This window comes from Actinoplanes sp. NBRC 103695 (assembly GCF_030269485.1).
GTDB lineage: Bacteria > Actinomycetota > Actinomycetes > Mycobacteriales > Micromonosporaceae > Actinoplanes.
This window is the reverse complement of the sequence record NZ_BSTL01000046.1, coordinates 1-48,682: the sequence shown is the minus strand read 5'-3', so window position 1 is coordinate 48,682 and position 48,682 is coordinate 1. Positions and strand designations below refer to the sequence as shown.

Genomic DNA, 48,682 nt, shown 5'->3' with positions numbered 1-48,682 from the left:
CCTAGTAGGAAAATCCGGATCTAGCAGAATGGCAGAAGGGCCGCTGACCAGGGTTTATACCCTGGCTAGCGGCCCTTCAAGATTGTCGGGCTGACAGGATTTGAACCTGCGACCCCTTGACCCCCAGTCAAGTGCGCTACCAAGCTGCGCTACAGCCCGCCGCCGCAGCCCAATGGGCCGCGGCAACCCGTTCAGCCTACCAAAGCCCTACCCATGAGCCTTACCGCGACCCCCCGGTCCAAGCTTCTTCCTGGGCTTGACCGCCACCTCGATCGGCGAGCCCTCGAAACCGAACTCCTCGCGCAGCTTGCGCTCCACGAAGCGGATGTAGCCGGCGTCCAGCGGTGCGGTCGTGAACAGGATGAACTTCGGTGGGGACACGCCCGCCTGGGTGGCGAACAGGACGCGGGGTGCGCGGCCTCCGCGTACCGGGTGGGGGGTTTGCTGGGTCACCGACGTCAGCCAGGTGTTGAGGGCGTTGGTGGTGATGCGCTGCTCCCACGATGCCAGGGCTCGGCGGATGGCGGGGGCCAGCTTGTCCATGGCGCGGCCGGTCTTTGCGCTGATGTTGACGCGGACGGCCCAGGGGATGCGCTTGAGTTCGCGGTCGATCTCCTTGTCGAGGTAGAACCTGCGGTCCTCGTCGACCAGGTCCCACTTGTTGAACGCGATGACCAGGGCGCGGCCGGCCTCGACCACCGAGGAGAGGACGCGCTGGTCCTGCTCGGAGATGGGCTCGGCTGCGTCCAGGAGCACCACGGCCACCTCGGCGGCCTCGACCGCGCCGGCTGTGCGGAGGGAGGCGTAGTACTCCGTACCCGAAGCTTGGTTGACTCTTTTGCGCAGGCCCGCGGTGTCGACGAACTGCCACACGTCGCCGTCCATCTCGACCAGGCTGTCGACCGGGTCGACGGTGGTGCCGGCCACCGAGTCGACGACGGCGCGTTCCTCGTGGGCGAGGCGGTTGAGCAGGCTGGACTTGCCCACGTTGGGGCGGCCGACCAGGGCGACCCGGCGGGGGCCGCGCGGGCCGGACTCGATGATCAGGGGGGCGTCGGGCAGGGCCGCCATGATGGCGTCGAGCAGGTCGCCGGAGCCGCGGCCGTGCAGGGCCGAGACGGGGTACGGCTCCCCCAGGCCCAGTGACCACAGGCTGGTGGCCTCGAGTTCCAGGTTCTGGTTGTCGGTCTTGTTGCCGACCAGGATCACCGGTTTGTGACTTCGCCGCAGCATCTTCACGGCGGCTTCATCATCGTCGGTGGCGCCGACGGTAGCGTCGACGACGAAGAGCACCACGTCGGCGGTCTGGATGGCCATCTCGGCCTGGTTGGCGATGGCCAGCGCGCGGTCGCGCGCGTCCGGTTCCCAGCCGCCGGTGTCGACGACGGTGAAACGGCGCCCGTTCCAGTTGGCGTCGTAGGGGACACGGTCGCGGGTCACGCCCGGGGTGTCCTCGACGACGGCCTGGCGGCGGCCGATGATGCGGTTGACCAGGGTGGACTTGCCCACGTTGGGGCGGCCCACCACGGCCACCACGGGGGCGGCGACGGACGGCGCGGTCGGCGGCTCGTCGATCTCGAAGAGGTCGGTCACGCTTGCACCTTGCTGCTGAGTAGTTCTCGGAGCCGCACCACGACCTCGTCGATGCTCATCCCGGTGGTGTCCACCTCGATGGCATCGCCGGCCTGGCGCAGCGGGTCGGCCGTACGCGAAGAATCGAGCTTGTCGCGCCGCTCCAGGTCAGCCTGGGTGGCCGTCACGTCTGCCGCGTCCTCTTTGCTGCGCCGCTGCGCGCGGGCCTCGGGTGACGCGGTCAGGTAGACCTTGAGCTCGGCGTCGGGCGCGACCACGGACGCGATGTCCCGCCCCTCGACCACGATGCGCGGGTGCCGCGCGATGATCGCCTGCTGCTGCCCGACCAGGTGACGGCGCACGGCGGGCACGGCCGCGACCGCCGAAACCGCCCCGGTGACCTCGGGCCCGCGGATGGCCGCGTCGACATCAACGCCGTTCGCCCGGAAGTGTGGCGCCCGCGGGTCGGTCCCGACCGTGAGTTCCGCCTCCAACGCCACCTTCGCGATGAAGTCCGGGTCGCTCAGATCACCGCCGGCCTCCAGAACTGCCCAGGTGACAGCCCGGTACATGGCCCCCGTGTCCAGGTAGACCCCGTCCAAATCCATGGCGAGACGCCGGGAAACAGTGGATTTGCCGGACCCCGAGGGCCCGTCCACGGCCACGACACACCGCTCCGGCCGCACTACCTCACCCACGCGATCTCCCCACGCCATCCAGCCCAACCCACCCATTGTGCCCGCCCACGTGAAACACACCAAAATCAAACCTCTTCGCGTACGGGCGCAGCACCTGCACGCCCTCTCGGCCCGGCCGGGAGGGTGGTCAAGCTCACCGCGCCCGTTCCGGGCTCATCCGGTGGTCCGCCGCGACCGCCCGCCATGGCCTTCAGCAGGCCAGGTCCGGACGCCGGCGCCGAATCCGGTGTGTGCGAACGGTTCCAGCCGGGACGACGCGCCGGTGGTGCCGGTTCTCTACCCCTCTGTCGTGGTACCTTGGCTCCGTTGCAGTTTTGATTTCCTTGACGTGCTTACGCCTGATGGGGTTATTGAAGCCCTGTCAGGCGTTTTTGCTTTCTGGGACTGGTTCTCCCGAGGAGATCAACGCAGTGACACGAGTCACCGCACAGTGCGGTGATTCACATTTCGGAAGAGAGAAAAAAGTATGACTACTGGCACCGTCAAGTGGTTCAACTCGGACAAGGGCTTCGGCTTCATCTCGCCGGACGGCGGCGGCGCTGACGTGTTCGCGCACTTCTCGGCGATCGCGTCTTCCGGCTTCCGGAACCTCGAGGAGAACCAGCGGGTCGAGTTCGACGTGGCCCAGGGCGCCAAGGGCCCGCAGGCGGAGAACATTCGCCCGCTCTGATGATGCTGCCTGGCTCCCGGTTCGGGAGCGGGGCACGGCGGCGGCCGATCGCCCCCGGTTGCAGATCCGCGGTTTCCGCGTGATCTCCCGGGGAGCGGTCGGCCGTCTCCATTTCTGATCTTTCCAGCTCGAGAACTTTCCGGATCGAGCCGCAGAGATCAGCGGCCCGGTCAGGCGCTTGAGGCGCCGCCGATGGTCTTTCGTGTTCTTGCCGATCGGCGCTGGAGTTCATCGACCGGTCGCCAAGGCCACCACCGGGCCGGCTATACCGAGCGCAGTCAAAGAAGGCGCTGCAACGAGCAGCCATTTGAGCGGCAGCGGACGCGAGCGCCCCCATTCAGAGGACTGCCAAGAATGTGTTCGTCGCATCTGGCCGCGCTCGTTCGTCGCGTGACGGAACCGGCGAGGTGCGGGTCAGCGAAGGCGCAGGAAGACGTCCGGGTCGGCGTTGGTGTCGCCCGGCACCAGGTTGGTGGCTTCCGAGGCGAAGGCGATCACCCGGCCGTCAGAGCTGGTCGACGGCTGGCCGCTCCAGCCGTTCGCCTGGCGCCCGGAGGTGGCGACGCTGACCCGGATGGTGGTCCGGCGCACCAGGTCGCGGACGAACACGTCGTCGGTCGCGTTGGTGTCACCACGCACCAGGGTGGTCGCCCCGGAGTAGAAGACCACGTAGCGCCCGTCGGCGCTGATCGAGGCGAGGTTGCAGAAGTCGTCCGTCTGTCGGCCGTCGCTGGACACGCTGGCCAGCTCGGTCCGCCCGGTGCGGCGGTCGTGCACGAAGGCGTCGGGGAAGCCGTTGGTGTCGCCGGCCACGACGTCCTCCGACTCGGACTGGAAGGAGACGAAGCGGCCGTCGGCGCTCAGCGTCGGGTTGAAGCTGCTGTACTGGCTCGGCACGCCGGCCGGGGTGCGGCTGACCAGGGTGATCCGCCCGGTCCGCCGGTCCCGCACGAACACGTCGGAGAAGCCGTTGGTGTCTCCGGGCACCAGGTTCCCCGCGTACGACGCGAAGGTGAGGTACCGCCCGTCGGCACTGAACCCGGGCGCCTCGCTGAAGTGGTCGGCCTGCTCGCCGTCGTTGCCGACACTCACCCGGGTGGTCCGGCCGGTGCGGCGGTCGTGCTGGAAGATGTCCCGGACGCCGTTGGTGTCGCCCGGCACCAGGTTGGTGGCCTCCGAGTCGAACAGCACATACCGCCCGTCGGCGCTGATAGCCAGGAAGAAGGCGCTGAAGCCGTCCGCCTGCCTACCGGAGCTGGCCACGCTGACCCGGCTGGTCGAGCCGGTCGCCAGGTCGCGGACGAAGACGTCGGAGTCGTCGTTGGTGTCGCCGGGCACCAGGTTGGCGCCGTACGAGGTGAACACCACGTACCGCCCGTCGGCGCTGATCCGCGCCTGGCTGTGCGTGGGACCGTCCGCCTGCGCGCCGGTGCTGGAGACGTTCACCCGCCGGGTGGTGCCCGCCGTGCGGTCCCGGATGAAGACGTCGAAGTAGTCATTGGTGTCACCGGGCACCAGGTTCGTCGCGGTGGAGAAGAAGACCACGTACCGGCCGTCCGCGCTGACCTCCGGGTGCATGCTGGGCCGATCGCCCTGACCTCCCCCGCCGGCGACGCTGGCCCGGACTGTGGTCGCCCCGGCGGGCTCCGCCGTGGCGGGGGTGGCGGACAGGACGGACACCGCGACCACCGCCACGGCTGCAACGGCTGCAACGGCCCGGAGACTTCTCATGAGGAGAGTCTGGCCAGCGCCGGCATCGTCCGAGCAGTCCGGAGGCCGGAACCGGCGCGGAGCCGGAATAGCGACTTCGCGGTGCAACAGTCCCGGATGATCGCGTGGTGTCGCTGTTCTGGCGGCCCTGATCCGCGCGGCGGTGTGCCGCCACGAGCCGCGGGGGTCGTTGGTTTACAACGTTGAATGTTTCATTCAATTTCGTCTATGTTACGAATATGACTTCGCGACGTGACTTTCTCAGGACGGCCGGATTCGCGGTGGGCGGCGCGGTTGCCGGGACACCCTCGACGCCGTTGCAGGCGGCGGAGACTCTCACGGACTATGCGAGTCATACGTCGGACGGCCGCGACGTGACAGTGACGAGCACCGGTGGGCAACGGATCAGGATCACCGCGTACGGCGGGTGCATCGTCCGGGTGCGCTACGCCCGGGCCGGCGAGACGTTCTTCGCGGACGACCGCTACGAGATGGTCGACCCGGCCGCCCATGCCGGGATGGGCGGCTCGCTCTCCGTACAGGAAAGCTCTGATGCTCTGACGATCTCGACCGCGCCCGACGCCGGGATCAGGGTGGTGCTGCGCAAGAACCCGCTGCGGATCTCCTTCTACCGCAAGGGTGACGGCACGCTGCTGGCCGGTGAGGACGCGACGCACAGCATGAGCTGGGACGGCGAGAACAACAGCATCGTCCGGCAGACCTTCGTGCCGCCGCCGAGCAGCGAGCGGTTCGTCAAGGCCGGCCACGGTTTCATGGGCCGGGCGCCGCGGGTCGACCGGACCGGGGACATCGTCGCGCACAACTACGGCGTGGCCGCCAACCGCAGCGAGCAGTCGCCGGCCATCGTGCAGCTCTACCTGTCCTCGCGCGGCTACGCGATCTTCGTCAACTCGACCTTCGACACCAGCTTCAACTTCGGCAACGGCGGCGTTTACGAGTTCTGGTCGGACGATCACAACACCGCCGGCGTACGCCCGCAGATGGACTACTTCGTCATCAAGGGCCCCCAGTTCGCGAAGCTGCTCGACCGCTACACGCAGCTCACCGGCCGGCCCCGCTTCCCCGGCCTGGCGATCTTCGGGCTGCAGATGTCGGACAAGAACTTCCCCACGGTCAGCGACCAGAACTGGTGGGTCGACAAGATCACCGAGCTGCGCGACAAGGGCTTCCCACTCGATCTGCAGGTGCACGACAACCGCTGGCGGGCGGGCAGCGGCGGCTGGAACGGCTCCTGGTTCGAGTTCGACGCGCAGCGGTGGCCCGATCCGGCCGGGTTCAAGCGGTGGGCCGACGAGAACGGCATCATCACCTCGCTCGACTACAACCGGAACAACTCCAGCCTGATGGCCGGCTGGAGACCCGGCCCGCCGCCCGGCTACAGCTTCCAGCCGGCCGACATCGCGCGCGTGTCGGAGAACGAGTCGGTGCCGGACTGGTCCAACCCGGCGACCCGGGCCTGGGTGTGGGACGTGTTCTGGACCAAGGCGCTGAACCCGGCGCTCGGCTTCCCGGGCGACGCGCTGTGGCTCGACGAGCCGGACGAGCTGGGGCCGATCCCGTTCGACGCCGTGGCCGCCAACGGGCAGCGCTGGTCGGAACTGCGCAACGCCTACTTCCTGTACCTGCTCAAGGCCACCGGCCAGGAAGGCTGGGACGCGCGCATCGGGCCCGGCCGGCGGCCGTGGATCTTCAGCCGGGGCGCGACCGCCGGGCAGCAGCGGTACGGCCACCTCTGGACCGGGGACACCCAGTCCACGTACGGCGAGATGCAGCAGCAGATCCGCGGGATGCTGAACGCCGGGCTCGGCGGCTTCCCGTACGCGAACGTCGACGGCGGCGGCCACAACGGCAACCCGATCCCGCCGGACATGTACCGCAACTGGGTCGCGGCCTGGGGCGCCCTCTCCCCCATCTGGCGCCCGCACGGCTACGGCGACGCCCTGGTCCTGGGGCAGCGGGCGTCCCGCTGGCCCACCGACCAGCCCGCCGCCGAGAGCGACGACTTCCTGCGGTACAGCCGGCTGCGGTACACGCTGCTGCCCTACCTCTACACGATCGCCCACGCCGCGCACGCGACCGGCATGCCGATGGCCCGCGCGATGGTCGTCGACCACCAGTACAACGCGATGGCCTACGCGCACGACCAGCAGTACATGTGGGGACCGTCGGTCCTGGTGATGCCGGTGACCACGGGCACCGACGGTGCGACCCAGCGGGTCTGGCTGCCCGCCGGCGAGACCTGGTACGACTTCTGGACCGACGCCAAGAACGTCGGCTCGGACAGCGCCGAGAAGGCGTACGTCACCCGGCCCGGCGAGATCATCATGTACGTGCGGTCGGGCGCCATCCTGCCGCGCTACCGGTACGCGCAGAGCACCGCGTTCGTCGACAAGACCCACCTGGAACTGGACGTCTACACCGGCAAGGACGGCGCCTTCAGCCTCTACGAGGACGACGGTGTCAGCGAGGAGCACCGGACGGCCGCGGCCCGCGGCGTCACCGACCTGGCGTACACCGACTCGACCCGCACGGTGGTGGTCGACCATCCGGTGGGCACCTATCGGGACGCCCCGGCCGAACGCCGCTACGTCGTCCGCTACCACGGCCTCTCCGGCCCGATCGGCATGCAGGTGCTCGACCAGCCGCCGCTGCCCGCCTTCACCAGCGAGACCGCCGCGATCCTGGCCGGTCGCGGTCAGTCCTGGGACGCCACCCGCAGGATCCTGTCGGTGGTCACCCCGTCGATCGGCGTGCGGACCGGCGGCACCGTGGCCGCCACCGTCAAGCCGAGCGGACAGCCGTTCCCCGCGGTGACGGGCCCGGCGGTCTACGGGGCCGAGGAGGCCACCCTCAGCGGCGTCGTGATCGGGAGCCGGCATCGGGGCTACACCGGCTACGGCTACACCGACTACACCACCGCGACCGGCGACTACATCGAGTGGACGGTCGATGTGGCGGTGGCCGGAACCCACACCCTGACCTTCCGGTACGCCAACGGCGGCAACGCCTCCCGCCCGCTGGCGATCACGGTCGACGGGGTGACCGCCGCCGCGGCGCAGCCGTTCCCGCCGACCAGCGGCTGGGCCACCTGGACGACCACCAGCCTGACGACGAGCCTGCCGGCAGGCGCGGTCCGGATCCGGGCCACCGCCACCGGCGCGAGCGGCGGCAACATCGACTGCCTGTCGGTGCAGCCCGGTTAGCCGAACCCCGGCTCGCGCGTGATCGCCCAGGCCGAAGCTCCGCAGAACGCGCCCCGGATGACGTTGCGGTCGGCGACCGGCCACCGCTCCGGGCGGGTGGCCGGCCGTTGCACACCGGGCGGCACGTGGATCGGCACGGTTCGACCGGACGGCGCGGACAGCCCGGCCGCCTGAAACCGGCCCGCGGAATCCGGCAAAGACGGCCGGACAGTACTTTCGTACCATCGGAGGCCGCATGAATCGGTCGATGTGTGGTCGACCTGGAAGCGGTCTTTCGCGAACCTGGGCAGATGCGTAAAAGTCTCGCTCTTCCGCTTGTCACGGCCGTCGCGGTTCTCGGCCTGTCCGCGCCCGCGCAGGCCGCACCGGCCGACCGTCCACAAGAGTTGATCGCACAGCTGCAGCAGTTGCTGCCGGCCGACTACGAGCAGCGGGTGGCGGAGTTCGATCGCCGGCTCGGCATCGACGACGACCTGTCCGATGTGGCGCGGGCGGTCCTGAATCCCGATGATTACGAGTGCGAGTCGACCCAGCTCAAGGACTGGCTCAACTCGACCATCGCCGGCTGGACCGACGAGGACCGTCTCGGTGCGTCGATTCTGCTGCTCGTCAACACCCCGATGTACGACGCGCTGTTCTTCCCGGAACCGGAGCAGCAGCGCTTCTTCGGACTCGACGGCGAATACACGACGGTGTTGCGGCGCACCTTCCCGGACCTGAAGAGGTTCTGGGACATCGACGCGTCCGGCATCGAAATGTTGCCGGCGCACGGCAACGCCATGCTCGACACGGCCCGGACGGCACGCGTGCTGCAGGTGGTGTTCGGGTCGTCGCCGGAGGAGGCGCGGGAAGCGGCGGAGGCCGTCCGCGAGGTGGCCGGCCTGCCCGTCTACGACAACGGGGACGCGCCCATCTTCACGTTCAACGCGTTCGCGTACTCCCCCGAGGGCGTGGAGGTCCCCGGCGTCGGGCTGCCCACCGACAAGATCGTCGTGGGTGACGGCGTGCTCGCCGGCTTCCGCAGCGTCGGCCTGGGCGACGTTGCGCCGCAGGCCATCCTCGGCCACGAGTTCGGCCACCACATCCAATACCAGCAGGGCCTGCGCGAGAGCGATCTGCCCGCCCCGGAGGCGACTCGCCGCACCGAACTGATGGCCGACTCCTTCAGCTCGTACTTCCTGGCGCACCGGCGCGGCGCGAACATGCGGTGGGTTCGCATCAAGCACTTCATCGACGCGTTCGGCAACATCGGTGACTGCAACTTCGACAGCCCGAACCACCACGGCACCCCGAATCAGCGCACCCGCGCGGCGGAGTGGGGCACCCTGATGGGCGTGCTGGCGTTGCCGCCGTTCTACCGGGTGGTGCCGAGCCGGACGCTGGCCGCCTCCTTCGACAAGGCGCTGCCTCGCATGGTCCGCCCCGACGCGCCGCGGCAGGTCGAGCTGACGCCCGCCGAGAAGACCGCCGGCCGGATCTGATCCACCGGAGTCCTGGCCGCCGCCGCGCGGCACCGGATCGACATGATCGTCGATGACCGGTGCGGCCGGCGGCGGTCGTGTTCCTCGGCGAACGCGTCGAGGAGAGCCCGCAGAAGGCTGCTTGCGGGACATGGGCTTACCGCAACACCGCCGACCCGGAACTGAAACCTCCTTGCCCTACCAATGAAGTCGAGCACCCCGCTCAGATCAATGCTCGCCGTCGTGTCTGCCCCGTGGACGGAGATGTAGGCAACATTGAAGGTTACGCAGCGGTCCACTATGGTCACGAATAGTATCGATGAGCGTGACTTGCTTGGATTGTCCAACCTCCGGGGGGATCAAGATGAGGGCATCCGTACGCGGTTTCGGCGTGGGCGCACCGTTCATCAGTACCACTCCGGTGGTGGGCCGTCTTATCGACCGGGGACAACTCGGCTAAGGGCAGCCTCGTCAGCAACACGGCCGTAACCGCGATGAATCCGGGCGGACTCGTTGCATCCCTTCTCGACCGGAGTGAAAATGCCCGGAAAAGAAAGTTGGCGGCGCCGCGTCGCGGCTATGGCACTGACCCTGATGAGTCTCGTCTCACTCAGCTCGCCGGCTCAGGCCGCCCCCGCCGGGTCGGGCTCCATCCATGGGAAGTATGCCGTCGCCGTCCCTGACCCCGCTGCGGCCGAAGGCGTCGAGCCGGCCCACCTCAACCCGCAATGCGGTCCAGCCGATCACGTCCTCGTGGCGCGTTCGCTCGGCGAGAACGTCGAGCAGAAAGATCTGCTGGTAAACGGTGTCGCGACCGAGCGGATGCCGAGCGCCCGGCGCGTCGACGCTCAGGTGAACGATCCGGCGGCCGCTTCCGGGGAGGACTACGGGATCGTCCGAGGTCCGCCTGGCACGCATCGTTGCCGAGGGTGACTTTCGTTCGCGGTGCCGGCGTGCCGGCTGATTCAGCAACCCGGTCGACCGGCGGTAACCCCTCGAACCGGCTGCCGTTCCCGCGGGCCACCTAGAGCGACGCCGCCGGGGCTCGAGTGAGCCCTTCTTTTCGATCGACAGTGATAGTCAGAACTGTCTTGGGCCGCATGAAATCAAGAAGAGAGGCCGATACATGCAAGCGACTGCCTCCCCCCAAGTATCCGGACTTTTACGACGAGCGAAGCTGCGGCATTTCTTACGGACGCGCCGGGAGAGAATCTCGCCCGAAGAAGTCGGTCTGGTGAATGTCGAGCGACGGCGCACCCCGGGACTTCGCCGGGAGGAGGTCGCGGCGCTCGCCGGCGTCGGGGTGTCCTGGTACACCTGGCTGGAACAGGGCCGGGACATCAATGTCTCCGAGGAAATCGTGCACGCCATCAGCAACGCCCTGCGGCTGGACGGCTCCGAGCGCCGGTGTTTCTTCCGGCTGGCCGGGCTCAACCCGCCTCGGCGCGCGGACGGGGAGCGCCGGGACGGCGTGTTTCCGCACATGCGTGCGCTGGTCGAGAGCTGGTCGTCCAGTCCGGCCTACCTCACCGATCGGTACGGGCGTATCGAACTGGCCAACGGGTCCGCCCGCTCGCTGTTCCAGCTCAACGCGAGCGGGGACAACTGTCTGGAAAAGTTCTTCACCGACGCGGACACTCGGGCGAAGTACCCCGACACGGAAGGCGTGGCTCGGGGTCTGGTCGCCAACTTCCGGACCCAGTCGATCCGGTTCCCGGACGATCCGGAATTCGGCAGGATCGCGGAACGGCTGCGCCGGGCGAGTCCGAAGTTCGCCGAGTTGTGGGACCGGCACGAGGTCGACGACCCGTATCAGAACGTACGCAAATTCGCCCTCCCGAGCACCGGAGTGATCGTCTTCGACCGGGTGCAGATGCGGATGCCCGAGTACTCCGAGTCGGCGCTGACCGTGTACATAGCCCAGCCGCGCGCCGCGGCGGCCATGAGGGCGCGGGCGTTCGCGGGCGTCCACCCCGGGGCCGCCTGAGCCACATCCCGGATGGTGGTGTTGCCACCACCATCATGGGGAGACACTTCCGCTTCCCCGGCCCAGATCCCAGGATTGCATCTATAGGACGCGGTGGATTCAACACCCTGGATTCGAAGTCGGCGTCCCAGTGTCTCGGGGAGGAAGAGATGGGTAATTCGATCGCCGATCGCATCGTCATGGTCCTGATGGAATTGAACGTGCCGACGGCGGATGTCACGCCGGACACGACTTTCGAGGCCATGGACATCGACTCGCTCCTGCTGGAGGAACTCGCCCTACGTCTCCAGAAATCCTTCGGGATCGAGATCGAGACGGGCGAGCTCGTCCCCGAGCAGACGGTCGCCGAGGCGGCCGTGGTAATCGCGGCCAAGGGTGTAGCCGTAGCCTGACGCGCCATTCTTCGAGGCGATCCGCGTGCTGACATCTCCACCTGTCATGACGTCACACGCATTTGAGTCGAAATCAGTCGAGAGGGACCAGGATGTCCGCCACTCTGCTCATTCTCACCGAAGTTGGCGTCGCTCCCGGCCGGGCGGAGGACGTCCTGGCCCGCTGGAGCGAACTGAACGAGAAGGAACCGCTGGCCGGCCGCACCCTGTTCCGCAGCGCGGACGGTGACGACCTTCTCGAGATCACGCCCGTCGAGGACTACGCCGACCTGGATGCGTTGTCGCCGGGCTGGCGAAGGCTGTGGGACACCGTCTCGGCGGACCTTGTCAGCGACTTCCGGCGCCAGCTCCTGGAGTTCGTCGAGGCGCCGAAGGACACCGCCGACCCGCTGCCCAAGACGCGGTACGTCCAGCTCCGATACATCGAGGTCAAGCCGAAGGAGTACGCGGCCTACCGCGAGTGGCGGGAGAACACCATCTTCGAAGTCGTTCGCCGCGCCGAGCCGGTCACCACGTTCCTGGCGTACCACACTCTGCTCAGCAGCCGGCCCGGCGTGATGTTCGTGACGGGTTTCGACTGCGAGCCGGAGGACTACCAGAAGGTCTTCACCTCGGCCGAGTACCAGGACATCGTCCAGCAGGCCGGCGACCGTTTCATCGTCGGAGGCGAGGGCGGTCTGTACACCCGCGTCTACCAGCGCGCGGATGTCTGAGACCGCCGCGGCCCCCTGGACCACGACCCCGGGCGTCACCGAGAGGCACGAGCTCAGCCTCTCCACCCAGGGCCCGCTCTACCCGCCGAGCGAAGTCATGGACGCCGACGGCAACTTCGTGGTGGTCGGGATGATCAACCGGATCACCCGGGACGGTGCGACGCGGCCGGAGTGGGGCGCGGCTGTCGTCTCCCCGGACAGTCCGCTGCCCGAGTTCGGCACGCTCGCTCCGTACACCGTGGTGCGGGAGCTGGACATCGAACCCGGCGGGGCCGACAAGGACATCGTCCTGTACACGCTTCCGCTGCCCCTGCCGTGCAACAACTATCCCATGGTGTTCGCACCGGATCAGTTGCCGGAGGCCGGCCAGGTCAAGCGGCCCAGCTACGCCTTCCACGAGGTGCCCATCCCCGACCTGCGTCCCGAGGACGGGCCGAAGGTCACCGCCCCGGTGACCTTCGGCGCCTGGATGAGGGCGAGCGGCACCCTGGAGGTCGGGGTCACCTCCGACGGCCGTTGCGGGACGTTCGGCTTCGAGTTCTTCCGGCTCGTCCCCGACAGCGTCTACACCGTGATGTCGCTGCGCGCCCGCGACCTGGACCCGGCCGGGCCGACCCGGCCGGGCCCGCTCGGAGTACCGAACGTCTTCGTCACCGACGCCGACGGGAACGGCAAGTACCACGCAACCCTGCCCAACCCCTTCCCGGACCCCGGACTGCCCGGGGCCAACCGGATCATCAACGTGGTCGTGCTGTGGATGAGCTACCAGCGCAACTACGGCGGCGCCATCGGCGAGTTCGGCCTCGGCGGCGACATCCACGCACACCTGAAGCTGCGCGGCGCGTCCTTCCAGAACCTGCGGACCACCGCCGCTCCGTAAGTCCTGATCCCGCCACGCACCCACCGGCATCCAGCACAGGAGAAGCCGCATGCCCATCATCTCCGTCACCACCTGGGACGGTCAGGACGACGCCCAGGCGCGGGAACTCATGGAGGAGCTGACCCGAACCGTCCGGCGGGTCACGGGAGCCCCCCTGGACAAGATCACCGTTTACATCCAGGAGGTGCCGCGCAGCCGCTGGGCGGAGGGCGGCGCCCTGGGCAGCGACCCCGAGTTTCCGGAACTGAGCCGCCGGCTCTCCGAGTGAGGGGCGTTCGCCGTGTCCTCCGAGATGCATGAAACCACCCGCCGCACCGAGGACGAGCCGGGCACCCTCTTCCTCGTGGGCGACGTCTTCGCCGAATTCGCCGAGCACGAGGGCGTCATGACGGTATCTCAGCTCGCCCGCCAGATCAGGAAGGGTGCGTTGCCCCGCGGCGCCGGCGCGGCCTCGGTGACGCTCGGGCAGGGGGTGTCCCAGTTCGACGTCCAGTTCGTACGCGACACCCTGGCCCGGCACGGCCTCACGGACGTGGTCGTCATCGACGACCGGGCGCTGCGTGACCGCGCCGGGCGGGAGATCGCGCACAAGCACCGGGCGGAGAACGTGCTGATCTCCGTGCCCCGCCGGACCGGCCCCGGCTCTTTCGAGTCGGACCTGCTGGTGGACTCCGGCAACGAGGTGATGTCCGACCACCTGACCGGCCGGCACATGCAGGGCATGCTGGCCATGGAGGCCGGGCGGCAGATGTTCATCGCGGTGGCCGAGCAGCACTACCTTCCGCCGGAGGCGGTCGGCAACAGCTACTTCGTGATCGACACCTTCGCCACCCGCTACCGGAACTTCCTGTTCCCGTTGCCCGCGACCGTCCGGTGCAAGGTCCTCTCACACCGCTCGCCGCACCGCACCCGCACGACGTTCTCCTGCGACCTCGCCGTGCTTCAGGGCGGATGGGACACCGCGGTGATGGAGGTCCGGTTCACCGCCTTCGACGCCCGGGTTTCCCACGCCAAGGAGACCCAGGCGGCCGAGCGATCCCTCCAGGGCACCGCGGCGAACCTGGCGGCGGCGAAGGAACCGGAATCGGCCGAGGTCCGTATCGCGTGACCGAGATTCGTACCGAGTGACCGACTGCGGCCCGGAAACGCGGCGGGCCGGCGGCCGGCATCAAGAAGGGCCCCCTCACATGTCAGACGCAAGCCGCGGGCCGGTTTCGGACCGCCCCTACCTGGTCTTCAGCGACGTCGACGAAACCCTGATCACCGTCAAGAGCATGTTCGACTTCCTCCACTACCAGTTGGTCTGCCGGCATGGTGTGGCCGGGGCGGAGGAGTACGAGCGGATCATGGCGGTGGTCCGCCGACTGGCCGGCGACGGCACCCCTCGTGCGGACATCAACCGCTTCTACTACCGCCACTACGCCGACGAGCCGGTGGAGACGATCGGCAGGCTCGCCGGGGACTGGTTCGCCGAACGCACGTCCGGCCGCGGTTTCTACATCGAGCCGACCCGGGAAGCCCTGACCGCTCATCGCGCCGGCGGTGCGACCGTCGTCCTCGTCTCCGGCTCCTTCCCGCCGCTCCTGGAGCCTCTCGCGCGCGCGGTGGGGGCCGACATCGTCCTCTGCACCCGCCCGCTCGTCGCCGACGGCCGTTACACCGGCGAGGTCGAAACCCCGGTCATCGGCGCGGGCAAACGCGCCGCCGTGCTGGGGACGTTGGAGTCCCGTCCCGACGTCGACCCGCGCGACTGCTGGGCCTACGGCGACCACGTCTCCGACCTGCCGATGCTGGAACTCGTGGGCCACCCCGTCGCCGTGGGCGAGGACGAGGAGTTGCGAACGCGACTGGCCGAGCGCGTCAAGGGGGTCACAGCGTGACGGCCGTGTTTCTTCGTCCAGGGAGATAGCGGGTTCTTCGCACAGGTGGTGTTCGCACCACCATGATCGGGAGACACTTCCCCCTTCGGTGCCGCGCTTCCAAGATGAATGTGCGGGACGCGGTCACATTGAAGCCGCTGAATTCCCACCGATCGCCCCGCCATACCGGGATCACCGACCTGAAGGAAATCAAGAAATGGCTGAATTCGATTCTCGCGGCACGTTCCGGAAGGCCGCAAATGAGTACGCGAAGATCCAGGACGCCTTCCCCGACGTGATTCGCGAACCGCTGCTGGCCGACATGGCGGTGAAGGAAGGCGACCGGATCCTCGATCTGCCCTGCGGGACGGGCGACTCGATCGTCAAGGCGATGGAGCTCGCCGGACCGGCGGGACACGCCCTGGCCATCGACATCTCCCCCGCCATGATCGAGGAGGCCAAGGAGAAGGCGGAGGCGGCCGGAGTCAAGAACATCCAGTTCGTCGTCGAGGACATGGACAAGGCCCAGTTCGACGCCGCCGCGTACGACATCGTCGTGTCGGCCAACGGGCCCTTCTTCGCCTCCGACCTCAGGACCTTCCTGGCGAAGATGTGGGGCGCCGTCAAGCCGGGTGGCAAATTGGTCACCATGACCTTGGGGCGCAATTTTCTGACGCCCATCGCCGGCACCTTCCTGGACCTGGCGCAGATCAAGACCGAAGACCTGCGGATCTCCACGCCCTGGAGCGTCACGGAAGACATCACCTTCTTCAAGGAAGTCCTCGAAGAGGTGACCGGCGGGCAACGAATCAAGATCACCCACCGGGACGTCGTCATGGATTACCAGACGGCCGACGGAGGCTGGAATCTCCTGATGGGTACCGCATTCAGGAACTACACCCTGGCGATGTCACCACAGGAACAGGCTGAGATCGAGGCGGAGATGAAGGAACGGATGCGGGCCAACCGCCAGTTCTCTGCCACCTGCAGCTTCAACAACATCACCGTCACCAAAGACGTCGCCTGAAGTGAGGGCACCCGGCGGTCGCGTGCTGTGCGCGGCCGCCGCGGCGATCCCGCTGCCGGCCGCGATGGCCCCTCAGCTCCACCGACGTCGAGTCGTCTCACCGCCTCCCCATCCTGGAGAACGCCATGTCCCGTCGTCTGTTCACCTCCGAGTCCGTGACCGAGGGGCACCCCGACAAGATCGCTGACCAGATCAGCGACGCCATTCTCGACGCGCTCCTGCGCGAGGACCCCACGTCCCGTGTCGCCGTGGAGACGCTCATCACGACCGGCCTGGTGCATGTGGCCGGAGAGGTCAAGACCACGGCGTACGCACCGATCGCCCAGCTGGTGCGCGACACCATCCTGGACATCGGCTACGACTCGTCGAAGAAGGGCTTCGACGGCGCCTCCTGCGGCGTGTCGGTGTCGATCGGCACGCAGTCCCCCGACATCGCGCAGGGCGTCGACACCGCGTACGAGACCCGGGTCGGAGGGTCCCACGAGGGTGACGAACTGGACCGCCAGGGTGCGGGCGACCAGGGTCTGATGTTCGGGTACGCGTCGGACGAGACCCCGACACTGATGCCGCTCCCGATCTTCCTGGCCCACCGTCTGTCGAAGCGCCTGTCCGAGGTCCGCAAGAACGGCACCGTCCCCTATCTCCGCCCGGACGGAAAGACCCAGGTCACCATCGAGTACGACGGTGACAAGGCGATCCGCCTGGACACCGTCGTCGTCTCCTCGCAGCACGCCGCCGACGTCGACCTGGAGTCCCTCCTCGCCCCCGGCATCCGCGAGTTCGTCGTGGAACCGGAGCTGACGGCCCTCCTGGACGACGGCATCAAGCTGGACACCGAGGGCTACCGGCTGCTGGTCAACCCGACCGGCCGCTTCGAGATCGGCGGCCCGATGGGCGATGCCGGCCTCACCGGTCGCAAGATCATCATTGACACCTACGGCGGTATGGCCCGCCACGGTGGCGGCGCCTTCTCCGGCAAGGACCCGTCCAAGGTGGACCGCTCCGCCGCGTACGCGATGCGATGGGTCGCCAAGAACGTCGTCGCGGCGGGCCTCGCCTCCCGCTGCGAGGTCCAGGTGGCGTACGCCATCGGCAAGGCCGAGCCCGTCGGTCTCTTCGTCGAGACCTTCGGCACCGCCAAGGTCGGCACCGACCGGATCGAGAAGGCCATCGACGAGGTGTTCGACCTCCGCCCGGCCGCCATCATCCGCGACCTCGACCTGCTGCGCCCGATCTACGGCCTGACCGCCGCGTACGGCCACTTCGGCCGTGAGCTCCCGGAGTTCACCTGGGAGCGCACGGACCGGGTCGAGGCGCTGCTCGCGGCGGCAGGTGTCTGACATGCGGATCGCCGTCACCGGGTCCATCGCCACCGACCATCTGACGACATTCCCGGGCCGCTTCAGTGAGCACCTGTTGCCCGACCAACTCGCCACCGTCTCACTGTCCTTCCTGGTGGACGATCTCCAGGTACGCAGGGGCGGAGTCGCCGCGAACATCGCCTTCGGCCTCGGCCTGCTCGGAGTCACTCCCTTGCTGGTCGGCGCCGTGGGCATCGACTTCGCCGAGTACGGCGCCTGGTTGAGCGGGCACGGCGTCGACATCAGTCACGTACGGGTGAGCGAGCAGTCCCACACGGCCAGATTCATCTGCATCACCGACCGGGACCAGAACCAGATCGCCGCCTTCTACCCGGGGGCCATGACTGAGGCGCGGCACATCAGTTTGGCCGACATCACCGCTGGTGGGGGCAGACCCGCCCTCGTCGTCGTCGCGCCGGACGACCCGGTCGCCATGCAGCGCCACGCTTTCGCGAGCCGGGAGCTGGGCATTCCGTACGCCGCAGATCCCTCGCAGCAACTGGCCAGCCTGGACAGCGAGGACGCCCGCCGGCTCGTCGATGGCGCACAGTTGCTCTTCAGCAATGAGTACGAGGCCGCGCTCCTGTGCGACCGCACCGGATGGACCAGGCAACAGGTGCTGGATCGCGTGGGCACCTGGGTCACCACCCGGGGTGCGAAGGGGGTGACGGTCGCCGCCCGCGGAGAAGCACTCCTGACCGTCCCGGCCGTGCCGTCCGGGAAGGCTGTCGATCCCACGGGTGTCGGTGACGGCTTCCGCGCGGGATATCTCGTCGGCATGTCACGCGGCCTGACCGAGGAGAGGGCGGCTCAGCTGGGGTGTGCCCTGGCCACCAGGGTTCTGGAGACGGTGGGAACCCAGGAGTATCGACTGAGTGATGATCTGTGGGCCCGTGTCGCGGACGCGTACGGCGCAGACGCCTCCGTGGACATCGGACGCTGTGTGAACGCCGGAGGCAATCGAGCATGAGCGCCCTGCGAGAACTCCTCGCCCGGGGCGAGCGGTCCTTCTCCTTCGAGTTCTTCCCACCGAAGTCGGAGGCGGGTACGCGGGTCCTGTGGGACGCCATCCGCCGGATCGAACCGTTCGCGCCCTCCTTCGTGTCGGTCACCTACGGCGCGGGCGGCTCATCACGGGACCGCACGATGGAGGTCACCGAGCGGATCGTGAACGAGACGACGCTTCGGCCCGTGGCGCATCTGACGGCGATCGGGCAATCGACGGCCGACCTGCGCCGCGTCATCGGTCAGTACGCGGAGGTGGGAGTACGGGACGTGCTGGCACTGCGCGGTGACCCGCCGGGGGATCCCGACGCACCCTGGTCACCGCATCCGCAGGGCTTCCGGTACGCGCATGAACTGGTGGCGTTGGTGCGGGAGTCGGGTGACTTCAGCGTCGGTGTCGCCGCCTTTCCCGAACGGCATCCGCGCTCCCCGGACTGGGAAAGCGACATCCGGCACTTCGTGGCCAAATGCGAGGCCGGCGCCGATTACGCGATCACTCAGATGTTCTTCCACGTGGAGGACTATCTGCGGCTGCGGGACCGGGTCGCCGCGGCCGGCTGTGACACCCCGATCATCCCGGAGATCCTGCCGGCCACCGACATCCGGCAGATCGCCAGGTTCGCCGAGCTGAGCCACGCCACCTTTCCCGGTGACCTGGCCAGGCGTCTGGAGGAGGCCCGGGACAACCCGGCGGAAGGGCGCAGGATCGGTGTCGGGTACGCCACCGCGATGGCCGGCCGGCTCCTCGACGAAGGCGCTCCCGGCCTGCACTACATCACGCTCAACCGTTCCACGGCGACGCTCGAGATCCACCGCGACGTCCTGGGCTCGAGGAGCACGCAGGCCCTCGCCCCCAGCTGACGTCGCCGATGTCAGTTCAACGACTGACGGTCGGGACGGCGTCCGAGGGTGCTTTCCAGCGCTTGCGGCCCTTGCCGGTCGGATCCAGCCTCAGAGGCGCCGTGGGGACGCACCTCAGCCCGGCGGCCCCGGTGGGGAGGTGTGCCCGGGCGCGGACCGTCCTGCGTGTACGGGGATTCACGCTCTCGATCGTGTTCGTGGAGCAGATGCAGAGGCACGGCGCGATGGGGGCTCAGGCCGCCGGTGGAGTCCAAGCGGAGCACGGCCTTCTCGTCCGCGGTGCCGGGGGAAGCCTGGTAGACCACCATCCGCTGGCCGCCCGTCCGGGCCAGTCCCATGACCTCGTAGGTCAGGGTCATCGGTCCGACCTGCGGGTGCCGGAAGGACTTCTGCCCGCCACCGCGCTCGCAGACGTCGTACCGCTCCCAGATCCGCGCGAACTCCGGTGACTTCACCACCAGCTCGCCGACGAGTGCCGTCAGCTCGGTGTGGTCGGGGTCGGCCCCGGCAACCGCGCGCAGATGCGCCACCGAGAGTGCGGCCGTGTCCTCCCAGGGCTCGTAGAGCGCCCGGCCGACGGGGTGCAGGAACATGTAACGGGTCACGTTGCGCTGGTCCTCCGGCCAGTCCCAGAGCCCGGGCATCAGCCGCCGGCCGGGCCGGTTCGCCGCCAGCATGCGGTTGTAGCGGTTCACCACATAGGCCGGTAACGGGCGCACCGACTCCAGCATCCGCAGTACCGATTCGCGGACGGCGTCCTGCGGGCCGGACAGCAGGTCGGAAGGCCGGCCCGAGGCCAGCTCCGCCAGCTCGTGCAGGCGTTCGTAACCGTCGTCGCGCAGTCGCAGGGCCCGGCCGAGGGCGTCCAGCACGGCGGGGGACGGATTGGTCTCGCGCCCCCGCTCCAGGCGGATGTAGTAGTCGACGCTCACTCCGGCCAGAACGGCCAGCTCCTCACGGCGCAACCCAGGCGTGCGGCGCAGGCTCCCGCCCGCCGACAGGCCGACATCCTCCGGGCGTATCTGCGCCCTCCGGGCCTTCAGATATCGGCCGAGCTCGGTGCCCCTCGTCTCCGCTGCCGCCATCCGGCCATTGTCGCAGCCGGTCAAGGCCCGTGGGAGGCCGTGTCAGGGCCTGGAACGCCGCACCTCGGGGACAGCGCGGTCTGCCGGACGGCCGCGCGGGGGCGGAGAGTCGATCCCGGAGCGGGCGGCCCAGCCGCCGGGACCCAGGGGGTGCGAGACACCGGACCGCGGCCCCGGCGGGCAGCGACCGCCCGCCCGATCACGTTCCGACGATCCGTCACCTGTGCCTGCCCTGGAGTTCACCATGCCAGCCACCCCGTCCCCGCCGCCGGCGCCCGCGCTGCGACCACAGCCGGACCGAGCCCGGCCGGCCGCACCGCCGCAGTCGAGCGGCGTCGCCCTGATCGCCTCGTTGCTCGGTTTCGCCGTGATCACCATCGACGTCTCGGCCGTGAACATCGCGCTGCCCGCGATCCAGGACTCCCTCCACAGCGGGATGGTCGGGCTGCAGTGGGTGGTTGACGCGTACACCCTGATGTTCGCGGCCCTGATGCTCTCCGCGGGCGCCCTCGCCGACCGCGTCGGCGCCCGCCGCGCCTACGTCTGGGGCGTCGCCCTGTTCACCCTCGGCTCCCTCGGCTGCGCGCTCGCGCCCGGCATCGGCGTGCTGGTCGGTGCACGCGTGGCACAGGGCGCCGCGGCCGCGGTCGTGATGCCGGCCTCGCTGGCGCTGATCCGGCAGGCCTACGACGACTCCCACGCCCGCGCCCGCGCCATCGCGCTGTGGACGGCCGGCGGCGCCGTGGCGATGGCCGTCGGCCCGGTGCTGGGCGGGCTGCTCACCGAAGCGGCCGGCTGGCGGGCCGTCTTCCTGCTCAACCTACCGGTGGGCGCGGTGATCCTGGGCCTGCTGATCCGGGTGCCGCATTCCCCGCGCCGACCCGCCGTGCTGGACGGCGGTGGCCAGCTCACCGCCATTCTGGCCCTGGCCGGGCTGGGCTTCGCGGTGATCGAGGGCCGCCACCTGGGCTGGACCAGCGGCCCCGTGCTGGTCGCCGCCGCGCTCGCCGTCGCTTCCGGTTACGCCTTCTACGTGATCGAGGCACGACACCGCCAGCCCATGGTCCCGCCGGGCCTGCTGAAGGACCGCCGGGTGGCCGTGGCGCTCGCGGTCGGGTTCGCCGTCAACGCCACCTTCTACGGCGGGATCTTCCTGCTGGGGCTGTACTACCAGCAGCTGCGAGGGATGTCGGGGATCACGGCCGGGCTGATGTTCGTCCCGCTCGCGGCTCTGGTGACGGCGACCAACCTGGTATCGCCGCGGCTGGCGGAGCGGATCGGGCGGCGGGCGGTGATCGTCACCGGGCAGCTGGTGTTCATCGCGGCGATGCTGGCCCTGCTGCCGCTGGCCGCGCACACGCCGGTGTGGCTGGTGCTGGTCCTGCTGCTGCCGCTGAGCACCGGCGGGGCGCTCGCGGTGCCCGCGGTGACCGCGTTGCTGATGGACGCTGTCCCGCCGGAGCGCGCGGGGACCGCGTCCGGGCTGCTGAACTCCCTCCGTCAGACCGGCGGTGCGCTTGCCGTCGCCCTGTTCGGCAGCCTCCTCGCCGGTCCCGGCGGTGGCTTCTCCCTCACCGGCATGCGCATCGGCCTCGTTACCGTCGCCGTCCTCCTCCTCGGCACCGCCGCCCTCGCCCGCCTCGCCCTGTCCCGGGACTGACCGCAGCAATAGATTGTTCGGCAAGCTTATTCGCTGCGGGGCGTACCGAGTATCCGGAAATGTTTCCGGTCGCGGTGGCAGGACCCACGTCTATCGCGACCTGGTAGCCGCTCCGATGGTGCTGGGAGTACCCGGATAAACGCACCCCGGTAGCGAAGGGAATGGTCGGGTAAATTGCGCTTATCCGACCCCGCATTCCCTGAGGAGTAGATACGTGTCGACGGACCGAATGAGTGCGACATCGCGCTCCCGGGTCATTCGCCTCAACACGCTGACCGGGCTGCGATTTCCGGCCGCTTTCGTGGTTTTCCTCTACCACGCGGCGTTGCTCGGTTACCTGGGCCTGCCCTGGCTAAGCCCCGAGAACGTGCACGACTATTACCGCTCCGTACACCATGCCGGCGCCCTCGGCGTCAGCTTCTTCTTCGTGCTCAGCGGTTTCGTGCTGACATGGTCGGCTCGAGAGACGGACACCGCAACGCGTTTCTGGCGCCGCCGGTTCCTCAAGATCGTTCCCAATTATCTGGTGGTCTGGGTGCTGGCCATGGTGGTCTTCGCGGCACCCCGCACGGACATGAAGATCGGGGTGCTCAACTTCTTCATGCTCCAGGTGTACTACCCGGACTTCTCCGTCAACTTCGGGGTGAACCCGGCCGGTTGGTCCCTGGCCGTCGAAGCGGTCTTCTACCTGTCGTTCCCGCTCATGCTCGGCCTGATCAAGAAGATCCCGGCCAACCGGATCAATCTCTGGATCGCGATCGCCGGCCTCGGCATCATCGCCACTCCCTTCCTGTCCACCCATCTCGTCCCGGCCGGCTCCGTGTTCATGCCGATGGAGCCCGAAACCTCGGTGAACCAGTACTTCGTCTCGTACATCCTGCCGTTCCCGCGGGCACTGGACTTCGTGCTCGGCATCCTGGTCGCCCGCTCGGTGATGTCGGGGCGCTGGCGCAACATCGGGATGGTCTGGGCCGGCGCGCTGCTCGTCGCCAGTTACGTGCTCGGCTATTTCACGCCGTACATCTACTCGTCACGAGCCGTCTGCGTCATCCCCGCCGCCATCCTCATCGCGGCCGGCGCCATCGCGGACGAGGAGGGTCGCTTCACCGTCTTCCGCAACAGGGTGACGGTCTGGCTCGGCGACATCTCCTTCGCCTTCTATCTCGTGCACTTCACCGTGCTGGTAGGCGTGTGGAAGCTGCTCGGCAGCAAGACGTACAGCGCACCACAGGCCGCGGCCATGCTGCTGATCAGCCTCGGCGTCTCGATCCTCGCGTCCTGGGCGCTGTACAGCTGGATCGAGCGTCCCATCACCCGGCGCTGGTCCAACCCGAGGAAGAGGCCGGCGCAGGCTCGGCGGGAGGCGGACGGCGCGGAGCCCCTGCCGCTCGTCGCCGGACGGGCCGGCGAGGTGCCCTGACCGACGCCGAGCGGCGGTCATGCGACGACCGCCTGTCCCGTCCGGCTCCGGCCGGTGGGACAGGCGGTCACTTCGTCCTCCCGGTGCGGCGTACCGGAACGCGGATCTGCCGGCGGACACGACAACCCGCGCCGGCGTCCACGTCCCGGGACCCGAACGCCGCCTCAGCCGCCGATGCCCGCGGCCCTTCGCAGGCCGGCCGCCGTCGAGAAGTATCCGAAGAGCACGCCACCGGGCTCCAGCGCCTCGGACGCGTCCAGGCCTCCGAGCCGAACCGGAACGAAGCCCGCGTCGTGGACGAGGCGTTCCGTGATTCGCAACGCGTCGGCGTCGTCCGCGGCGACCGCCATCCCCCAGAAATGCCGCTGCCCCGTCCCGCGCGACCAGAGGAGCTCGTCCGGGAGGTGGCTGAACGCCCGCGCCACCGAACTGCCCGGCAGCCGCTTCGCCGTCCAGCTGCCCTGGGTCAGGCCCGGGCCCAGCTCGGACACGAACAGGCCGTCCGCCGAGAGCCCGATCGGGGCCGTGGCGTCGATCACGGTCTTCCCGGTCAGGCGGTCGGCCACCTGCTCCAGCAATTCCTCGAGATGCGGATGCGGCACCGAGAGCAGAACGACGTCACTCGCGTCCACCGCGTCCGGGTACGTGGCCGCCCGCGCTCGCTCGCCCGACTCCTCGACGAGGGCGGCGAGCCGGTGCGGGGTCCGGGAACCGAAGGTCACGGTGTGACCGCCGGCCAGCCAGTGGCGGCCCAGCGGGCGGCCGACGTTACCCGCGCCGAGGACGGCGATGCGCAGCGGTGGGGTGTCTGCTGTGGATTCGGGCATGGTCCAGCTCCTTGTCCTTGGTGATCGGTCACGGCGGGACTGCCGCCGGACATGGATGGCGGCCGCCGGTCTCCCTGTGCCGGCGGCCGCCTCGGTGAATCGCCTAGCCGGTCACGATCCGCGGCCACACCAGGGCTGTGGAGCCCCACGTCAAGCCGCCCCCGAAAGCGCTCATCAGTACCCGGTCGCCGGGCGTCAGCAGGCCCCTGGAGGCGGCGTCGCCGAGGGCCAGCGGGATGGAGGCCGCCGATGTGTTGCCGACGCGGTCGAGGTTGACGACTGTTCGGCCGCGGGCCATGCCGAGCTGGTCGGCGACGGCGTGCAGGATCCGGACGTTCGCCTGGTGGCCGACGAACCAGTCCACCGACTCGGGAGCCCAGCCGGCGCGATCGAGGATGGCCCGGGATGAGGCCGCCATGCGGGTCACGGCGTGCCGGAAGACCGGCTTGCCCTCCATGTGGAAGTACGTCTCGGCAGGGCGGGCGCCGGACTCGGCCGCCGCGCCGGCCGGATGCCGTGAGCCGCCGGCCGGGACGATGATGAGGTCCTTCAGCGAGCCGTCGCTCCCCAGGTCGTGTCCGAGCAGCGCACCCGGCTCGGACGGCTCGCCGGCCCGCAGCACCACGGCCCCGGCGCCGTCACCGAAGATCACCGAGGTGGTGCGGTCCGCGGGGTTGAGGATCGTGGAGTAGGTCTCCGCCCCGATGACCAGCACGCGTTCGGCGATCCCGGCGGCGATGGCGCCCGCCGCGGACGCCATCGCGTAGACGAATCCGCTGCACACGGCGGCGATGTCGTACGCGGCGACCGCGTTCAGGCCCAGCCGGTGGGCGACGTCCGGAGCGGTCGCCGGGCAGGGATGATCCGGTGTGGTCGTGGCGACGACGACCAGATCGACATCGCCGGAGCCGGCCGACTTCAGCGCCCGCTCGCCCGCCTCGACCGCCAGGTCACCGGTGGCGGTGCCGGGTTGGGCCCAGTGCCGCTGGGCGATGCCGGTGCGTGAGCGGATCCACTCGTCAGAGGTGTCCATGTCCCGGGAGAGATCGTCGTTCGTGACGACGCGGGGCGGCACGTACGTCCCGAGTCCGGCGAGGACCGCGGCCCTGCTCATGCCGCCGCCTCCTTCGCCGGAAGTTCGTCCCACAGCGCGAATACCAAGGGGGGCCTCCCTGATTGCCGGTGCCGGTCGTCGTGGCCGGACTCGTCGGAAAGTGCCGCCCCTCCGGTCGGGACGGGGCGAGGGACGACACGCGTGGCCGGTACGTGGGAACGGCGCTGATGCGGCCCCTTCGCGAGGACGCACCGAGGCGTACGACGATTATCGAGCGTCCGGACATCGCCCTGCCAGACCGTGCTGACGCTGTGACTGGCCCCGGTGGTGGCGGGAACACCACGTTCCCGGGCGAGGGCGAACCCGATCCGGGGAGATCCGGGAGAGGCTAGTTCCAGACCGGCTGCGGGACGGTGGCTCCCGGCGGCAGATACACCAGCAGCCGGACGGAGGAGGCTTCGTCAAGGTCCATCGTGAACAGGGTGAAGGGCACCGGGTCCTGGCCGGGACGGTTCAGCTCGACGGTCGTGGGCACGAACTCCTCGACCTCGTGACGGCCCCACAACTCGGCGAACCGCGGGCTGTCCGCGGCGAGCCGGTCGGCCATCTGCTCGTACCGCTGATCGTCGGCGAAGTAGGACGTCTGGAGGCGGAAGCGGGCGGTCATCCGGCGGGCCACCCGGGGCAGATCGACGTACTGGCGTCCGTGGGATCCCGTGAACAGACCGGCCAGGAAGTTCTCGTTGCCGTCCTGGCCCAGATGCAGCATCCCGGCGGCCGGTTCGTTGGCCGCGAGGACGTCCCAGTACCGGTCGATGACGCACGCCGGCCCCAGCAGCTGGGTGTCGACCATCCGCTGGAAGAATTCGGTGTCCGACGGGCCCACACCCGGCGTCGGCAGCGGAGGGTTGGCTTCGGCGAGCCGGTACAGGTGGACGCGTTCCCGCTCGGTGAGGCGCAGCGCGTGGCTGATCGCGTCCAGGATCTTGTCCGAGACCCTGATGGGGCGGCCCTGCTCCAGCCACGCGTACCAGGACGCGCTCACCCCGGCCAGGACGGCGACCTCCTCCCGGCGCAGACCCGCCCGGGTGCGACCGCCCGCGGACCGCATTCCGACGTCGGCGGGGGAAAGCTCGGCGCGGCGCCTGCGCAAGAAGTGCGTGAGCTCGATGCGCCGCTTCTTCTGGCTGCCGGACAGGGAGGTCGGATCGTCCATGTCAACTGAAGGTAGGCGGGTCGAACACGCGCTGTCAGCGGCGATAATCACACCTCGGACGGGTCACGGAAGCGTGAACTCAGCGCCCGCCTCAACTCCGCGAAGAACAGTTCCTTCTGTTCTTTGTGGAAGAAGTGGCCGCCGGGCATGACACGCAGCGCGAAGGATCCCGCCGCATGGCGGTTCCAGGCTGCCGCGTGAGCAGCGGGAACCAGCGGGTCGTCGCGGCCGTGGAGCACGTGGACCGGACAGGGCAGCGGCCGGTGTCCCTCTGCCGGGTACCGGTAGGTGGCGCTGACGAGCAGATCCTGACGGAGCCGGTCCACCACGGCCCGCATCCGCCGGGGGTTCTCCCGCAACAGCCGACCGGCTCCGCCCAGGCCCAGCAGCAACTCCAGGGTGGCGGTATCCGACAGGTCCATGGTCAGCTCGGGGGCCGGCAGATGTGGTGCGCGGTGTGCCCCGGCCACGAAGCAGACGGGCGGCCGGCGGCCGGCGGCGAGCCACCGCTGGGCCACCCCGAAGGCGACCAGCGAACCCATGCTGTGGCCGTAGAAGGCGTAGGGCTCGTCGAGGGCCGGAGCAAACCGTTGTGCAACCTCCCGGACCAGGTCGCCCATCGTGCTGACGGATCCGTCGGGGCCCGGTACGGACACCGACCGCGGGGGAAGAGACACCGGCACCACTTCGATCTCGCGCCCGAGCCGGTGTCCCCAGCCCGCGAAGGACCAGGCACTGCCGCCCGCATGGTGAAAGCAGAACAGGCGCAGCGGGGCGGTCTCACCGCGTACGACACGCTGGGCCATACCCGCGGTCGTGCCGCCGGCCGCGCCTTCCGCGATGTACCGCGACGTGTGGGCCATGGCCACCAGTCTGCCGCCGACGCCGGAAGGGAGAGAGTGTGTGTCCGTCCGGGTGGCGCCACCACCAGTTACCCACGCCCCGTGTCGTGCTGGGTGGTGAGGTGCCAGGACTCCCCCGGCCGACGGGAACCCCGGGGCGCGAGGAATTCGCTGGCGGCTCGGGGGTGCCCGGTGGTAGACAGCCGGCGTGCAGAAAACTGTGGAGTTCCCCGGCCTGCTGCGGCTGATCGACGAACGTTCGACCGCCTTCCGCGCCGCGGTCGCCTCCGCGACCAGCCTCGACGTGCAGGTGCCGACCTGCCCGGAGTGGACTCTGTTCGACCTGGCACGGCATGTGGGCGAGGGGCGCCGCGCCTGGGCCGCCACCGTCGCCGCCGGGCCGGACGCCACGGCCAAGGCCGCGCCACAGGGCGAACCGGACGCTCCGAAGGAGCGCGAGGCGCTGCTGGACTGGCTGAGCGCGTCGACGGATCAGCTGCTGGACGCGCTGCGGGAGGCCGGCCCGGACCGCGGGTGCTGGACGTGGTGGGGTAAGTCGCAGTCGCCGCGGACCTGCGCCGCCGTGGCCCGGCGCCAGCTTCACGAGATCGCGGTGCACACCTACGACGCCCAGCTGACCGTGGGCGCGCCGCGGCAGCTGCCGGACGAGGTGGCGGTCGACGGTGTCGAGGAGTTCCTGTCCACCTTCTGCACCACCACGGTCGCCTGGCCGCACGAGCCCGCCGCCGTCGATTACCACGTCACCGAGGGCCGCTCCTGGCGCAACCGGGTCGACGGCGACGGTGCACGGTTCGCGCGCCTGCCCGCGCCCGGAACCGCCGCCGGCGAAGAACCGGAAGCCGCCGACGCCTCCGCCCAGGGCTCGGCCCATGACCTGGTCCTCGCCCTCTACGGCCGGATCCCGCTGGACTCCCTGCGGCTCGCCGGCAACCGAGGCATCTTCGACCAGCTCGTGGAGTGGGATCCGGACCGGTAGGACGTCGCCGGTCGGGGGTCAGCGCGCCGGCTGGGCCGCGCGTTGCCAGCCGGCGGGACCTCGCTCGACGGCGCCCGCCGCCGCGAAGGCGTGGCTACCTGGGGGCTGGGCCTGAGCATGGCCGGGATCGGCCACAGTGAAACGTTGCAACTCGGAAAGCGCGCTCCTAGGTTCAGGAAATGCGGATCCGTAGCGCCACCGCGATCGTCACCGTCGTCCTGGCGGCAACTGCCACCCCCGCCGCCGCGGATCCGGCACGCCCGTGGGAGCACAACAACTTCGCTCCCGCCGGCCGCACGGTCACGCCGAAGCAGGTGTTCCGGACCACCGGCACCGTGCTGCAGCAACGTCCCGGTGCGGCAGTGCTCACCGGTGCGGGTTCCTCGATCACCTACGACTTCGGCCGGGAGGTCGGCGGGCTGGTCACCCTGCGCTTCGGCACGGGCGGTGACGCGGGTCAGCGGCTCGGCCTCGCCTTCACCGAGTCCTCGCAGTACGTCGGCACCACCAGCGACGCCAGCAACGGCGGCGGCGGCGCCGACCTGTCGCTGCACACCGACGTCACACCGGGCGGGACCTGGACGATGCCGCGAGCGTCGCTGCGCGGCGGCTTCCGGTACCTGACGCTGTTCGCGGAGTCGGCCGGGTCGATCTTCCTCAACCGGGTGTCGCTGGAGATCTCGTTCACGCCGTCGATGGGCGACCTGCGCGACTACGCCAACCACTTCCACTCCAGCGACCCGCTGCTCAACAAGATCTGGTATGCCGGGGCGTACACGGTGCAGACCAACACGATCGCGCCGGACACCGGCCGGGTCTGGGGACCGCCGGCCACCGGCTGGGACAACAGCGCCACGGTCGGCGCCGGGAGCGAGATCCTGGTCGACGGCGCCAAACGCGACCGTACGGTGTGGCCCGGCGACCTCGGCGTCTCGGTACCCACCGCCTTCGCGTCGCTGGGTGACCTGGTCCCGACCCGCAACGCCCTGACCACCCTGTACGACCACCAGACCGCGGCGGGTCAGTTGCCGTACGCCGGACCGCAGGTCAATTTCTACGGCTCCGACACCTACCACCTGTGGTCGCTGATCGGCACCGCCACCTACTACCAGTACACCCACGACCGGCCCTGGCTCGACACCGAGTGGGCCGGCTACCTGCGCGCGGTCGGCTACATCCTGGCCCAGGTCGGGGACGACGGGCTGCTCACCGTGCGCGGCACCGCCGACTGGGCGCGCGGCAACCAGGGCGGCAAGAACATCGCCGCCAACGCCCTGCTCCACCAGACGTTGGTGACGGGCGCGGAGCTTGCGGCCGTACGCGGAGAAGTTGCTCTTGCCACCACCTGGACCACCGCGGCGGGCAGGCTGAGGAGGGCGGTGAACGACGTCCTGTGGGATGAGGCCGCCGGCCAATATCGCGACAACCCGGACAGCGACCTGCATCCGCAGGACGGCAACGCCCTGGCCGTCTGGTACGGCCTCGCGCCCGCCGGCCGGGCCGCGCGGGTCAGCGCCGCGCTCACCACCAACTGGAACACCTACGGCGCGACGACCCCGGAGAACGGCGGGCAGATCTCCACCTTCCCCGGATCGCTGGAGGTGCAGGCCCACCTGGTCGCCGGCGACGCCACCCGGGCGCTGGAGCTGATCCGCCGCGAGTGGGGCTACATGCTGAACTCGCCGCTCGGCACCGGCAGCACGTTCTGGGAGGGCTACCTGGCGGACGGGCGGTTCGGCTACGGCGGGGCGTACATGAGCGCCGCGCACGGCTGGGCCACCGGGCCGACCTCGGCGCTGACCTTCTACGTCCTCGGTGTCCGGCCGACCACCGTGGACGGGGGTTACGTGATCCACCCCGCGCCCGGCGACCTGAGGAACGCCGAGGGCTCGCTGCGGACGCCGTACGGCGACATCGGGCTGGCCTGGCGGCATGACAAGCCCAGCCGGACGTTCACCGCCGATGTCGACGCGCCCGCCGGGGCCGTCACCCGGGTCGACGTCCCGACGTTCGGCGCCCGCACGAACGTCACCGTCAACGGCCGGCTCGCCTGGGACGGGCGCAAAGGCCACGCCTTCGGCGCCCGCCTGGAGAACGGTTACGTCGTGCTCACCGGCACCCCGCGGCGGGCGACCGTCGTCAGCACCGCCGTCAACAACGTCCCCGAGACGCTGGCCGCCGCGGTGACCTCGGCCGGGACCACCCCGGTGACCGCCGGGCAGCGGCTGTCGGTCCCGGTGACCGTCAGCGCCACCGGCGACCGTGTCGTCAGCGGCACGGCGACCGCGACGGCGCCGGAGGGCTGGACCGTCACCCCGGCCCCGTTCGCCATCGACACCCGCGACGGCCCCGGCAGCACGGTGGTCCAGGTGGGCGTTCAGCCGCCGGCCGACACCCTCGGGGGTACGGCGTCCGTCACGGTCACCGCGACCGGCGCCGGGAGGACCGCGAGCACCACCGTGCCGCTGCTCGTCTTCGGGACCTGGCCGGCCGGCGCCACCGCGACCGCGTCCAGCTTCCACGCGCCGAACGTCCACAACGGAGAGACCCGCACCTACGGGCCGGGCAACGCGATCGACCGCAACCTGGCCACCTTCTGGAACGACGACACGTCCGGCGGCTACCCGGACACACTCACCGTCACCGCCCCCGAGCCGGTGCGACTGCACGGGGTCGGCTTGGCCTCCCTGGTCGACGGCGTGCCGACCGACTTCACCGTGCAGACGTGGGACGGCACCACCTGGACCACCCGTGCCGCGGTGACCGGCAACGTTGCCCTGTACCGCTGGATCCCCTTCGACACGGTCACGACCAGCCAGGTGCGCATCGTCGTCACCGGCTCCCAGTCCCAGAACGGCGCCTTCAGCCGGATTGCCGAGGTAACCCCGTGAAACGTCCGGTCCCCGCCCATGCTGCACTGGCCGCGCTCTCCGCTCTTGCCATGCTTGCGTGGCCGGCACCCGCAGCCGCGGCGCCCGCGAGCACCGCGGCCGCCCCGAACGCCCTGAAGGTGGCCGGGCAGGCCACCGGCGCCCTGGTGGACTCGCCGCATCCCGCCCTGTCCTGGGCGCCCCGGGACTCCCGGCGCGGCGAGGCGCAGAGCGCGTACCAGATCAAGGTCTCCGACCACGGCACGGTCTGGGATTCCGGCCGCGTCGCCTCGGACGCCTCGGCCGGTGTCGCGTACGCCGGACCCGCGCTGCTCGCCGACCACACCTACTCCTGGACCGTGCGCACCTGGAACAGCCGGGGACAGGCGTCACCGTGGTCGACGCGGCAGCGCTTCGACGTCGGGCCGATGACGGTGGGCGACTGGTCGGCCTCCTGGCTGCGGGTTCCCGACGGCGCCCTGGCCCGCCGCACGTTCGAGGTCGGCAAGAGGGTCGCCCGCGCCCGGCTCTACCTCGCCGCGCAGGGCCTGGCCGAGCCGCACCTCAACGGCGCCGTCGTCGAGCCCGGGCGGTTGCTGGACTCGTCCGTCACCGACTACGCCAAGCGGGTCCTCTACCGTTCCTTCGACGTCACCGGCCAGATCCGGCCCGGCTCGAACGCGCTCGGCGTGATGGCGAGCCAGGGCCAGTTCAACGCCGCGCCGACCTTCCTCGCCCAGCTCTCGCTCACCTACGCCGACGGATCCCGGGCCGTGATCGGCACCGACGGCTCCTGGCGCAGCGCGGCCGGTCCGGTCGTCCGCGCGGACTTCTACTACGGCGAGACCTGGGACGCCCGCAAGCAGATCGCCGGGTGGGACACCGCGTCGTTCGACGCGACCGGCTGGGCGGCCGTTCCCGAGTACGCACCGGTGGCGAAGCCGGCCAGCCTCGCCCAGGGCAGGCCGGTCACCGCCGCCGACGAGACCGCCTGCTGCGGCTGGTCGCGGGCCGCGCTGGTGGACGGCATCGACCGGTCCGTCGAGGGCAGCCAGGGCTACCACTCGGCCACCGCCGCCACCGCGGACAGCACCAAGTGGGTCCAGGCCGACCTGGGCGCGAGCCAGGCAGTCAAGAGCATCACCCTCTTCCCGGCAAGGCCCACCAACGACCCCGCCGGGGACTTCCCCGGCGCCGGCTTCCCGGTCCGGTACACGGTCCGGATCAGCGACGACGCCGACTTCACGAACGCCCGTACCCTCGTCGACCGCACCGACGCCGACCAGCCCAACCCGGGCACCGCGCCGGTGGCGATCCCGGTCGACGGCCAGGGACGGTACGTACGCGTCACCGCCACGAAGCTGCCCTGCCGCGACACGTCCTGCACGTTCCGCCTGGCCGAACTCGGCGTCTTCGGCGCGAACCCGGCATTGACCTTCGGCCTGACCCGGCTCGAGGCCGACATCAGCCCGCCCACCCGGATCATCTCCACGCTGGAACCGGTCAAGGCCACCACCCCGGCGGCCGGCGTCCAGGTCTACGACTTCGGCCAGAACTACTCCGGCCAGGTGACCCTGCGGGCGGCGGCACCGGCCGGCACCACCGCCGTCATCACCAAGGGAGAGCTGCTGGACAACGCCGGGCGGGTGACCACGAAGAACATCAGCTTCAACGACGCGGAGCCCGCCCGCCAGCAGGACCGGTACATCTTCGACGGCTCGGGCGCGCAGAGCTGGATGCCCCGCTTCAACTACGCGGGCTTCCGCTACGCCGAGGTGACCGGGCTGCCCGCCGGCACGGAACTCACCGTCACCGCATCGGTGATCCACACCGACGTCGCGCCGGCCGGGAAGTTCAGCACGTCCGACCCGCTGCTCAACCGGATCCAGGACGCGCTGGTCCGTACCCAGCTCAACAACCTGCAGGGCATGCCGCTGGACTGCCCCACCCGGGAGAAGCGCGGCTGGCTCGGCGACGCCGGCGACACCGAGGCCGAGGCGATGGCCAACCTCGACATGCAATCGCTGTACGCCAAATGGCTGGGCGACATCCGCACCAGCGCCAACAGCAACGGCAGCATCCCGTCCATCGCGCCGGACCAGGGCGAGGGCGACCGCTGGTTCACCGACCCGGCCTGGGCGACCGCCTACCCGCAGATCGTCTGGGACAGCTACCAGCAGTACGGCGACCCGACCGTCCTGCGCGACAACTACGACGCCGTCAAGCGCTGGGTCGACTACCTGGCGACGATCAGCGACAGCCGGCACATCGTGCGCAACGCGCCCGGCTCGTGGGGCGACGACTGGCTGTCGACCGTGAGCACACCGCACGTCTACTTCCAGACGCTGTTCTACCTGCTCGACAGCCGCCGCCTCGCCGACATGGCAGCGGTCCTGGGCCACGCCGACGACGCGGCGAACTACCGCCGCCTGGCCGACGAGATCACCGCGGGCTTCACCGCCGAGTACTTCGACCCCGCCACCGACACGTACGCGCCGGGCACCCAGCTGGCGTACGCGATGCCGCTGGCCATCGGCATCGTCCCGGCCGGTCACGAGCAGGCGGTGCTGCGCAAACTGATCCAGGACATCGTCGCCCGCGGCAACCACGTCACCACCGGCTTCGTCGGCACCGTCTTCGTCTACCAGGCGCTGGGCAGGTACGACCGCAACGACATCGCCCTGGCCCTGTCCCAGCGCACCGACTTCCCGAGCTTCGGCTACATGCTGGCCAACGGCCCCGGCACCATCTGGGAGAAGTGGACCAACTCGTCGGCGCCGGACGGCACCTCGTCCAAGGACCACATCGGCCTGGCCGGCTCGATCGGCCAGTGGTACTACGAGCAGCTGGCCGGCATCCGCCGCGAGTCGGCCGGGTGGCGCACGCTCACCCTCGCGCCCAGCGTGGTCGGCGACCTGACCAGGGTCAACGGGTCGCAGGACACGGTCCGCGGCAAGGTGGTCAGCTCCTGGTCGAGGTCGGGCAGCACGCTGACCTACCACGCGGTCGTGCCGGTGGGCAGCACGGCGGCGATCGAGTTGCCGCTGCTCGGCGGCGCCGGTTCGACCGTACGCGAGGGTGGCCGGGTGATCTGGCGGGCCGGACGCCCGGCCGGCACCGTCCCCGCCCTGACCGTCGGCGAGGTGGCGGGCGGGGTGTCGGGCGGGGTCCTCGAGATGACAGCGGGCTCCGGCGACTACACCTTCACGGTGACGGCGCCGGGCACCCCGGTGACGGCACTGGCAGTGGCCTCCGCCGGCGACGACCCCTCGCCCATCACCGCCGGTGACAGCGGGGACGTCACGGTCCTGGTCGAGGGCAGCTCGACCGGCGGCGGCAAGGCGCGGCTCTCGGCCGAGGTACCGGCCGGCTGGACGGCCGAGCCCGTCCCGGCGGCCATCCCGCTGCGACCGTCCACCACGGCCACCCTGGCCTCGCTGCGCCTCACCGTCCCCGCCGGAACGCCGGGCGGCGCCTACCCGGTGACCGTGACCGCGAAGGCGCCCGACGGAACCCGGGCCACCACCACGGTCACCGTCATCGTCTTCGGCGCCTGGCCGGCCGGCACCACCGTGGCGGCCTCCAGCCACCACGAACCCAACATCGTCGACGGCGCCACCCGCACCTACGTACCGGAGAACGCCGTCGACGCGAACCCGGCGACCTTCTGGAACGACAACACGGAGAACCAGTACCCGGACACCCTGACCGTGACCGCGGCGGCGCCGGTCCCGCTGACCGGAGTGGGCCTCGGTTCGCACAGCGACGGCGTCCCGACGTCCTTCGAGGTGCAGACCTGGGACGGTGCGACCTGGACGACCCAGGCGACGATCACCGGGAACACGGCCCGGAACCGGTGGATCCCCTTCCGCGCGCCGGTGACGACCACCCGGGTGCGAGTCGTGGTGAACGGCTCCCAGAACCTCTGGAGCCGGATCGCCGAACTGGCGCCGTGACGTGTTGTTGACATGGCGGAAACATCGACCTACCTTATGGTGAAACGATTCACAGCAATCCCGTCGAGGCGGTCCGTGAGGGGGCACGATGCCGACCACCACCGACAGCCCTCCCCTCCTCGGCGCCGACGACGTGGCGATCCTCGCCATGCTGGCCCAGGGCCTGCCCGTGGGCACGGTGGCCCGCCGCCTGGCGATGTCGGAACGGACCCTCCGCCGCCGCACCAGGGCGATCTGCGACATCCTGGGCGTGCCGGCGGCGATCACGGCGGTCGCCTGGGCCGCCAAACGCGGCCTCCTCTGACCGGCCGCCCGCTCGTCGTCGCCGACGGCCTCATCGGACCGGCCGGGCGCCCGCCGTCGCCGACGGCCTCCTCTGACCAGACGGGCGCCCGCCGTCGCCGACGGCCTCCTCTGACCAGACAGGCGCCCGCCGTCGCCGGCGTCGACGGCTACTGATGCCCGCACCGGCCGGTGCGGGCATCACTCGTTTCCACTCGGCACGCGGTCAAGGTGGGCGCGGCGCCGGTGCAGGAGTGTGCGGGCGGCGGGCAGCACGGCCACAAGGAGGAAGCAGGCGAGGAGCACGCCGGAGATCGGGCGGGTCAGGAACCCGGCGGGGTTGCCGTCGAAGAGGAGCAACGAACGCCTCAGTGACGTCTCCAGCAGAGAGCCGAGCACGAAGGCGAGCACCAGCGGCCCGGGGTCGAAGCCGGTCTTCTTCATCAGGTACCCGAGGACGCCGAAGAAGACGACCAGGCCGATGTCGAAGACGTCGTTGCGGACGGTGTACGCCCCGATCAGCGTGATCAGGGCGGTGATCGGGGCGAGGATCGCCGGGCGTACGCGCAGGATGCGGACGAAGAGGCCGACCAGCGGCAGGCTCATGATCAGCAGCAGGACGTTGCCGAGGTACATCGAGTTGACGACGCCCCAGAAGAGTTCCGGGTGCTCGGTGACCAGTTGCGGGCCGGGAGTCACGCCCTGGATGAGCAGCGCGCCGAAGATGACGGCCATCGTGGCGTTGGCGGGGATGCCGAGGGACAGCAGCGGGATGAAGGACGACGTGGCGGCGGCGTTGTTCGCGGTCTCGGGCGCCGCGACTCCCTCGATGGCGCCGTGGCCGAAACGTTCGGGGTGGCGGGCGCGGCGCTTCTCCCACGCGTACGCGGCGAGCGAGGAGAGCACCGCCCCGCCGCCGGGCAGGATGCCGAGGAGGAAGCCGAGGACGCCGCCTCGGCCGATGGCGCCGGATGCCTGCCGCAGGTCGGCGCGGCTGGGCCAGACGTCGGTGACGGCGGCCGGGGCCTGCGTGGCGCGGTGGCGCTCCTCGAGGTTGTAGAGGATCTCGCCGAGACCGAAAAGACCCATGGCGATGGGTACGAAGTCAAGGCCGTCGGCCAGCGACAGATTGCCGAAGGTGAACCGTTCGACGCTGATGAAGTCGTCCCGGCCGACGGTGGCCAGCAGCAGCCCGGCCGCAGCCGCGATGAGCGCCTTGACCTTGCCGCCGTTGGAGACGGTGGCGACCAGCAGAATGCCGAGCAGGGCGAGCGCGGTGTATTCGGGCGGCCCGAAGTCGAGCGCGAACCCGGCGACGAACGGCGCGACCAGCGTCAGCGCGACGATCGAGAGGGTGCCGCCGGTGAACGAGCCGATGGCGGCGATGCCCAGCGCGGTGCCGGCTCGGCCCTGCCGGGCCATGGCGTGCCCGTCGAAGACCGTGACCACCGAGGACGCCTCGCCGGGCAGACGCAGCAGGACCGAGGTGATGGTGCCGCCGTACTGCGCCCCGTAGAAGATGCCGGCGAGCATGATGATCGACGTGACGGGTTCGAGGCCGAAGGTCATCGGCAGCAGGATCGCGATCGTGGCGGCCGGGCCCAGACCGGGCAGCACGCCGATGAGCATCCCGATGACGACGCCGAGCAGGCAGTAGAGCAGGTTCTTCGGCTCGAGGACGACGGCGAAGCCGTCGAGCACCGGGGACAGGCTGTCCAACGGTCCTCCTCTTCGGACGGAGTGCGGCCAGTCGAACAGGGGCGGGCCAGAACAGGTGCGGGTCAGAACAGGTGCGGGATGGTGACGCCGAGAGCGCCGACGAACAGCAGGTAGAACGCGGCGGTGGCGGCCACGCTGACGATCGCCGAGAGCCGCCAGGACTCCCGGCCGAGGAAGCGCAGCCAGACGAAGGCCAGCGAGACGGTCGGGATCTCGAAGCCGATGACGCCGACGACCGCGACGAAGACCACCATGGTGCCCGTGGCGGCCAGCACCAGCAGGCCGGTGCGGGTGAAACGCTCGGCGTCCTCGGTGCCGCGGGCCCGGGCGGCCAGGACGCCGCCGAGCACGACCAGCGCGGCGCCGACCAGGGCGGGCCACATGCCGGGCCCGGGTGCGGAGGCGCTTCCCACGCCGAGGTTCAGGGCCCCGGCGACCGCCGCGCCGCCGAGGACGACGACGAGCGCGGCGGTGACGAGGGTGGTCGCCGCTCCCGCGGCCGGCGGGCGCTCCGGCTCGGTCACGACTTGCCGCTGAGGTCGATCTTGTACTTCTCGATCAGTCCCCGGTAGGTGTCGCGCGAGGCGTTCCACTGCCGCAGCAGGGTGGCGCCGTCGACCTCGTTCGGCGTCAGCGAGCGCTGGGCGTTGAAGTCCTTGTACTTCTGCTCGGCGAACGCCTTCTGGAACGCGGCCCGGAGCCGGTCGAGCGTCTCCCGGGGCGCGCCCTTCGGGGCGACGATCGCCCGCGACTGCTGGACCAGCGCGGTGTAGCCGGACTCCTGGGCGGTGGGCGTGTCGGGCAGGTAGGCCGGCCGCTCGGCGGCGAACGTGACGATGGGCGTGACCTTGCCGGCCTTGATCTGCGACTGCCCCTCGCCCAGCTGGACGGCGGCGACGTCGACCTGCCCGCCGAGGGCCGCGGTGAGTGCGGGGGCGCCGCCGTTGAAGGGCACCGCGGTGGCGTCGACGGAGGCCTGGGCGAACAGCAGTTCCTGGCAGAGCTGGCTGCCGGTGCCGACGCCGGTGGTGGCGAATGTGATCGGCCGCTTGGCGTCCACGATGTCCTTGACCGTCTTGAAGCCGGTTTTCGGGTTGGCGACCAGCACGTAGTCGTCCTGCGAGACGCCGGTGACGACCTCGAAGCCGTTGATGTCCACCGCCTCGTCCGCCGCGACGGCCAGCGGCGTGATGTAGGCGAGGGAGCCGTTGAAGACCATGAGCGTGTAGCCGTCGGCCTCGGCGCCGGCGAGTTCCTTCGCCGCGACCCCGCCGTTGGCGCCGGCCTTGTTCAGCACGGTGACCGGCTTCTTCAGGTCGGCCGAGGCGGGTTCGGCCAGGGCGCGGGCGATGAGGTCGGTGCTGCCGCCCGCGTCCTGCCCGACGAGCACCCTGACCGCCCGCTCGGGGAACGTCGAGCCGGCGTCGCTCGCGGAGTCGTCCAGGTTCCCGCCGCAGGCGCTCAGCGCGAGGACGGTGGCAACCGAAGCACCTAGAACCCTGCTACGCATGGCGTTTCTCCTGTATGTGAGGCAGGTCATGAGCGTATGACCGTCGATTCATGCGTGTCCAACTCTCTTAATGCATTGATTGATACCTTTCCTGCATGACGTACACGCTGGAACAACTCCGCGGGCTCGTGGCCGTCGCGGAGGAGCTGCATTTCGGACGGGCCGCCGCCCGGCTGCGGATGACCCAGCCGCCGCTCAGCCGGCAGATCCAGAAACTGGAGGCGGCGATCGGTGTGCGGCTGCTCGACCGGGACAACCGCCGGGTCGCCCTAACCCCGGCCGGCGAGGCGTTCCTGCGCGAGGCGCGGCGCGTCCTGGCCATCGCCGAGGCGGCGCCGGACCTGGCACAGCGCGTTTCCCTGGGTACGCGCGGCGTGGTGCGCGTCGGGTTCACCGCGGCGTCGACCTTCGGCATCCTCGGCCGGCTGCTCGACGACCTCGAGCGGGAACTGCCCGAGGTGCGCGTGGAACTCTTCGAGATGGTCACCCGGGAGCAGGTCGCCGCGATCGCGGGTGACGACCTCGATCTCGGCCTGGCCCGGCCACCGTTCGACCCGGATCTCTTCGCCTCCCGGCTGCTGCACCGGGAGGCGCTGCTGCTCGCCGTGCCCGCGGGTCACCGGCTGACCGGTCTCGGGCGAGCGGCGCTCCCGGCCGACCTCGCCACGGAGCCGCTGATCTTCCACTCCCAGCAGAAGGCGCGCTACTTCTACGACCTGGTGGTCAGCATGGTGCGGCCGGCCCAGGAACGGGTCGTGCAGAGCGTGAGCCAGATCCTCACCATGCTCTGGCTCGTCGCGGCCGGCCGTGGCATCGCGTTCGTTCCGGCGTCCGCCACCCTGCTGGGCATCCCCGGCGTCGCCTTCGCGCCGCTGGCCACGCCGATCCCCGAGCCCGTGGAGCTTCACCTGCTCTGGCCGCGCCACTCCCAGAACCCGGCGTTGAGCAAAGTTCTGAGTGTTCTCGATGCACTGAAGGTATGAAGCGATGCGGAAACACTCTTGGACATGCATCGTCGTGGCTCCTTAGCGTGGTCAGGGTGACGCCGACTCAGCCCGAGGAACTCGCCGCCCGCCTCACCACCGGTCTGCTGTCCTTCCCCGTGACCCACTTCGACGATCGGCTCTCCTTCGACGAACCCCGGTACCGCGAGCACCTCGGCTGGCAGGCGGGCTTCGGCGTCGCCGGCCTGTTCGCCGCGGGCGGCACCGGCGAAGGCTTCTCGCTCACCTCCGACGAGATCGACACCGTCGTCCGGGCGGCGGTCGGCGAGGTCGGCGCCCTGGTACCGGTCGTCGCGCCGGCGACCGGCGGCACCGCGCAGGCATCCGCCCAGGCCGCCGCCGCTCAACGAGCCGGCGCCGCGGGACTGCTGCTGCTGCCGCCGTACCTGACCGAGGCATCCCAGGCCGGTCTCCTCGCCCATGTCACCGCGGTGTGCCGGGCCACCGACCTCGGCGTCATCGTCTACAGCCGCGCCAACGCCGTCCTCGACGACGTCACCGTCGCCGAGCTCGCCGACCGCAACCCCAACCTGATCGGGCTCAAGGACGGCGTCGGCGACATCGAGCGGATGACCCGCACCTACGCGCGCGTCGGCGATCGCCTCATCTACATCGGCGGCCTGCCCACCGCCGAGACCTTCGCCCTGCCGCTGCTGCAACTCGGCGTCAGCACCTACTCCTCCGCGCTGTACAACTTCCTGCCCGAGTTCGCCCTGCGCTTCTTCGCCGCCGTCCGGGCACAGGACCGCGTCACCGTCTACCGGCTGCTCAACGAGTTCGTCATCCCGTACCTCGACATCCGCGACCGTTCCCGCGGCTATGCCGTCTCCATCATCAAGGCCGGGCTGACCGCGGCCGGCCGCGACGGCGGCCGGGTCCGGCCGCCGCTCACCGACCTGACCCCCGAGGACCGGGCCGACCTGGCCGCCCTCATCGGCAAGGTGCGGGTGCCGGCATGAGCGCGAGAACGCCCACCGTCGCCCGCATCGAGGTGATCCCGGTCGCCGGGCACGACAGCATGCTGCTGAACCTCAGCGGCGCCCACGGGCCGTTCTTCACCCGCACCGTCGTGATCGTCACCGACAGCACCGGCGCCACCGGGGCCGGCGAGGTCCCGGGCGGCGAGGCGATCCGGCGCACCGTCGAGGCCGCGGCCGGCCACCTCCTCGGCCGGTCGATCGCGTCCCACGCCACGCTGCTGCGCGAGATCGGCGCCGGCTACGCCGCCCTCGACGAGCAGGGCCGGGGACCACAGACCTTCGACCAGCGCGTCGCCGTGCACGCCGTCACCGCCCTCGAGTGCGCGCTGCTCGACCTGCTCGGGCAGTACCTCGGCGTACCGGTCGCCGAGCTGCTCGGCGACGGGCAGCAGCGCTCCTCGGTTCCCGTGCTCGGCTACCTCTTCTACGTCGGCGACCGCGGGCGAACCGACCTGCCGTACGTCGCCGAAGCGGACCCGGCCGACGACTGGGAGCGGCTGCGCCGCGAACCGGCGCTCACCCCGGAGGCCATCGTGGCGCTGGCCGAGGCCGCACAGGCCCGGTACGGCTTCGCCGACTTCAAGCTGAAGGGCGGTGTGCTGACCGGCGAGGAGGAGATCGCGGCGGTACGAGCACTCGCCGCCCGCTTCACGGACGCCCGGATCACCATCGACCCCAACGGCGGATGGCCGCTGACCGAAGCGGTGGCGCTGTGCCGGGATCTGCGGGGCGTGCTCGCGTACGCGGAGGATCCGGTCGGCGCGGAGGGCACCCTGTCCGGGCGGGAGACGATGGCCGAGTTCCGCCGCGAGACCGGGCTGCGCACGGCGACCAACATGATCGCCACCGACTGGCGGGAGCTCGCTCACGCCGTACGCGGAAACGCCGTTGACATTCCCCTCGCGGACCCGCACTTCTGGACCCTGCGCGGGTCGGTCCGTGTCGCGCAGCTCTGCCACGACTTCGGGCTCACCTGGGGCTCGCACTCCAACAACCACTTCGACATCTCGCTGGCGATGTTCACCCACGTCGGCGCGGCCGCCCCCGGCGAGATCACCGCGCTGGACACGCACTGGATCTGGCAGGACGGGCAACGGCTGACCCGCGAGCCCTTACGCATCAACGGCGGCCGGATCGCCGTACCCGAAAGACCCGGACTCGGCATCGACCTGGACCACGACGCCCTGCGCGCGGCGCACGAGCTCCATCTCGAACACGGGCTCGGCGCCCGCGACGACGCCGCCGCCATGCGATACCTGGTGCCCGGCTGGCGGTTCGACCCCAAGCGGCCCTGCCTGGTGCGCCCGTGACCGCCGACCGGATCACCGGGATCACGCTGTCCTCGGTGACCCTGCCGCTGAAGGCCGCGATCAGCGACGCGAAGGTGCTCACCGGCCGGCAACGCCCGATGACCGAGGTGGCGTTCCTGTTCGCCGAGATCCGCACCGCGGACGGACACGAGGGCCTCGGTTTCAGCTACAGCAAGCGGGCGGGCGGCCGGGCCCAGTTCGCCCACGCCGAGGAGGTCGCCCCCGACCTCCTCGGCGAGGACCCCAGCGACATCGGCCGGCTGTGGACCAAGCTCGTCTGGGCCGGCGCGTCGGCCGGGCGCAGCGGCGCGTCCACCCAGGCCGTCGCCGCGATGGACGTGGCGCTGTGGGACCTGAAGGCCAAGCGCGCCCGGCTTCCCCTCGCGAAGCTGCTGGGCGCCCACCGCGACTCGGTCCGCTGCTACGACACCACCGGCGGGTTCCTGCACGAGCCCCTCGACCGGGTGCTGGAGAACGCCGCCGCGTCGCGCGCCGCCGGCATCGGCGGGATCAAGATCAAGGTGGGTCATCCGTCGCCGGCCGTCGACCTTGCCCGGGTACGCGCGGTGCGGGAGAGCCTCGGCGACGAGGTGCCACTCATGGTCGACGCCAACCAGCAGTGGGACCGCACGGCGGCTCAGCGCATGGGCCGCGCGCTGGAGGAGTTCGGGCTGACCTGGATCGAGGAGCCCCTCGACGCGTACGACGCGGAGGGACACGCCGCGCTCGCCCGCTCCCTCGACACCCCGATCGCCTCCGGTGAGATGCTCACCAGCGTCGCCGAGCACCACGAGCTCATCCGTCTCGGCGCCGTCGACGTGATCCAGCCCGACGCGCCGCGGATCGGCGGCATCACCCAGTTCCAGCGGCTGGCCACGCTGGCCGAGCACCGCAACCTCACGCTGGCGCCGCACTTCGCCATGGAGATTCACGTGCACCTGGCGGCGGCGTACCCGCACGAGCCCTGGGTCGAGCACTTCGACTGGCTGCACCCGCTGTTCGACGAACGGCTGGAGATCCGCGACGGCCGCATCCACCTCTCCGATCGCCCCGGTCTCGGCGTGACCCTGAGCGAGCAGGCGCGCGCGTGGACGGTCGCCCGGGCCGACCTGCGGGAGGGTACTGGCACATGAGCCAGGCTCCCGGACAGGTTGGCGGCGGCGAGCAGCGCAACCATCACTCGCTCGGCGAGCTGCTGGAGATGGCCGGCCGGTTCCAGCAGTTCCCGGTCGACGCGGTCGACTACGCCAGCGTCGCGACCAGCCCGGAGAGCACGCGCGGGGCCGTCTCGTTCGGCCTACGTCTGTTCTCGTACGCGGGAAGCCCCGTCGCCGTCCTCCAGCGGGCGGCCGCGCCCCGCTACGGCACCAGCACCGCCCGCCTAGAGATCCTCAGTCCGGCCGCCGGGGTCGCGGCGACGCTGATCGCCGAGGTGCACAAGCTGATGGTGCGCCGCTCGGTGCTGCGCGGTCAGGTGCTCACCCTCGGCGGCTCGGACTTCGAGCCGGGCGTCGGCGGCATCACGTTCCAGCGCCGGCCGGCCCTGACCGCGGACGACATCGTGCTCCCGGCCGGTCTCCCCGATCGGCTGCACCGGCACATAGCGGGTGTGGCCCGGCACCGCGAACGCCTGCACGCCGCCGGTCAGCACCTCAAGCGCGGCCTGCTGCTCTACGGCCCGCCGGGCACCGGCAAGACGCACACGGTGCGCTACCTGCTCGGCGCGCTGCCCGAGCTGACCGTGGTGCTGCTGTCCGGTCCGTCGATCCAGTTCGTCTCGGACGCCGCCCGGACGGCGCGGGTGCCGCAACCGGCGCTGGTCGTACTCGAGGACTGCGACCTGGTGGCCGAGAGCCGCGACTCCTGCCAGCCCTCGTGATCGGGCTCGTGCACGGCGCACTGCGGCTGGCCGGCGACCTCGCGCAGCGGCACGCCGAATACGACGGTCGCTGGGGCATCGGCCTACGCCTCACCGGCATCCGAGGCGCGATCGCCTACGACCACCTAGCGAACGGTGACGAGGACACGGCGCCGCCGTACGACGACGACACCTACGAACGGATCCTCACCGCGGACGCCGCTGCGCTGCTCACCACGCCGGACGCGCTCACCAGTCAACTGGCGGGAGCCCTGCTCCGCGGGCTGAGCATCGAGAATCGCTACCTTCCCTGAGTATCAGCGGGTGGGCCCTGCGTGGCCGAACCGGCCTCCCTCGGTGCTTGCGGTAACGCCTCCCGGATCCGTCCGGCTGTAGGCGCCGGCGCTGCGGCAGATGCGCAAGACATCCGAGGGTTCGTTCTTGTCAAGCTGGGCTCGATGCTGGCGGTAACGTCTTCCGGATCCGCGCGGCTGTAGGCGCCGCCACTGCGGCAGGTGCGCGGAGCAAGACATCCAAGGATTTGTAGGCTTCAAGCCAGAGTCCCGTTTTACGGAGTGGACTTAAGGCTGCGCGCTGATGAGGTACCGGTTGTAGCCAGCCGACCTGTCGGGCAAGACACGTACTCGATGGCGTTGTCGTGCGCCCCCGTTCGTGTATTTCGAGGTCCGCCCTGATGTATTTCGGCACCGCCGCGGTCCATCCTGTTTGTCGCAACCAAGGCCCCGTGACAGCAGGAGAGTCAATGCATACAACCAGGTGGCTCGCGGCGGTTCTCTCCGGCATCATGGCGGTGCTGGCACCGGGGGTGCCAGCATCCGCAGCGGACTTCAGAGGTCCGTACCATTTTCAAAGCGCTTACTACACCAACACATGCGCGGACGTAGCCTACGGAGCTACGAACCCGGGTGCACGCGTGCAGCAGTGGACCTGTTACGACGGCGCTGCTGAGCGGTGGCGCATGGACCCCGTTCCGTACCTCGTCGGTCCCACCCGGTTCTACCAGGTGTGGAACCTCAACAGCCGGCTGTGCCTCGATCTACCGTACGGAGATCCCGCCAAGCCGCTCCAACAATGGAGGTGTCAGCCGGGCGACCAGCAACTATGGGCGGCAGAGCTGTACCCCGACGGTAAGGGCATCCGATTGAGGAACCTGATGGCAAACTACCAATGCCTATCTGTGGACACTGCCCACGGAGCCGGGGCCAGTCTCTGGGTACGGCCGTGCCAGCCCGTCAACTCGCAACGTTGGCTGACAACTTCCTAGTCAGCCCTCGCGAGGTTGGGTCGTTACAGGCTCTCGGGCCGCTTGCCGACGACGACCGCGATTGGGCTCGTCGAGTAGGCAGCCGGGCGAAGCTGCTGTTCACTAACACCAAGATCATCTGCTGAAGCGCCGGCGCCTTTCGGTGCCGTGATCTGAGGATGACCAACTGTCGCGTCCTACTTTACGGCTTTTCAGCTCGATTACTGTTGCGGTCCGCGCGGTAGTTCGTTTCCGCGCTGGTCACATGGCCGTCCACAACGCGACCCAGACGTCCTGATGAACGACAGCCGAATGTCAGTGGCCGACGACAGCTGATGTCAGTTGCTATGCGCATTCGTGGTGGCCGCAGTAAGGGGCGGTCCCTACATCGGAGGTGAATCGAATTGTTCCTGTTGAGGGCTTCCAGAGGGTGATCCGCACGTCGGTGATCTCAGGCCTGGTTGGAGGGTCGGCGGGCTGGCAGGAGATGACGAGGGAGAACCGGCCGTGGGCTTCGGTGACGGCCCACTGCTCCAGTCCAACGGGAGGCTTCTGGGTCCGGATCAGAGCGCACTCGAATTGGCCGTAAAGCGTGCCGGTGAAGGTGAGGTAGAGGCTCGTCGTGGCGCGGGTGAAGGTGACTGCGGTGAGCGTGAGAGTGACGTCGTTGGCCTCGGGCGGGCCGACGCTGATCGGGCCGTGCGGGCCGAACTCACCCTCCATACCGTCCTGCACGGCCCGGCGCATTAGCGCCACCAGCTGGTCGACCGCCGGCTTGAGCGTCTGGCCCGCGGCAGTGCCGGCGGCCTCCTCAAGGAGGTCGATGGCGGCGATCGCACGCCAGGCGAAGGACAGGGTCACGGGCTTAAAGCCGAGCCCGAGGTCCACCTCGACATTGCGGGCAACCTCGTCGCCGATGGCGTCAGGATCCAGCGATGCGGCGGTGTGCAGGAGGTCCGGCACCCAGAACTGCATCGCCGTGCGGATCTCCGGATCGTCAAGATCGGCGTTGAGCAGTTTGAGCAGGGCTGGGCGGAGCTCGTTCAGCGCGGCGAACCATTGCACCTTCCTGACTACCTTGGGAGCGACCACGGCGGCGTGCTTGAGGTGGTCGAGCAGCGCGGGCAGGTTCCCGTAGTCGGAGTTTCTCTTCCTGGTGTTACATGGCGTGCAGATCGGCGCCAGGTTGCCGGGCCGGTGCACCCCGAAGTCGGCGGGCAGTCCGAAGCGGGTCTTGAGTTCGGTCAGCCGGGCGCTGGTAGCGGCACGGGGAATGATGTGGTCGACGGCCATCTGTCGAAACTCCGCGGGTTCGTTGCACCAGTAACAGCGGTAGTTCCACAATGGCCGCATGATCATGAGGATCACCGCGTTGTTGGTGGCATTGCCTGGGATGTAGCCGACCTCCTCCGGTGGTTCGGCCGCGGGTGGCGACTGCTGGGCGCTGGTCACCACAGATCCTTCCTCGTTCCGGCCCGGTTCCGGGCCACCGGTAACACGACTTCGGAGGCCTTCGGGGGATCGACGCTCATGCCAAAGAATTTTGCTCTCCGTCGATACCGCTTGTCGGCGACCGGCCCGGCGCGTACGGGTGACTCGCAACCTTTCCCGGACGCCTCGCAAGATCACTTGCAGACCTACCCGGACACTCGCAAGGTTCGCGTGGACGCGACACCAACCACTGCAAGCCTTCATTCGACGAAACCCGCACCGGTGGGTGCAAGATATGGCCTTTGGCTGCCGATAGTGCTCGACCGGGCGCGGTCGATCACGTGGGTTGGGTGGTGCTATGCGGCTCGTCGGTCGGTGTTTGACACGCCTTGTACGTCTGCCAGCCGGACTCGCGTCGGGTATGCACGGCGGTGGCGGTGGGGTAGCCGATGCGTGCGTCAGTCAGGGCGTGGTGCAGGTGTCGTTTGCGGATGGTGCGGGGAGCCAGAACAGCACGGGCGTGAGGTTGCCGGCGACGCGAGCAGCTGCTGGTAGCCGCCGAGCTCTGTCGACGAGCCGGGCGAGGGGCTCTATACCGGTGTCGTACTGGAGGGTCTACGAGCAACCGTTGCAGTGCCCAACTCAGTCTTGCGTGAGCCGGTGATGAAGCAGCAGCAGGGCGCCCACAGCGTTTGCGGCTCGGATTGTTCCGTCAGCAACCATTCCTGGGATTTCAGACAAGGGGATCCAGTCGCGCTTCTCGGATTCGAAGTAGTCCTCGGGTTCTCCCACGTACTCAGCGCCGCATGCCCAGTACACATGGTGGAGCGCATCTGAAAGTCCGTTTGTCGGCTCGACGGTGATCAGATGCTCGAGGCGCCCTGGTCGCCAACCTGTCTCTTCGAGCATCTCACGCGCGGCCGCCTCTGGGACGGTCTCGTCGGCGTCGACCACGCCCGCCGGCAGTTCCCAGCCCCATGTGTCCGTGATGAAGCGGTGCCTCCACAGCAGGAGAACCTGGTTGAGGTCGTTCACGGCCGCGCACAGCGCCACCGGACGTTGCCTGATGAGGAAATGATCCAGGTGCCTGCCGTCTGGTAGCTCTACGTCCGCGAGCCTTACTGTCAGCCACGGATTTTCGTAGACCGTATGTTCAGTAAGGTTCTTCCATCGCATCTGCAGCTTACCACCCATGTCGGCCAGACTTTGTCGCTGCCAGGCTACAGCGGGATTGAGAGCACTTGCGCGATCCGGGCGGCAGCATCCTTTGCGGTGGCATTGCCGGTCTCAGCGAGGCGACCGCCGATCTGCGCGAAGCGGTGACGCAGGTGGTGTGACTCCATGCCTACCGCGAGGTCCACCATGTGGTTGGCCGAGCTCGCGGCCTGTTCCGCTTCACCGCGATCGAGGTCGACTATTGCGAGGGTGGCCATCCGGTGTACCCGTCCGCGCGCATGTGCCTGCGCCTGGGTGCGGACCGCTTCCGTTGCGAACTCTCGGGCCGGTCCGAGTTCACCCAGGACGATGAGAGCTTCGGCAAGTTGGGCCTCCACGAGGCCGGGCTGAACGTATCCGGTTTCAGGGGGTTCTTCCATGCGGTCAATCTCTTTGGCGGCTTTTTCGGCCAGCCTGATGCAGCGGTAGGCCTCCCCTACGTCCTTTAATCCTGCGAAGGCTTTAGCCTGCATGACGAATAGATCGGTTTTCAGTGCCGGAGAGATGTGTGGCCCTGCGGTACGCAATCCGGCTTCCGCGAAAGCTATTGCTTGCCGGTAAAATGTCAGAAAAAGGGATTGATTCACGAGCAAGGCTATGACGTAACCTCCGAAACTGCGATCTCCGGAGGCTTTGGCTAGTGCCTCGTCATGCGGCCTTGGAGGGGTAATCCGGGCGGCGGATTTTGGAGTGGGTGGCGTATCCGGTTTTCGGTCGGGCGCGCTGGTTATGCCAGCGTATGTAGTCGCCGATCGCGGCGTCT

At 69.6% G+C, this 48,682-nt stretch carries 42 protein-coding genes, 1 tRNA gene and 2 pseudogenes; 28 read left to right on the top strand and 17 right to left on the bottom strand.

Translation table 11 applies throughout. From position 1 onward, the window contains the following. Positions 1 to 85 precede the first annotated feature (85 nt). The 3 genes from QSK31_RS44690 to cmk all read right to left on the bottom strand — a co-directional run bounded on the left by QSK31_RS44690 (position 86) and on the right by cmk (position 2,270). Positions 86 to 159: transfer RNA gene (locus tag QSK31_RS44690), tRNA-Pro, on the bottom strand. 48 nt (positions 160 to 207) lie between these two features. Then, positions 208 to 1,593, bottom strand: coding sequence for a ribosome biogenesis GTPase Der (gene der / locus QSK31_RS44685; RefSeq protein WP_285691172.1), 1,386 nt, complete (start codon positions 1,591 to 1,593; stop codon positions 208 to 210). Then, complete coding sequence (gene cmk, locus QSK31_RS44680; protein ID WP_285691171.1) at positions 1,590 to 2,270, bottom strand: (d)CMP kinase; 681 nt, start codon at positions 2,268 to 2,270, stop codon at positions 1,590 to 1,592. Before cmk ends, der begins: the two co-directional genes overlap by 4 nt. Positions 2,271 to 2,736: 466 nt before the next feature. Here cmk and QSK31_RS44675 point away from each other — a divergent pair, with 466 nt between their 5' ends. Next, the gene (locus tag QSK31_RS44675; RefSeq protein ID WP_285691170.1) at positions 2,737 to 2,940 is read left to right on the top strand and encodes a cold-shock protein; all 204 of its coding nucleotides are present in this window, start codon (positions 2,737 to 2,739) and stop codon (positions 2,938 to 2,940) included. Positions 2,941 to 3,354: 414 nt separating this feature from the next. On the opposite strand, the gene QSK31_RS44670 is transcribed toward QSK31_RS44675, so the two are convergent. After that, positions 3,355 to 4,671 (bottom strand): TolB family protein, encoded by a 1,317-nt coding sequence (locus QSK31_RS44670; protein WP_285691169.1) that lies wholly within the window; start codon positions 4,669 to 4,671, stop codon positions 3,355 to 3,357. A 218-nt stretch (positions 4,672 to 4,889) separates the two neighbouring features. Between QSK31_RS44670 and QSK31_RS44665 the strand changes: the two genes are divergently transcribed. Beyond that, entirely contained in the window at positions 4,890 to 7,874 is a 2,985-nt protein-coding gene (locus tag QSK31_RS44665) for a TIM-barrel domain-containing protein (protein ID WP_285691168.1), read from the top strand. Here the strand turns inward: QSK31_RS44665 and QSK31_RS44660 are convergent. After that, positions 7,871 to 8,011 carry a hypothetical protein gene (locus tag QSK31_RS44660; protein WP_285691166.1) on the bottom strand — a complete coding sequence of 47 codons (141 nt, stop codon included), beginning with the start codon at positions 8,009 to 8,011 and terminating at the stop codon, positions 7,871 to 7,873. The two genes, QSK31_RS44665 and QSK31_RS44660, sit on opposite strands and share 4 nt — an antisense overlap. Before the next feature lie 153 nt (positions 8,012 to 8,164). Between QSK31_RS44660 and QSK31_RS44655 the strand changes: the two genes are divergently transcribed. From QSK31_RS44655 to metF, 13 genes are all read left to right on the top strand, one after another. Further along, on the top strand, positions 8,165 to 9,355 hold the full coding sequence (locus QSK31_RS44655; RefSeq protein ID WP_285691164.1) for a hypothetical protein: 1,191 nt from the start codon (positions 8,165 to 8,167) through the stop codon (positions 9,353 to 9,355). Positions 9,356 to 9,913: 558 nt separating this feature from the next. Beyond that, on the top strand, positions 9,914 to 10,267 hold the full coding sequence (locus QSK31_RS44650) for a hypothetical protein (RefSeq protein WP_285691163.1): 354 nt from the start codon (positions 9,914 to 9,916) through the stop codon (positions 10,265 to 10,267). Positions 10,268 to 10,460: 193 nt separating this feature from the next. Beyond that, positions 10,461 to 11,321, top strand: coding sequence for a helix-turn-helix transcriptional regulator (locus QSK31_RS44645; protein ID WP_285691162.1), 861 nt, complete (start codon positions 10,461 to 10,463; stop codon positions 11,319 to 11,321). Positions 11,322 to 11,470: 149 nt separating this feature from the next. Beyond that, on the top strand, positions 11,471 to 11,713 hold the full coding sequence (locus QSK31_RS44640) for a phosphopantetheine-binding protein (RefSeq protein WP_285691159.1): 243 nt from the start codon (positions 11,471 to 11,473) through the stop codon (positions 11,711 to 11,713). Between the two features lie 92 nt (positions 11,714 to 11,805). Next, positions 11,806 to 12,426 carry a hypothetical protein gene (locus QSK31_RS44635; RefSeq protein WP_285691157.1) on the top strand — a complete coding sequence of 207 codons (621 nt, stop codon included), beginning with the start codon at positions 11,806 to 11,808 and terminating at the stop codon, positions 12,424 to 12,426. Next, positions 12,419 to 13,306 carry a hypothetical protein gene (locus tag QSK31_RS44630; protein WP_285691155.1) on the top strand — a complete coding sequence of 296 codons (888 nt, stop codon included), beginning with the start codon at positions 12,419 to 12,421 and terminating at the stop codon, positions 13,304 to 13,306. Before QSK31_RS44635 ends, QSK31_RS44630 begins: the two co-directional genes overlap by 8 nt. A gap of 49 nt (positions 13,307 to 13,355) precedes the next feature. Beyond that, the gene (locus QSK31_RS44625; protein ID WP_285691153.1) at positions 13,356 to 13,574 is read left to right on the top strand and encodes a tautomerase family protein; all 219 of its coding nucleotides are present in this window, start codon (positions 13,356 to 13,358) and stop codon (positions 13,572 to 13,574) included. 24 nt (positions 13,575 to 13,598) lie between these two features. After that, positions 13,599 to 14,414 (top strand): AfsA-related hotdog domain-containing protein, encoded by an 816-nt coding sequence (locus QSK31_RS44620; RefSeq protein ID WP_285691151.1) that lies wholly within the window; start codon positions 13,599 to 13,601, stop codon positions 14,412 to 14,414. 79 nt (positions 14,415 to 14,493) lie between these two features. Beyond that, entirely contained in the window at positions 14,494 to 15,186 is a 693-nt protein-coding gene (locus QSK31_RS44615) for an HAD family hydrolase (protein WP_285691149.1), read from the top strand. Positions 15,187 to 15,382: 196 nt separating this feature from the next. After that, positions 15,383 to 16,192, top strand: coding sequence for a class I SAM-dependent methyltransferase (locus QSK31_RS44610; RefSeq protein WP_285691148.1), 810 nt, complete (start codon positions 15,383 to 15,385; stop codon positions 16,190 to 16,192). 125 nt (positions 16,193 to 16,317) lie between these two features. Next, positions 16,318 to 17,532: a methionine adenosyltransferase gene (gene metK / locus QSK31_RS44605; protein WP_285691147.1), complete on the top strand. Its 1,215-nt coding sequence runs from the start codon at positions 16,318 to 16,320 to the stop codon at positions 17,530 to 17,532. Position 17,533: 1 nt separating this feature from the next. Further along, entirely contained in the window at positions 17,534 to 18,523 is a 990-nt protein-coding gene (locus QSK31_RS44600; RefSeq protein WP_285691145.1) for a carbohydrate kinase family protein, read from the top strand. Continuing rightward, positions 18,520 to 19,419, top strand: coding sequence for a methylenetetrahydrofolate reductase [NAD(P)H] (gene metF, locus QSK31_RS44595; RefSeq protein WP_285691144.1), 900 nt, complete (start codon positions 18,520 to 18,522; stop codon positions 19,417 to 19,419). The genes QSK31_RS44600 and metF overlap by 4 nt, the downstream gene beginning before the upstream one ends. 55 nt (positions 19,420 to 19,474) lie before the next feature. On the opposite strand, the pseudogene QSK31_RS49340 reads toward metF, so the two are convergent. Then, positions 19,475 to 19,627: pseudogene (locus QSK31_RS49340) on the bottom strand (transposase); the annotation flags it as partial. A 55-nt stretch (positions 19,628 to 19,682) separates the two neighbouring features. Next, positions 19,683 to 20,504: pseudogene (locus QSK31_RS44590) on the bottom strand (helix-turn-helix domain-containing protein); the annotation flags it as partial. A 244-nt stretch (positions 20,505 to 20,748) separates the two neighbouring features. On the opposite strand from QSK31_RS44590, the gene QSK31_RS44585 reads away from it, so the two are divergent. Beyond that, positions 20,749 to 22,164: an MFS transporter gene (locus QSK31_RS44585; protein ID WP_285691142.1), complete on the top strand. Its 1,416-nt coding sequence runs from the start codon at positions 20,749 to 20,751 to the stop codon at positions 22,162 to 22,164. A 214-nt stretch (positions 22,165 to 22,378) separates the two neighbouring features. Further along, positions 22,379 to 23,584, top strand: a complete 1,206-nt coding sequence (locus QSK31_RS44580) for an acyltransferase family protein (protein WP_285691141.1) — start codon at positions 22,379 to 22,381, stop codon at positions 23,582 to 23,584. A 164-nt stretch (positions 23,585 to 23,748) separates the two neighbouring features. Here QSK31_RS44580 and QSK31_RS44575 read toward each other — a convergent pair whose 3' ends face one another. From QSK31_RS44575 to QSK31_RS44560, 4 genes are all read right to left on the bottom strand, one after another. After that, positions 23,749 to 24,411: an NADPH-dependent F420 reductase gene (locus tag QSK31_RS44575; RefSeq protein ID WP_285691139.1), complete on the bottom strand. Its 663-nt coding sequence runs from the start codon at positions 24,409 to 24,411 to the stop codon at positions 23,749 to 23,751. Positions 24,412 to 24,514: 103 nt separating this feature from the next. Next, the gene (locus QSK31_RS44570; protein ID WP_285691137.1) at positions 24,515 to 25,525 is read right to left on the bottom strand and encodes a beta-ketoacyl-ACP synthase III; all 1,011 of its coding nucleotides are present in this window, start codon (positions 25,523 to 25,525) and stop codon (positions 24,515 to 24,517) included. Between the two features lie 328 nt (positions 25,526 to 25,853). Next, the gene (locus QSK31_RS44565) at positions 25,854 to 26,681 is read right to left on the bottom strand and encodes a helix-turn-helix transcriptional regulator (protein ID WP_285691136.1); all 828 of its coding nucleotides are present in this window, start codon (positions 26,679 to 26,681) and stop codon (positions 25,854 to 25,856) included. A gap of 47 nt (positions 26,682 to 26,728) precedes the next feature. Further along, complete coding sequence (locus QSK31_RS44560; protein WP_285691135.1) at positions 26,729 to 27,544, bottom strand: thioesterase II family protein; 816 nt, start codon at positions 27,542 to 27,544, stop codon at positions 26,729 to 26,731. Between the two features lie 187 nt (positions 27,545 to 27,731). On the opposite strand from QSK31_RS44560, the gene QSK31_RS44555 reads away from it, so the two are divergent. The 4 genes from QSK31_RS44555 (at position 27,732) to QSK31_RS44540 (ending at position 35,650) form a co-directional block, all read left to right on the top strand. Next, entirely contained in the window at positions 27,732 to 28,520 is a 789-nt protein-coding gene (locus QSK31_RS44555; protein WP_285691134.1) for a maleylpyruvate isomerase family mycothiol-dependent enzyme, read from the top strand. Positions 28,521 to 28,699: 179 nt separating this feature from the next. Continuing rightward, the gene (locus QSK31_RS44550) at positions 28,700 to 31,411 is read left to right on the top strand and encodes an alpha-L-rhamnosidase-related protein (RefSeq protein WP_285691133.1); all 2,712 of its coding nucleotides are present in this window, start codon (positions 28,700 to 28,702) and stop codon (positions 31,409 to 31,411) included. Continuing rightward, positions 31,408 to 35,346, top strand: a complete 3,939-nt coding sequence (locus QSK31_RS44545) for a family 78 glycoside hydrolase catalytic domain (RefSeq protein WP_285691132.1) — start codon at positions 31,408 to 31,410, stop codon at positions 35,344 to 35,346. Before QSK31_RS44550 ends, QSK31_RS44545 begins: the two co-directional genes overlap by 4 nt. An 88-nt stretch (positions 35,347 to 35,434) precedes the next feature. Next, on the top strand, positions 35,435 to 35,650 hold the full coding sequence (locus QSK31_RS44540) for a helix-turn-helix domain-containing protein (RefSeq protein ID WP_285691131.1): 216 nt from the start codon (positions 35,435 to 35,437) through the stop codon (positions 35,648 to 35,650). 179 nt (positions 35,651 to 35,829) lie between these two features. Here QSK31_RS44540 and QSK31_RS44535 read toward each other — a convergent pair whose 3' ends face one another. The 3 genes from QSK31_RS44535 to QSK31_RS44525 all read right to left on the bottom strand — a co-directional run bounded on the left by QSK31_RS44535 (position 35,830) and on the right by QSK31_RS44525 (position 38,857). Next, positions 35,830 to 37,347, bottom strand: a complete 1,518-nt coding sequence (locus tag QSK31_RS44535; RefSeq protein ID WP_285691129.1) for a tripartite tricarboxylate transporter permease — start codon at positions 37,345 to 37,347, stop codon at positions 35,830 to 35,832. Between the two features lie 62 nt (positions 37,348 to 37,409). After that, the gene (locus QSK31_RS44530; protein ID WP_285691126.1) at positions 37,410 to 37,871 is read right to left on the bottom strand and encodes a tripartite tricarboxylate transporter TctB family protein; all 462 of its coding nucleotides are present in this window, start codon (positions 37,869 to 37,871) and stop codon (positions 37,410 to 37,412) included. Then, positions 37,868 to 38,857: a tripartite tricarboxylate transporter substrate binding protein gene (locus tag QSK31_RS44525; protein WP_285691124.1), complete on the bottom strand. Its 990-nt coding sequence runs from the start codon at positions 38,855 to 38,857 to the stop codon at positions 37,868 to 37,870. Before QSK31_RS44525 ends, QSK31_RS44530 begins: the two co-directional genes overlap by 4 nt. 95 nt (positions 38,858 to 38,952) lie before the next feature. On the opposite strand from QSK31_RS44525, the gene QSK31_RS44520 reads away from it, so the two are divergent. The 7 genes from QSK31_RS44520 to QSK31_RS49005 all read left to right on the top strand — a co-directional run bounded on the left by QSK31_RS44520 (position 38,953) and on the right by QSK31_RS49005 (position 45,294). After that, positions 38,953 to 39,840, top strand: coding sequence for a LysR family transcriptional regulator (locus QSK31_RS44520; protein WP_285691122.1), 888 nt, complete (start codon positions 38,953 to 38,955; stop codon positions 39,838 to 39,840). A 56-nt stretch (positions 39,841 to 39,896) separates the two neighbouring features. Beyond that, positions 39,897 to 40,820 carry a 5-dehydro-4-deoxyglucarate dehydratase gene (gene kdgD, locus QSK31_RS44515; RefSeq protein ID WP_285691119.1) on the top strand — a complete coding sequence of 308 codons (924 nt, stop codon included), beginning with the start codon at positions 39,897 to 39,899 and terminating at the stop codon, positions 40,818 to 40,820. Then, entirely contained in the window at positions 40,817 to 42,151 is a 1,335-nt protein-coding gene (locus tag QSK31_RS44510; protein ID WP_285691118.1) for an enolase C-terminal domain-like protein, read from the top strand. The genes kdgD and QSK31_RS44510 overlap by 4 nt, the downstream gene beginning before the upstream one ends. Further along, entirely contained in the window at positions 42,148 to 43,284 is a 1,137-nt protein-coding gene (locus tag QSK31_RS44505) for an L-talarate/galactarate dehydratase (protein ID WP_285691116.1), read from the top strand. The genes QSK31_RS44510 and QSK31_RS44505 overlap by 4 nt, the downstream gene beginning before the upstream one ends. After that, positions 43,281 to 44,030 (top strand): AAA family ATPase, encoded by a 750-nt coding sequence (locus tag QSK31_RS44500; RefSeq protein ID WP_285691115.1) that lies wholly within the window; start codon positions 43,281 to 43,283, stop codon positions 44,028 to 44,030. The genes QSK31_RS44505 and QSK31_RS44500 overlap by 4 nt, the downstream gene beginning before the upstream one ends. A gap of 8 nt (positions 44,031 to 44,038) precedes the next feature. After that, on the top strand, positions 44,039 to 44,323 hold the full coding sequence (locus QSK31_RS44495; RefSeq protein ID WP_285691114.1) for a hypothetical protein: 285 nt from the start codon (positions 44,039 to 44,041) through the stop codon (positions 44,321 to 44,323). Between the two features lie 380 nt (positions 44,324 to 44,703). Further along, on the top strand, positions 44,704 to 45,294 hold the full coding sequence (locus QSK31_RS49005; protein WP_352244616.1) for an RICIN domain-containing protein: 591 nt from the start codon (positions 44,704 to 44,706) through the stop codon (positions 45,292 to 45,294). A 324-nt stretch (positions 45,295 to 45,618) separates the two neighbouring features. Here the strand turns inward: QSK31_RS49005 and QSK31_RS44490 are convergent, their stop codons facing one another. The 3 genes from QSK31_RS44490 to QSK31_RS44480 all read right to left on the bottom strand — a co-directional run bounded on the left by QSK31_RS44490 (position 45,619) and on the right by QSK31_RS44480 (position 48,590). Continuing rightward, complete coding sequence (locus tag QSK31_RS44490) at positions 45,619 to 46,725, bottom strand: HNH endonuclease (protein ID WP_285691113.1); 1,107 nt, start codon at positions 46,723 to 46,725, stop codon at positions 45,619 to 45,621. 621 nt (positions 46,726 to 47,346) lie between these two features. Continuing rightward, positions 47,347 to 47,898 carry an NUDIX hydrolase gene (locus tag QSK31_RS44485; protein WP_285691111.1) on the bottom strand — a complete coding sequence of 184 codons (552 nt, stop codon included), beginning with the start codon at positions 47,896 to 47,898 and terminating at the stop codon, positions 47,347 to 47,349. A 26-nt stretch (positions 47,899 to 47,924) separates the two neighbouring features. Beyond that, the gene (locus tag QSK31_RS44480; protein ID WP_502873111.1) at positions 47,925 to 48,590 is read right to left on the bottom strand and encodes an NsdA family TPR-like regulatory protein; all 666 of its coding nucleotides are present in this window, start codon (positions 48,588 to 48,590) and stop codon (positions 47,925 to 47,927) included. Positions 48,591 to 48,682 lie beyond the last annotated feature (92 nt).

Coding starts and splice junctions, on each gene's coding strand:
- QSK31_RS44675 (WP_285691170.1), top strand. CDS start 2,737: ATGACTACTGGCACCGTCAAGTGGTTCAACTCGGACAAGGGCTTCGGC.
- QSK31_RS44670 (WP_285691169.1), bottom strand. CDS start 4,671: ATGAGAAGTCTCCGGGCCGTTGCAGCCGTTGCAGCCGTGGCGGTGGTC.
- QSK31_RS44665 (WP_285691168.1), top strand. CDS start 4,890: ATGACTTCGCGACGTGACTTTCTCAGGACGGCCGGATTCGCGGTGGGC.
- QSK31_RS44655 (WP_285691164.1), top strand. CDS start 8,165: ATGCGTAAAAGTCTCGCTCTTCCGCTTGTCACGGCCGTCGCGGTTCTC.
- QSK31_RS44650 (WP_285691163.1), top strand. CDS start 9,914: ATGGCACTGACCCTGATGAGTCTCGTCTCACTCAGCTCGCCGGCTCAG.
- QSK31_RS44645 (WP_285691162.1), top strand. CDS start 10,461: ATGCAAGCGACTGCCTCCCCCCAAGTATCCGGACTTTTACGACGAGCG.
- QSK31_RS44640 (WP_285691159.1), top strand. CDS start 11,471: ATGGGTAATTCGATCGCCGATCGCATCGTCATGGTCCTGATGGAATTG.
- QSK31_RS44635 (WP_285691157.1), top strand. CDS start 11,806: ATGTCCGCCACTCTGCTCATTCTCACCGAAGTTGGCGTCGCTCCCGGC.
- QSK31_RS44630 (WP_285691155.1), top strand. CDS start 12,419: ATGTCTGAGACCGCCGCGGCCCCCTGGACCACGACCCCGGGCGTCACC.
- QSK31_RS44625 (WP_285691153.1), top strand. CDS start 13,356: ATGCCCATCATCTCCGTCACCACCTGGGACGGTCAGGACGACGCCCAG.
- QSK31_RS44620 (WP_285691151.1), top strand. CDS start 13,599: ATGCATGAAACCACCCGCCGCACCGAGGACGAGCCGGGCACCCTCTTC.
- QSK31_RS44615 (WP_285691149.1), top strand. CDS start 14,494: ATGTCAGACGCAAGCCGCGGGCCGGTTTCGGACCGCCCCTACCTGGTC.
- QSK31_RS44610 (WP_285691148.1), top strand. CDS start 15,383: ATGGCTGAATTCGATTCTCGCGGCACGTTCCGGAAGGCCGCAAATGAG.
- metK (WP_285691147.1), top strand. CDS start 16,318: ATGTCCCGTCGTCTGTTCACCTCCGAGTCCGTGACCGAGGGGCACCCC.
- QSK31_RS44600 (WP_285691145.1), top strand. CDS start 17,534: ATGCGGATCGCCGTCACCGGGTCCATCGCCACCGACCATCTGACGACA.
- metF (WP_285691144.1), top strand. CDS start 18,520: ATGAGCGCCCTGCGAGAACTCCTCGCCCGGGGCGAGCGGTCCTTCTCC.
- QSK31_RS44585 (WP_285691142.1), top strand. CDS start 20,749: ATGCCAGCCACCCCGTCCCCGCCGCCGGCGCCCGCGCTGCGACCACAG.
- QSK31_RS44575 (WP_285691139.1), bottom strand. CDS start 24,411: ATGCCCGAATCCACAGCAGACACCCCACCGCTGCGCATCGCCGTCCTC.
- QSK31_RS44570 (WP_285691137.1), bottom strand. CDS start 25,525: ATGAGCAGGGCCGCGGTCCTCGCCGGACTCGGGACGTACGTGCCGCCC.
- QSK31_RS44565 (WP_285691136.1), bottom strand. CDS start 26,681: ATGGACGATCCGACCTCCCTGTCCGGCAGCCAGAAGAAGCGGCGCATC.
- QSK31_RS44560 (WP_285691135.1), bottom strand. CDS start 27,544: ATGGCCCACACGTCGCGGTACATCGCGGAAGGCGCGGCCGGCGGCACG.
- QSK31_RS44550 (WP_285691133.1), top strand. CDS start 28,700: ATGCGGATCCGTAGCGCCACCGCGATCGTCACCGTCGTCCTGGCGGCA.
- QSK31_RS44540 (WP_285691131.1), top strand. CDS start 35,435: ATGCCGACCACCACCGACAGCCCTCCCCTCCTCGGCGCCGACGACGTG.
- QSK31_RS44525 (WP_285691124.1), bottom strand. CDS start 38,857: ATGCGTAGCAGGGTTCTAGGTGCTTCGGTTGCCACCGTCCTCGCGCTG.
- QSK31_RS44520 (WP_285691122.1), top strand. CDS start 38,953: ATGACGTACACGCTGGAACAACTCCGCGGGCTCGTGGCCGTCGCGGAG.
- QSK31_RS44510 (WP_285691118.1), top strand. CDS start 40,817: ATGAGCGCGAGAACGCCCACCGTCGCCCGCATCGAGGTGATCCCGGTC.
- QSK31_RS44500 (WP_285691115.1), top strand. CDS start 43,281: ATGAGCCAGGCTCCCGGACAGGTTGGCGGCGGCGAGCAGCGCAACCAT.
- QSK31_RS49005 (WP_352244616.1), top strand. CDS start 44,704: ATGTATTTCGGCACCGCCGCGGTCCATCCTGTTTGTCGCAACCAAGGC.
- QSK31_RS44485 (WP_285691111.1), bottom strand. CDS start 47,898: ATGGGTGGTAAGCTGCAGATGCGATGGAAGAACCTTACTGAACATACG.